Raw genomic sequence first — 56280 nt, 5'->3', positions numbered from 1 at the left:
TGACGCCGTCGTGATCGGCGCCGGTGGAGCAGGCATGCGTGCGGCGCTGCAGATTTCTCAGGCGGGGTTTCGCTGTGCCCTGCTGTCCAAAGTGTTTCCGACCCGTTCCCATACCGTTTCGGCGCAGGGCGGGATCACCGTCGCGCTGGGCAATACCCATGAAGACAACTGGGAATGGCACATGTATGACACCGTGAAGGGGTCAGACTATATCGGCGATCAGGACGCGATTGAATATATGTGTAAAACCGGCCCGGATGCCGTGCTGGAGCTGGAGCACATGGGGCTGCCGTTTTCACGCCTGGAGGATGGGCGCATCTACCAGCGGCCGTTTGGCGGCCAGTCGAAAAACTTTGGCGGGGAGCAGGCCGCGCGCACCGCGGCGGCGGCGGATCGCACCGGTCATGCGCTGCTGCATACCCTGTATCAACAGAATCTGAAGAATCACACCACGATCTTCTCCGAGTGGTACGCGCTGGATCTGGTGAAAAATCAGGATGGCGCCATCGTCGGCTGTACGGCGCTGTGCATCGAGAGCGGCGAGGTGGTCTACTTCAAGGCGCGCGCCACCATTCTGGCCACCGGCGGCGCCGGACGCATTTATCAGTCGACCACCAACGCCCACATCAACACCGGCGACGGCGTCGGCATGGCGCTGCGCGCCGGGGTGCCGCTGCAGGACATGGAGATGTGGCAGTTTCACCCGACCGGGATCGCCGGCGCCGGCGTGCTGGTGACCGAAGGCTGCCGCGGCGAGGGGGGCTACCTGCTGAACAAGCACGGCGAGCGCTTTATGGAGCGCTACGCGCCCAACGCCAAGGATCTGGCCGGTCGCGACGTGGTGGCGCGGTCGATCATGATAGAGATCCGCGAAGGGCGCGGCTGCGATGGCCCCTGGGGGCCCCACGCTAAGCTGAAGCTCGACCACCTGGGGAAAGAGGTGCTGGAGTCCCGTCTGCCGGGGATCCTGGAGCTGTCGCGCACCTTTGCCCACGTCGATCCGGTCAAGGAGCCGATACCGGTAATCCCGACCTGTCACTACATGATGGGGGGCATTCCGACCCGCATCAGCGGACAGGCGCTGACCCTGGACGCCAGCGGCGCCGACCGGGTGATCCCCGGGCTGTTCGCCGTCGGTGAGATCGCCTGTGTTTCGGTGCACGGCGCCAACCGTCTGGGCGGTAACTCGCTGCTGGATCTGGTGGTGTTTGGCCGCTCGGCCGGCCTGCATCTGGAGGAGAGCCTGCGTGAGCAGGGGCCGCTGCGCGACGCCGGTGAGTCAGACATCGAGGCCAGCCTGGCGCGGCTTGAGCGCTGGAACGGCACCCGCAGCGGAGAGGATCCGGTGCAGATCCGCAAAGATCTGCAGTCCTGCATGCAGCACAACTTCTCCGTCTTTCGTGAAGGGGAGGCGATGGCGCAGGGCCTGGCCGAGCTGAAGACGATCCGCGAGCGCCTGGATCACGCCCGTCTGGACGATACCTCCAGTGAATTCAATACCCAGCGTATCGAGTGTCTGGAGCTGGACAACCTGATGGCGACGGCCTTCGCCACCGCGATGGCCGCCAACTACCGCACAGAAAGCCGCGGGGCGCACAGCCGCTTTGACTTCCCGGAGCGCGATGACGCCAACTGGCTGTGCCATACCCTGTACCTGCCGGAGAGTGAGAGCATGGTGCAACGCCGCGTCAACATGCAGCCCCGGCTGCGCGCGGCCTTCCCGCCGAAGGTGCGTACTTACTGATTTGCCGAGGAGCAGGTAATGAAACTCGAATTTTCTATTTACCGTTACAACCCGGACGTGGATAGCGTGCCGCGCATGCAGGATTACACCCTGGAGGCGGAAGAGGGGCGTGACATGATGCTGCTGGATGCGCTGATCCAGCTGAAAGAGCAGGACCCGACCCTGGCCTTTCGCCGCTCCTGCCGCGAGGGGGTGTGCGGTTCGGATGGGGTCAACATGAACGGCCAAAACGGCCTGGCCTGCATCACTCCGCTTTCGGCCCTGCGCCGGGGGGGAAAGAAAATCGTCATCCGCCCGCTGCCGGGGCTGCCGGTGGTGCGCGATCTGGTGGTGGACATGGGCCAGTTTTATGCCCAGTACGAGAAGATCAAACCCTACCTGATTAACGATGGTCGAACGCCGCCGGCGCGCGAGTATCTGCAGTCGCCGGAGGAGCGCGCCAGGCTGGATGGGCTGTATGAGTGTATCCTGTGCGCCTGCTGCTCTACCGCCTGCCCATCCTTCTGGTGGAATCCGGACAAGTTCGTCGGCCCTTCCGGACTGCTGGCGGCCTACCGTTTCCTGATCGATAGTCGCGACACGGCGACGGCGCCGCGCCTCGACGCGCTGGACGACGCTTTCAGCGTATTCCGCTGCCACGGCATCATGAACTGTGTCAGCGTATGCCCGAAGGGGTTAAACCCGACGCGCGCGATTGGTCACATTAAATCCATGCTGCTGCAGCGCGGAGCCTGAGGGGCATAAAAGCATAGAATTCCGCGCGATACGCCGGATAATGGTCTCGCGCTATCCCGATCGATCGCGACGGGGAGCGCCAGGAAAGCGATAAGGCACCCACAGAGGTGCTCAGAATGTCAGCGGGGTTATCACCGGGTGACGCCCGCGCTGGCTGTCTCGATAATTTTTTTTAATAACATTCAGTTAATACAAGAATATCTGTTAAAAATAAGATATTCACCACGGCGAATAACAGGCTTTACAAGCTTAAGGGATCACAATGCAGAACGGCACCATGAAGGCCTGGCTGGATTCCTCCTATCTGGCGGGCGCGAACCAGTCGTACATAGAACAACTGTATGAGGACTATTTGACCGACCCCGATTCAGTGGAGGGGAGCTGGAAAACCCTTTTTCAACAACTTCCGGTCAATGGACTGCCGCCGGATCAGCTGCACTCCCAGACCCGGGAGTACTTCCGCCGCCTGGCCAAAGATCCGACGCGCTTCGGCCTCGCGTTCAACGATCCGCAGACCGACGCCAAGCAGGTGAAGGTGCTGCAGCTGATCAATGCCTTTCGCTTCCGCGGCCATCAGCAGGCCAACCTCGATCCGCTCGGACTGTGGAAACAGGAGTCGGTCGCCGATCTCGACCCGGCGTTTCATCATCTGACGCCGGAGGATTTCAACGAAACCTTTAACGTCGGCTCATTCGCCATCGGCAGCGATACCCTGCGCCTGGCGGATCTCTACCGGGCGCTGCAGCAGACCTACTGCGGAACCATCGGCGCAGAATATATGCACCTGACCAACACCGACGAGAAGCGTTGGCTGCAGCAGCGGCTGGAGTCGGTGATGGGGCAGCCGGCGTTTAGCCCGCAGGAGAAGCGCCGCTTTCTGCAGGAGCTGACCGCCGCCGAGGGGCTGGAGCGCTATCTGGGCGCCAAGTTCCCGGGGGCCAAGCGCTTTTCGCTGGAGGGGGGCGATGCGCTGATCCCGATGCTGAAAGAGCTGATCCGCCACGCCGGGCGCAACGGCACCCGTGAAGTGGTGCTGGGGATGGCGCACCGCGGACGTCTGAATGTGCTGATCAACGTACTGGGCAAGTGCGCGGGTGAGCTGTTTGATGAGTTTGCCGGCAAGCACAAGGATCATCTGGGCACCGGCGACGTGAAGTACCACATGGGCTTCTCGTCGGATATGGAAACAGAGGGCGGCCCGGTGCACCTGGCGCTGGCCTTTAACCCGTCGCACCTGGAGATCGTCAGCCCGGTGGTGATGGGATCGGTGCGCGCGCGCCGCGATCGCTTGGATCGCACCCGCAGCGACATCGTGCTGCCGATCACCATTCACGGCGATGCGGCCGTCGCCGGTCAGGGCATCGTTCAGGAGACGCTGAACATGTCCCAGGCGCGCGGCTATGAGGTGGGCGGCACGGTGCGCATCGTGATCAATAACCAGATCGGTTTTACTACCTCAAACCCGCTGGACGCCCGTTCGACCCAGTACTGCACCGACATCGGCAAGATGGTGCAGGCGCCGATCTTCCACGTCAACGCCGACGATCCGGAGGCGGTGGCCTTTGTCACCCAGCTGGCGCTCGATTTCCGCAACTGCTTTAAGCGCGACGTCTTTATCGATCTGGTGTGCTACCGCCGCCACGGCCATAACGAGGCGGATGAGCCGAGCGCCACCCAGCCCGTGATGTATCAGAAGATCAAAAAGCATCCGACGCCGCGCAAGCTGTACGCCGATCGCCTGACGGAGCAGGGGGTGATCACCCAGGAGGACGCCACCGAGATGGTCAACCTCTATCGCGATGCTCTGGACGGCGGCGGCTGCGTCGTGGCGGAGTGGCGCCCGATGACCATGCACAGCGTGACCTGGGATCCCTATCTGCACCACGAATGGGATGAGCCTTATCCCCATGCGGTAGCGCCGCAGCGCCTGCAGGATCTGGCGCGCTGCATCAGCCGGGTGCCGGAGGCGGTAGATATGCAGGCGCGGGTTGCCAAAATCTACGCCGATCGCGCCGAAATGGCCGAAGGCGAGCGGCCCTTCGACTGGGGCGGGGCGGAAAATCTGGCCTATGCTACGCTGGTGGACGAGGGCATTCCGGTGCGTATCTCCGGCGAGGACTGCGGCCGCGGCACCTTCTTCCACCGCCACGCGGTGATCCATAGCCAAAGGGATGGCGCGGTGTATGTGCCGCTGGAGAACGTGCACAACGGCCAGGGGGATTTTAAGGTGTGGGACTCGGTCCTGTCCGAGGCGGCGGTGCTGGCCTTTGAGTATGGCTACGCCAGCGCGGAGCCGCGCACCCTGACGATTTGGGAGGCGCAGTTTGGCGACTTCGCCAACGGCGCCCAGGTGGTGATCGACCAGTTCATCAGCTCCGGCGAGCAGAAGTGGGGACGCCTGTGCGGCCTGGTCATGCTGCTGCCGCACGGCTACGAGGGACAGGGGCCGGAGCACTCCTCCGCCCGCCTGGAGCGCTACCTGCAGCTGTGCGCCCAGCAGAATATCCAGGTCTGCGTTCCCTCGACGCCGGCGCAGGTTTACCACATGCTGCGCCGTCAGGCGCTGCGCGCCATGCGCCGCCCGCTGGTGGTGATGTCGCCTAAGTCCCTGCTGCGCCATCCGCTGGCGGTCTCTTCGCTGGATGAGCTGGCGCAGGGCTGCTTCCAGCCGGCGATCGGGGAGATCGATCCTCTCGATGCCCAGCGGGTGAAGCGGGTGGTGATGTGCTCCGGTAAGGTGTACTACGATCTGCTGGAGCAGCGGCGGAAGAATGGCCAGGACAACGTGGCGATCGTCCGTATCGAACAGCTCTACCCGTTCCCCCATCAGGCGGTGCAGGCGGTGCTGGCGCCCTATACCCAGGCGCGCGATTTTGTCTGGTGCCAGGAGGAGCCGCTCAATCAGGGGGCCTGGTACTGCAGTCAGCATAACTTCCGTGAGGTGATCCCCTTTGGCGCAGTGCTGCGCTACGCCGGCCGTCCGGCGTCGGCCTCACCGGCGGTGGGGTATCTGTCGGTTCACCGCGAGCAGCAGCAGGCGCTGGTGGACGATGCCCTGAATGTGGAATAAAGGGTGCGGGCGCTGTCGCCCGCATTCGCGACACGCATTAATACAAGGATAAACAATGAGCAGCGTAGAAATTCTGGTTCCCGATCTGCCTGAATCCGTCGCCGACGCCACGGTCGCTACCTGGCATAAGCAGGTGGGCGACAGCATCGCTCGCGATGAGGTCATCGTCGAGATCGAGACGGACAAAGTGGTCCTGGAGGTGCCGGCGGCGGAGGCCGGCGTGTTGGAGGCTATTCTGGAACCGGAGGGAGCAACGGTAACGGCGCGCCAGCTGCTGGGACGGCTGCGTCCGGCCGACGTGAGCGGCGTCGCGATTAGCGCCGGTGCGCAGGCGGCGCAGGCGACGCCGGCCGAGCGCCATACCGCCGCCCTGGAGACGGGCAGCAGCGATGCCCTGAGCCCCGCGGTGCGTCGTCTGGTCGCCGAGCACGACGTGGATCCGTCGTCGCTGCAGGGCAGCGGCGTCGGCGGGCGTCTGACGCGAGAGGATGTGACCAAGCATCTGGCTGGGCAGCCGAGCGCGGCGCCGGTCGCCGCGCCGCCTCAGGCCGCCGCGCCGCTGAGCGCGGAGCGTGAGAAGCGGGTGCCCATGACCCGTCTGCGCAAGCGGGTGGCCGAACGCCTGCTGGAGGCGAAGAACAGCACCGCGATGCTGACCACCTTTAACGAAGTGAACATGAAGCCGATCATGGATCTGCGCAGCCAGTACGGTGAGGCGTTTGAAAAACGCCACGGCGTGCGCCTGGGCTTTATGTCTTTTTATATCAAGGCGGTATTGGAAGCGCTGAAGCGTTATCCGGAGGTGAACGCCGCCCTTGACGGCGAAGAGGTGGTCTACCATAACTACTTCGATATCAGCATTGCGGTGTCGACGCCGCGCGGGCTGGTGACGCCGGTGATCCGCGATGTCGATACCCTGAGCATGGCGGATATTGAAAAACAGATTAAGGCGCTGGCGCTGAAGGGGCGCGACGGCAAGCTGACGGTCGAGGAGCTGACCGGCGGCAACTTTACCATTACCAACGGCGGCGTATTTGGCTCCCTGATGTCCACGCCGATTATCAACCCGCCGCAGAGCGCGATCCTGGGCATGCATGCCATCAAGGATCGCCCGATGGCGGTCGACGGCCAGGTGGTGATCCTGCCGATGATGTACCTGGCGCTTTCGTATGACCATCGTCAGATTGACGGGCGTGAGTCCGTGGGCTTCCTGGTGACGGTCAAAGAGATGTTGGAAGATCCGGCGCGTCTGCTGCTGGATGTGTAACTCCGTGTGATCCGTGCTATGCACAGGCCCGCGCCGGCGGGCCTGCTCCTAACAATAAGAGTCAGCCCCTATAGGGATAGAACATCATGAACTTACACGAATATCAGGCAAAACAGCTGTTTGCCCGCTATGGACTGCCAACGCCGGTGGGGTACGCCTGCAGCACGCCGCGTCAGGCGGAAGAGGCGGCCTCTAAAATCGGCAGCGGCCCCTGGGTGGTCAAGTGTCAGGTGCACGCCGGCGGACGAGGTAAAGCGGGCGGCGTAAAGTGCGTGGAGAGTAAAGAGGCGATCCGCGCCTTCGCCGAACAGTGGCTGGGTAAGCGGCTGGTGACCTACCAGACGGATGCCCAGGGGCAGCCGGTGCGCCAGATTCTGGTGGAGGGAGCGACCGAGATTGCGCGCGAGCTGTATCTGGGCGCGGTGATCGATCGCAGCTCCCGGCGCGTGGTGTTCATGGCGTCGACCGAGGGGGGCGTGGAGATTGAGCAGGTGGCGCAAAAGACGCCCCACCTGATCCACCGGGTGGCGCTCGATCCACTGACCGGGCCACAGCCCTATCAGGGGCGCGAGCTGGCGTTTAAGCTGGGGCTGAGCGGTAAGCAGGCCCAGCAGTTTGGTCAGATTTTCATGGGGCTGGCGACGCTGTTTTTGCAGTGCGATCTGACCATGGCAGAGATCAATCCGCTGGTGATCACCCCGCAGGGGGATCTGCTGTGCCTGGACGGTAAGCTGGACGTCGACAGCAACGCCCTGTTCCGTCAGCCGGCGCTGCGCGAAATGGAGGATCCCGAGCAGAACGATGCGCGTGAGGCGCATGCGGCGCAGTGGGAGCTGAACTACGTCGCGCTGGAGGGCAATATCGGCTGCATGGTGAACGGCGCCGGTCTGGCGATGGGCACCATGGATATCGTCAAACTGCACGGCGGTGCGCCGGCCAACTTCCTGGACGTGGGCGGCGGTGCCACCAAGGAGCGGGTGACGGAGGCGTTTAAGATCATCCTGTCCGACGAGCACGTGAGGGCGGTGCTGGTCAACATTTTCGGCGGTATCGTGCGCTGCGACCTGATCGCTGACGGCATCATCGGCGCCGTGGCGGAGGTGGGCGTTCACGTACCGGTGGTGGTACGGCTGGAGGGCAACAACGCCGAGCTGGGCACCCGAATACTGGCCGACAGCGGCCTGAACATCATTGCGGCCACCAGTCTGACGGATGCCGCGCGCCAGGTGGTTAGCGCCGTGGAGGGGAAATAATGTCGATACTGATCAATCACGAAACCCGGGTCATCTGCCAGGGCTTTACCGGCAGCCAGGGGACATTCCACTCCGAGCAGGCGTTGGCCTACGGTACCCGTCTGGTGGGCGGGGTAACGCCGGGCAAAGGGGGCAGCGAACATCTCGGCCTGCCGGTGTTCAACACGGTGCGCGAGGCGGTATTGGCGACCGACGCCAGCGCCAGCGTGATCTATGTACCGGCGCCGTTCTGTAAAGACTCTATTCTGGAGGCGATAGACGGCGGTATTTCGCTGATTATCTGTATTACCGAGGGGATCCCGACGCAGGACATGCTGGTGATCCGGGCCAAGCTGGATCAGAGCCCCGGGGTGCGGATGATCGGTCCGAACTGTCCGGGGGTGATCACGCCGGGCGCCTGCAAGATCGGCATCATGCCGGGCCATATTCACCGTCCGGGACGCATCGGCATCGTCTCGCGCTCCGGCACCCTGACCTATGAGGCGGTGAAGCAGACCAGCGACGTCGGGCTGGGGCAGTCCACCTGCGTCGGTATCGGCGGCGATCCGATCCCCGGCTCCAGCTTTATCGACATTCTGGCGCTGTTCCAGGCCGATCCGCAGACCGAGGCCATCGTGATGATCGGTGAGATCGGCGGCAACGCGGAAGAGGAGGCGGCGGCCTATATCAAGGCACATGTGACCAAGCCGGTGATCGGCTATATCGCCGGGGTGACGGCGCCCAAGGGGAAGCGAATGGGGCATGCTGGGGCGATCATCGCCGGCGGCAAGGGCACCGCAGACGAGAAGTTTGCCGCCCTGGAGGCCGCCGGGGTCGTGACGGTGCGCAGCCTGGCCGATATCGGTCAAGCGGCGCTGCGGGCTCTGGCCTGACGTATCGCGCCACCCAATACGGGCCACCGACGGGTGGCCTTTTTTATTGGCCTAATAGATGACAAATGAAATATTACCGCGCCGGAAAGAGATCCTCGGCAGCGGAATATATCACCCAGGATGATAGTTAAACAATTAGCGCGATATTATTTAACACAATCAATACATTTTCACCCAGCCTACTAATTGATTGAATTTTGCGCTCTTTGATCTCATTTGGCGTTCTAAATAATGCTTGTAATGTAATTTTTTGTTAATCTTGCGTCAGATCAATATTCGCGAGCGCTGTATATGTAGGCAAATATTGACCTAACAATGGAAATCCAATCAGCATCACGTAAAAAATGATTTATTGTGTCTGGCTGTGAGGGTAATATTTGTCAGACTGTAATACATGGTCAGACCTATTGTTATATTTGTTATCTTTTTTCGGTTCTTAGTTGCGAACGTTTTCTGCGCTATGCTTGCTAAAGCGGCGCTGCCGCGGAGAGCGTAGGCCGTTAAGAATTGGGACAGGGTGCATTTGTGGGTGAAGGGCATTCATTGCTGGTTGTTATGTGACTTCCGTAAAAACGGAAGCCGGGTTGCCGCAAGTCGGAGTCTTCCTGCGAGGAGCAAGGAGTCAAGATGTTTGATATTGTCGAACTGTCGCGTTTACAGTTTGCCTTAACGGCGATGTACCATTTCCTGTTTGTCCCGCTGACGCTGGGGATGGCGTTTTTGCTGGCCATCATGGAAACGGTATATGTGCTGACCGGCAAGCAAATCTATAAAGATATGACCAAGTTCTGGGGTAAGTTGTTCGGTATCAACTTCGCCCTGGGGGTCGCTACCGGTTTGACCATGGAGTTCCAGTTCGGGACCAACTGGTCGTACTACTCTCACTACGTCGGCGATATCTTCGGTGCGCCGCTGGCCATCGAAGGGCTGATGGCGTTCTTCCTTGAGTCTACCTTCGTTGGGCTGTTCTTCTTTGGCTGGGATCGCCTGGGCAAAGTGCAGCACATGATGGTGACCTGGCTGGTCGCGCTGGGCTCTAACCTCTCCGCGCTGTGGATCCTGGTGGCCAACGGCTGGATGCAGAACCCGATCGCCTCCGACTTTAACTTTGAAACCATGCGCATGGAGATGCTGAGCTTCTCTGAGCTGGTGATGAACCCGGTAGCTCAGGTGAAGTTCGTGCATACCGTTTCCGCCGGCTACGTCACTGGTGCCATGTTCATTCTGGGCGTTAGCGCTTACTATCTGCTGAAGGGCCGTGACTTTGCCTTTGCCAAGCGCTCGTTCGCTATCGCCGCCGCCTTTGGTATGGCGTCGGTGATCGCGGTGAGCCTGCTGGGCGATGAGTCTGGCTATGAGATGGGCAGCGTGCAGAAGACCAAGCTGGCGGCCATTGAGGCCGAGTGGGAAACCCAGCCAGCGCCGGCCTCTTTCAACCTGTTCGCCATCCCAGATCAGCAGACGGAGAGCAACCACTACGCGATTGAGGTTCCCTATCTGCTGGGCCTGATCGCCACCCGCTCTCTCGATCAGCAGGTCATCGGCCTGAAAGATCTGATGAAGGAGAACGAGGGGCGCATCCGTAACGGGATGAAGAGTTACCAGCTGCTGCAGGAGCTGCGCACCGGCAATACCGATCCGGCGGTGCGTGATGCCTTTAACCACAGCAAGCAGGATCTGGGCTACGGTCTGCTGCTGAAGCGCTATACCGATAACCCGGCTCAGGCCAGCGATGAGCAGATCGCCAAGGCAACCAAAGACTCCATTCCGGAAGTGGCACCGCTGTACTTTGCCTTCCGTATCATGGTTGGCTGCGGCGTGCTGATGATGCTGCTGATCCTGGCGTCGTTCTACAGCGTGGTGCGCGGGCGCATCGGCGAGAAGCGCTGGCTGCTGCGCGGCGCTCTGCTGGGCATTCCGCTGCCGTGGATTGCCTGTGAGGCGGGCTGGTTCGTGGCTGAGTATGGCCGTCAGCCGTGGGCGATCAACGATGTGCTGCCGACGGCGGTCGCCAACTCGTCGCTGACCGCAGGCGATCTGTGGTTCTCGATCATTCTGATCTGCGGTCTGTATACGCTGTTCCTGGTCGCTGAGCTGTATCTGATGTTCAAGTTCGCCCGCCTGGGGCCGAGCAGCCTGAAGACCGGCCGCTATCACTTTGAACAGACGAATGCGGTAGACGCACGGTAAACAGGAGTCCACACTATGTTCGAATATGAAGTATTGCGCTTTATCTGGTGGCTGCTGGTCGGTGTGCTGCTGATCGGATTTGCGATCACCGATGGTTTCGATATGGGGGTTGGGATTCTCTCCCGCATCCTCGGTAAAACCGATACCGAGCGGCGCGTGATGATCAACGCCATCGCGCCGCACTGGGACGGTAACCAGGTATGGCTGATCACCGCGGGCGGCGCGCTGTTTGCCGCCTGGCCGATGGTGTACGCCGCCGCCTTCTCCGGCTTCTATGTGGCGATGATCCTGGTGCTGGCCGCCTTGTTCTTCCGCCCGGTGGGCTTTGACTACCGCTCCAAGATTGCCGATCCGCGCTGGCGTAACATGTGGGACTGGGGCATCTTTATCGGCAGCTTCGTACCGGCGCTGGTCTTTGGCGTGGCGTTCGGTAACCTGCTGCAGGGCGTCCCCTTCCATATCGATGAGTATCTGCGCCTGTTCTATACCGGCAACTTCTTCCAGCTGCTCAATCCGTTTGCCCTGCTGGCCGGCGTGGTCAGCCTGACCATGCTGCTGGTGCAGGGTGCGGCCTATCTGCAGATGAAGACCGCCGGCGAGCTGCGCCTGCGCGCCCGCGCCACGACGCAGATCTGTGCGCTGGTGATGATGGTGGCCTTCCTGCTGGCCGGGGTATGGCTGGTGAAGGGGATCGATGGCTATCTCATCACCTCGGTTCTCGACCACGCGGCGCCGTCCAACCCGCTGCATAAAGAGGTGGCGCATCAGGCCGGCGCTTGGCTGGTGAACTTTAATGCGCATCCGATCCTGTGGCTGATTCCGGCGCTGGGGGTGGTGCTGCCGCTGCTGACTATCCTGACCTCTCGTCTGGATCGCTGCGGCTGGGCATTCCTGTTCTCCTCGCTGACCATCGCCTGTGTGATCCTGACCGCCGGTGTGACTATGTTCCCGTTCGTGATGCCGTCCATCACCAACCCGAACATGAGTCTGACCATGTGGGACGCCACCTCCAGCCTGCTGACGCTGAAGGTGATGACGATTGTGGCGATCATTTTTGTTCCTATAGTGCTGCTGTACACCCTGTGGTGCTACTACAAGATGTTTGGCCGACTGGACAAAAACTTTATCGAAGACAATAAACACTCACTGTACTGATCCGCTGGGGAGCTTAAGCATGTGGTATTTTGCCTGGATTTTGGGAACGCTTATGGCCTGCTTTTTCGCTATCATCACCGCGATGGCGATTGAGAATCGCGAGACCAAGGCGGCACAAGACGGTAAATGATGACCGGACTGGCAGACAGGCTGTATAGACTGATGGATAAGGGCCCGCTGCGGGCCCTTTCCCTGATTCTGGCGTTGGCGCTGGCGGGCTGTATCTTTTGGGATCCGACCCGCTTTGCGGCGAAAACCAGCTCGCTGGCGATCTGGCAAGGGCTGCTGCTGATGTGGGCCGTCTGCAGCGGGGTGGTGCACGGGGTCGGATTTTGTCCCCGTCGTCTGCGCTGGCGTGCGTTCTTTTCACCGCTGCCGGCGCTGATCATTCTGATCGCCGGACTGCTGTTCTTTTTCCGCTGAGATCGGCACCGCCCGATCGGGGCGATGCGGCCGACGCCGCGCTGAGCACGGCGCTATCGGGTGCGCGCTGGTCGGCTCGCCTCTAGCGCCGCCCGCCTATCGATGCGTCAGTGATCGTTCACTTCCATTATGGGTCATCCATCGACCCATAATTATTTTAGCTCTCAGGTTTCTCCCCCATTCCAAACCCCATTTCAGTTGCGTATAGTATCCGCGTTGTTTAGCTATACTGGGATGTAGAGTGAGTCATATGGTATTCCAATGGCCGGTACGGGTGTACTTTGAGGACACCGATGCCGGGGGTGTAGTCTATCACGCACGCTACATCGCCTTTTATGAAAGAGCGCGCACGGAGATGCTGCGTCAACATCATTTTAGTCAGCAACAATTGCTGGCTGAGCATGTCGCTTTTGCGGTCCGTCGCATGACCGTGGACTATTTGGCTCCCGCCCGCCTGGACGATCTGTTGGTGGTGGAGAGCGAGATTTCCGCACTGCGGGGGGCTTCCCTTACGTTTGCGCAGCGCATTGTCAATTCTGATGGTCTGGTTCTCAGCCGGGCCGATGTGCTGATTGCATGTATCGATCAAAATCTAATGAAGCCAATTGCGCTTCCAAAGTCTATTGTCGCGGAGTTTAAGCAGTGACTGACATGAACATTCTGGATTTATTCCTGAAAGCAAGCCTGCTGGTAAAGCTTATCATGCTGGTATTGATATGCTTTTCGATTGCCTCCTGGGCGATCATTATCCAGCGCACCCGTATCCTGAATGCGGCTACGCGTGATGCCGAGGCTTTTGAGGATAAATTTTGGTCCGGCATCGAGCTGTCCCGCCTGTATCAGGAAAGCCAGACCCGGCGCGACGCCCTGAGTGGATCCGAGCAGATCTTCTACTCCGGATTTAAGGAGTTTGCCCGCCTGCACCGCATGAATAGCCATGCGCCGGAAGGGGTGATCGAAGGGGCATCGCGCGCGATGCGCATTTCGCTCAACCGGGAGATCGAGGCGATGGAGAACCACATTCCGTTCCTGGGCACCGTCGGCTCTATCAGCCCGTATATCGGCCTGTTCGGCACCGTTTGGGGGATTATGCACGCCTTTATCGGTCTGGGCGCCGTGAAGCAGGCAACGCTGCAGATGGTGGCACCGGGTATCGCCGAGGCGCTGATCGCGACGGCGATCGGCCTGTTCGCCGCGATCCCGGCCGTGATGGCCTATAACCGCCTCAGCCTGCGGGTGAATAAGCTGGAGCAGAACTATGAAAACTTCATGGAAGAGTTCATCGCCATTCTGCACCGCCAGGCCTTTGCCGCTGACGGCAAGTAAGTTGAGGATAGCATGGCAAGATTAGGTGGACGGCGCGATCTCAAGTCGGAAATCAACATCGTTCCGCTGCTCGACGTGCTGTTGGTGCTGGTGCTGATCTTTATGGCGACGGCGCCGATTATTACGCAAAGCGTTGAGGTGGATTTACCGGATGCGACGGAGTCGAAAACCGTCAGCACCAACGATCACCCGCCGGTGATCGTGGAGGTCTCCGGCGTAGGGCAGTATGCGGTGGTGGTGGATCATAATCGCATGGAGCAGTTGCCGCCGGAGCAGGTGATCGCCGAGGCGCAGGCGCAGCTCAAGGCCGACCCGAAAACGGTGTTTCTGATCGGGGGAGCCAAAGAGGTGCCGTACGATGAAATTATTAAGGCGCTCAATTTATTACATCAGGCCGGAGTCACCTCCGTGGGACTGATGACGCAGCCGATTTAAGGGATTCGCCGCCGCGTAGCGTAAGCAGACATGCAGCCTGTACGGGCTGCGTGTCTTTATTTTACAGCGCGGCGGGTAGTGGCCCGGCACGGCAGGATCTTGGAAGCGACTAGCGGTTGGAATCGAATTGTGGGAAATGCAACTGAGCAAAAAGATAAGCTGAATCGCTCTGTCATCATCTCGGTGATTTTGCACATTGTCCTGATCGGCCTGCTGATTTGGGGCTCCCTGATGCAGGATAACCCGATGAGCGAGGGCGGTGACGGCGGCGGCGGCGGCTCGGCGATCGACGCGGTGATGGTGGATCCGAACGCGGTCGTGCAGCAGTACAACCGCCAGCAGGAGCAGCAGAACGCGGCCCAGCGCGCGGAGCAGCAGCGTCAGCAGAAAGCGGAAAAGCAGGCGCAGGAGATGCAGCGTAAGCAGGCGGAAGAGCAACAGCGCCTGAAGGCGCTGGAGAAAGAGCGCCTGCAGGCGCAGGAAGATGCCAAGCAGGCGGCGGAAGAGGCCAAGCAGGCCGCAGAGCAGGCTAAAAAACAGGCCGCGGAAGAGGCGAAGAAAGCGGCGGAAGAGGCGAAGAAGGCCGCCGCGCTGGCGGTGCAGCAGGCGAAAGAAGAGGCGGCGAAAGCGGCCGCCGAGGCCAAGAAACAGGCCGAGGAAGAGGTGAAAAAAGCCGCTCTCGCCGCGAAGAAACAGGCTGACGAGGCGGCGAAGAAGGCCGCAGAAGAGGCGAAGAAGGCCGCCGAGGCCGCGAAGCAGCAGGCGGCGGAAGCGGCGAAGCAAGCGGCGGAGGCTAAGGCCGCGGCGGACGCGAAGGCGGAGGCCAAGGCGAAAGCGGCGGCAGAAGCCAAGGCGAAGGCCGATACCGAGGCCAAGGCCAAGGCGGATGCCAAGAAAGCCGCCGAGGCGAAGAAGAAAGCGGCCGCCGCCGCCGCCGCGAAGCAGGCTGACGAGGTGGACGATCTGTTTGGCGGCCTGGCGTCGTCGAAGAATGCGCCGAAAGGCACCGCCAACGGCGGTACGCCGGGCAACAGCGGTAAGGCGGGCCCGGACGGTAAAGGCAATAGCAAGGCTTCCGGCGCCTCCGGCGCAGAAATTAGCGGCTATGGGAATCAAATTAGAAGCGCAATCATGGCGAAGTTTTATACTGATCCAAGCTATGCTGGAAAAACCTGCGATCTGCGCATCAAGCTGGCGCCCGATGGCCTGCTGCTCGATGTGAAGGCGGAAGGGGGCGATCCGGCGCTGTGCCAGGCGGCGCTCTCCGCCGCGCGTCAGGCGCGCTATCCTAAGCCGCCCAGCGACGCGGTGTACCAGGTGTATAAAAACGCGCCGGTGGTGTTCCAGCCGCAGTGATGAACTCGGCGCCGCGGCGGTAATCGGCGGATCGTTATCGGATTCGGCCGATGGCCTTCTGCGGCGGCATGTAGTGTTGTTGACATTGATTTGTTAAAATTCTGCTAATTTATCGTGGCCAGAGGGTCGGATAAGGGAGATAAGATGAAGCAGGCGTTTCGTTTGATGGTGGGGCTTCTCGTCCTGTGGGCCAGCGTGCTCCATGCCGAAGTCCGAATCGTGATAACCCAAGGGGTAGACTCTGCCCGCCCGATTGGCGTAGTTCCCTTTAAGTGGATGGGGCCGGGTGCGGCGCCGGAGAATATCGGCGGAATCATCGCCGCCGATCTGCGCAACAGCGGTAAGTTTAACCCGATCGATGCCAGCCGGATGCCGCAGCAGCCGTCGACGGCGGCCGAGGTCACCCCGGCGGCCTGGACGGCGCTGGGGATCGACGCCGTGGTGGTCGGTCAGGTACAGCCTGGCGCGGACGGCAGCTATCTGGTCTCCTACCAGCTGGTGGATACCTCCGGGAATCCGGGCAGCGTGCTGGCGCAGAATCAGTATAAGGTGACCAAGCAGTGGCTGCGCTACGCCGCCCATACCGCCAGCGACGAGGTGTTTGAGAAGCTGACCGGTATCAAGGGGGCCTTCCGCACCCGCATCGCCTATGTGGTGCAGACCAACGGCGGTCAGTTCCCCTATGAGCTGCGCGTGGCCGACTACGATGGCTATAACCAGTTTGTGGTGCATCGCTCCGCTGAGCCGCTGATGTCGCCGGCCTGGTCGCCGGACGGCAGCAAGCTGGCCTACGTGACCTTTGAGAGCGGTCGCTCGGCGCTGGTGATCCAGACCCTGTCCAACGGTGCGATCCGTCAGGTGGCCTCCTTCCCGCGTCACAACGGCTCTCCGGCCTTCTCTCCGGACGGCAGCAAGCTGGCGTTTGCGCTCTCCAAGACCGGCAGCCTCAACCTGTACGTGATGGATCTGGCCTCCGGCGCCATCCGTCAGGTGACCGACGGTCGCAGCAACAACACGGAGCCGACCTGGTTCCCGGACAGCCAAAACCTGGCCTTTACCTCTGACCAGGCCGGCCGGCCGCAGATTTATAAAATGAACATCAACGGCGGTGCCGCGCAGCGCCTGACCTGGGAAGGTTCCCAGAATCAGGATGCCGAAGTGAGCCCTGACGGGAAATTCCTGGTCATGGTGAGCAGCAATGCAGGCGCGCAGCATATCGCTAAACTGGATCTTGGAACGAATGCCACTCAGGTTCTGACGGATACGTTCCTGGATGAAACGCCGAGTATCGCGCCGAACGGCACCATGGTGATTTACAGTTCTACCCAGGGACTGGGCTCCGTGCTGCAGTTAGTATCGATAGACGGGCGTTTTAAAGCGCGTCTTCCGGCTACCGATGGTCAGGTGAAGTTCCCTGCCTGGTCGCCGTATCTGTGATGCATGAATAAAACTATACTTATATAAATTTAAAAGGATCAATAAGATGCAACTGAACAAAGTTCTCAAGGGGCTGATGCTGGTACTGCCGATCATGGCCGTAGCTGCCTGTAGTTCAAAGAAAAACACCAATGACGATCAGTCCGGTATGGGCATGGGCGCCAACGGTATGGAAAACAGCAGCAGCAATCTCTCTTCTGATGAACAGGCTCGTTTGCAGATGCAGGAGCTGCAGAAAAACAACATCGTTTACTTCGGCCTGGATAAATACGATGTGACCCCGGACTACATGCAGGAGCTGGATGCCCACGCGGCGTTCCTGCGCAGCAACCCGTCCTACAAAGTCACCGTAGAAGGCCATACCGACGAACGCGGTACGCCGGAGTACAACATCGCGCTGGGCGAACGTCGCGCCAATGCGGTGAAGATGTATCTGCAGGGTAAAGGCGTTAGCGCCGATCAGATCGATATCGTTTCCTACGGTAAAGAGAAGCCTGCGGTACTGGGTCACGACGAAGCGGCATACGCTAAAAACCGTCGTGCCGTACTGGTCTACTAATTCTGTTACCTAGACGAGTAGCGAATGAGCAGTAACTTCAGACGTCATATGATGGGTCTGTCGTTACTGGTTGGCGTAGCGGCCCCCTGGGTCGCTACTGCCCAAGCGCCAATCAGTAGCGTCGGCTCCGGCTCGGTGGAAGACCGAGTGACCTCCCTTGAGCGTATTACCAACGCTCAGGGCCAGCTGTTGACTCAGCTTCAGCAACAGCTTTCCGACAACCAGCGTGATATTGACACCCTGCGCGGGCAGATCCAGGAAAACCAATATCAACTGAATCAGATCGTGGAACGCCAGAAACAGATCTATCAGCAGATAGACAGTCTGAGCAGCGGCAGCGCGGCTCAGGGCGCGGCAGCGTCTTCGACGGCAGCACCCGCCCCGGCGGCGGAGGCCAGCGCGCCGGCGACGGCGACCCCGCAGGCGGCCGCCAGCGGCGGTGACGCCAACGCGGACTATAACCGCGCCGTCGATCTGGTTCTGGTGAAGAAGCAGAACGATCAGGCGATTTCGGCTTTCCAGACCTTTATCAAACAGTACCCGGACTCTACCTATCAGCCCAACGCCAACTATTGGCTGGGGCAGCTGTTTTACAGCAAGGGGAAAAAGGACGATGCGGCCTATTATTATGCCGTGGTGGTAAAAAACTACCCCAAATCGCCCAAGGCCGCGGAGTCTATGTATAAGGTCGGCGTGATCATGCAGGAGAAAGGGCAGACCGATAAGGCCAACGCCGTCTACCAGCAGGTGATCAAACAATATCCGAACAGCGATGCGGCCAAGCTGGCGCAAAAACGCATGGGATAGCCCTAAACGGGACGGAAATCAGGCGCATTGCCTGTTTTCCGCGCCCGAGTGTATGAAGCGCAAGCAATTGACCGGATTCTGAGAATTTTTGGTTGCGCTGTCCGGATAAATGGGTAATATATGCCGCCGTTGCCAAGACAAAGTGTAAACCGAGTCGCGGTGGCTTACAGAATGGGTCGTTAGCTCAGTTGGTAGAGCAGTTGACTTTTAATCAATTGGTCGCAGGTTCGAATCCTGCACGACCCACCATTCTCACGATGAGATAACGGTGTTTAGCGTGAAGGATAACATCGCTTAGCGATGGCCCGTGAGGGCAAGGCGTCAGCCGCATCATCCTGCACTGCCACCGCTCATTTTGGCGAGTGACATTCTGTAATGAGCAGTAAACCACGGTGCGGGTCGTTAGCTCAGTTGGTAGAGCAGTTGACTTTTAATCAATTGGTCGCAGGTTCGAATCCTGCACGACCCACCATTCTCGCGATGAGAAATCGGTATTCAGCGTGAAGGATAACGTCGCTTAGCGATGGCATTATCATCCTGCACCGGCCGCCATTTCGAGGGTGACGCACGGCGAGTAAGGTGTGGTAACACACGCATTTCTCAGGCTATCTTAGCCGTCTGGTTTTTCTGTTGGCACTACTCTGTAAGGGTCGTTAGCTCAGTTGGTAGAGCAGTTGACTTTTAATCAATTGGTCGCAGGTTCGAATCCTGCACGACCCACCATGATTTTAGGTGGCGAAACAGAGTAAGGTGACACATCGAGCGGGTCGTTAGCTCAGTTGGTAGAGCAGTTGACTTTTAATCAATTGGTCGCAGGTTCGAATCCTGCACGACCCACCATCATTCCTGATGCGTACCGGTGTATCCCGTCCAGGAGACGTCCCGTTTCCTGTAGCGTCCATTCCAGTGTCGAATGGCAACTAAATAGCATTATCGTGTCGAGCGGGTCGTTAGCTCAGTTGGTAGAGCAGTTGACTTTTAATCAATTGGTCGCAGGTTCGAATCCTGCACGACCCACCATTCTCGCGATGAGAAACCGGTATTCAGCGTGTAAGGACAACATCGCCTGGCGATGGCCCGCGAGGGTGAGGCATCCGCCGCGTCATTCCGCACGATCTCCGCGTTTCCCATACGACGAGCGACACTCTGCACGAGGCCGTACCTCACGACGCGGGTCGTTAGCTCAGTTGGTAGAGCAGTTGACTTTTAATCAATTGGTCGCAGGTTCGAATCCTGCACGACCCACCATTCTCCGCGATAAAAAATCGATGTTTAGCGTGACGGATAATCTCGCCTAGCGATGCCCATTCTGGGCAGGCGTGAGCCGCGTCATCCTGCACCTCCATGATGCTCCCCCGATCCTGCTCCGTGCCAGACCGTCCGTTACCCTGGGTTTGCTTACGCCGCGCACATTTTCCATTCTGGCACCACGCTTCACCGATCGCGCTCGGCCAGCCTTTATTTCCCGAATGTCCATCGTGCTTCGATACCGGCGCGGCGGCGATGGCGCCAGTGAATTAGTCTGTCGCTCAGCGCTTTCATCATTTTGATATGTCAAATGCACCGATAAACGTAGAGTGATATTTCGGAGTTGTTTTTTTATTTATATATATCAATTAATTATATAAAAAGACGGCGATAGGCCTCATCGTTTACAACGGCGTGAGAAAGCGGATAGATTGAAAAGTATCGCTATACGCCTTTTCTACGACACGATGGATGCACTATGAGCTATCAGAACGACGATTTACGGATTACACAGATCAAGGAACTGCTGCCGCCGGTGGCGCTGCTGGAGGCCTTTCCAGCTACCGCCTGCGCGGCCAGCACGGTGTCGCAGACCCGTAGCGCCATTCACCGAATCTTACAGGGGCAGGACGATCGCCTGCTGGTGATCATCGGTCCCTGCTCCATCCACGATCCGCAGGCGGCGAAGGAGTATGCCTCCCGCCTGCTGGCGCTGCGCAGCGCGCTGGCCGGCGAGCTGGAGATTGTGATGCGAGTTTACTTTGAGAAGCCGCGGACCACCGTGGGATGGAAGGGGCTGATCAACGATCCGCACATGGACGGTAGCTACTGCATCAACGACGGTCTGCGCAGCGCCCGCCGCCTGCTGCTGGAGATCAACGACAGCGGGATGCCAACCGCCGGGGAGTTTCTCGACATGATCACCCCGCAGTACCTGGCCGATCTGATGAGCTGGGGCGCCATTGGGGCGCGGACCACCGAATCGCAGGTGCACCGCGAGCTGGCCTCGGGGCTCTCCTGCCCGGTGGGATTTAAAAATGGCACCGATGGCACTATCAAGGTGGCTATCGACGCCATCAACGCCGCCGGGGCCCCGCACTGCTTCCTGTCGGTGACCAAGTGGGGACACTCGGCCATCGTCAATACCAGCGGCAACGGCGACTGCCATATCATTCTGCGCGGTGGCAAGACCCCCAACTACAGCGCCGCCGACGTACAGGCGGTGACGGCGGGTTTACGTCAGGCCGGTTTGCCGCCGCAGGTGATGATCGACTTCAGCCATGCGAACAGCAGCAAGCAGTTCAAGCGTCAGATGGCGGTATGCGAGGATGTCTGCGCCCAGATGGCCGCTGGTGAGCGGGCTATCATGGGGGTGATGATCGAAAGCCACCTGGTGGAGGGAAATCAGAACCCGGACGGCGGCGAGGCACTGCGCTACGGGCAGAGCGTCACCGACGCCTGCATCGGCTGGGAGGACAGCGAGCGCGCCCTGCGCCAGCTGGCCGACGCGGTACGCGCGCGCCGGGCCCGGCTGACCGCCTAAGGCGCGTTGACCGCCGCGGGGCTCAGCGCACCGCGGCGGCGTAAGCGGGGGAGGCGGTTAGCCCGCCTTGCCCTGATTGGCGACGGCGTTTTGGCGGGCGGCAATCTCGTCGGCGTCGCCAAGGTAGTAGTGGCGCAGCGGCTGCATATCGGCGTCAAACTCATACACTAGCGGAACCCCGGTCGGGATATTCAGCTCGATAATCTCACTTTCGCTCAGATGATCCAGATGCTTGACCAGCGCGCGCAGCGAATTGCCGTGGGCGGCGATGATGATCCGCTCGCCGGCGGCGATGCGCGGCGCGATCTGCTGCTGCCAATAGGGGATCACCCGCTCAATGGTGGTGGCCAGGCTCTCCGTCAGCGGGAGCTCGTCGGCGCTTAGGGCCGCATAGCGCGGATCGTGGCCGGGATAGCGGGGATCGTCCGGCGTCAGGGCCGGTGGGGTGATGGCAAAGGCGCGGCGCCACAGCTTGACCTGTTCGTCGCCGTACTGCTGCGCGGTCTCCGCCTTGTTCAGCCCCTGCAGGGCGCCGTAGTGGCGCTCATTGAGCTTCCATGATTTTTCAACCGCAAGCCACGGCTGATCGATCTCATCCAGTACGTGCCACAGGGTGTGAATGGCGCGCTTGAGCACGGAGGTGTAGGCGACGTCAAAGGAAAATCCCTGCGCCTTCAGAAGGCGACCCGCCGCCCGCGCCTCTTGGCGCCCTTTCTCTGACAGTTCAACGTCGGTCCAGCCGGTGAAGCGGTTTTCCCGGTTCCACTCGCTTTCGCCGTGACGGACCAGAACCAGTTTGGTGACAGCCATAGTGAGACTCCTTAATTACGACTCTATAATGATAATTATTATCATTATGGTGCGTGGAATGCAATGGCCCTGCGTGCGCTCGCGCGCTTCTCGTCCGCGCGGCGCAATCTTCTCAGTGTAGCCGATGCGACGCCGCGACAGATCGCGATTCGAGCGATTGCCGCCGCCCGACGCGCACGGGATCCTATCCGCCTCTCATTTTTGCCGATCCGGGGTTTTTCCCCGGGGGATTGTTGATTATAGTTAACGGCTTGTTTCAATTGTTAACATTAAGGTCTGCTCCGCGCCCCGGAGTCCGGCATCGATTCCTCTCGGTATCGAGCCCCGTCGGCGCCGATCGGGGTAGGTATGGCATCGATTCAGGATAGAGAGGTTCCACATGGAAGCAACCCCGTTGACCGCTGCAGTGGCCAGCCCGCCGTCGCAGCGGGGCTTAGTGATTATCGCGCTCGATATCGCGCTGCTGCTGCTGCTGCTCAATACCCTGCCTTTTGACGCAAAAGCCAATACCGGCCTAGCGCTGACCGTGTTTATCGGCGTGCTGTGGCTGACGGAGGCGGTGCACGTGACCATCACGGCGCTGCTGGTGCCGCTGCTGGCGATCGGCTTTGGGCTACTGGACGCCGGCGGCGCGCTGAAGTCTTTTTCTAACCCGACCATCTTTCTATTTTTTGGCGGCTTTGTGCTGGCGACGGCGCTGCATGTGCAGGGGCTGGATCGCCTGATCGCCAACCGGCTGCTGCTGCTGGCCGGCGGGCGCATGGGGACGGCGGTGCTGATGCTGTTCAGCGTCACCGCGGCGCTCTCCATGTGGATCAGCAATACGGCGACGGCGGCGATGATGCTGCCGCTGGCGCTGGGGATCCTGGCCAACCTGGATCCGGTGCGCGAGCGTAATACCTATGTGTTTCTGCTGCTGGGGATCGCCTACAGCGCCAGCATCGGCGGTCTTGGCACCCTGGTGGGCAGCCCGCCCAACGCCATCGCCGCGGCGCAGCTGGGGATCGACTTCCTCACCTGGATGAAGTTTGGCATTCCGGTAATGGTGGTGATGATGCCGCTGATGATGGGGCTGCTTTACCTGATCCTGCGCCCGAACCTGAAGCACCGGGTTACGCTGCAGGTGGAGACGCTGGAGTGGACCCTGCCGCGCCTGATTGCGCTGGCTATCTTCGGGCTGACGGTGTTCGGCTGGATCTTCAGCGCCCAGCTCAGCGCCCTGCTGGGCGGGATCAAGCAGTTCGATACCCTGGTGGCGGTGTCGGCCGCGGTGCTGATCGGCGCCACCGGCGTGGCCAGCTGGGAGCAGATCCAGCGCAATACGGAGTGGGGGGTGCTGATGCTGTTCGGCGGCGGTCTGACCCTGAGCCTGATCCTGGAGGGCTCCGGCGCCAGCGCTATCCTGGCGCGCGGCATGGCCGATATCTTTGGTCAGAGCCACTGGTTTATCATTCTGCTGGCGGTGGCGGCGTTCATCATCTTCCTGACCGAGTTTACCAGCAATACCGCCAGCGCCGCGCTGCTGGTGCCGGTATTCGCGACCGTCGCCAAGGCGCTGGGCATGCCGGAGAGCCTGCTGACGCTGGTGATCGGGATCGGCGCCTCCTGTGCCTTTATGCTGCCGGTGGCCACGCCGCCGAACGCCATCGTGTTCGGCTCGGGCTATATCCGTCAGCAGGAGATGGTACGGGTCGGCTTTTGGCTTAACCTGGCCAGCATCGTTGCGCTCAGCCTGTTCGCCTGGTTCTTCTGGCGCTGAGGCGCTCTGCGGCCCTCGCCGCGCGAACGGAGGCACCGTTGCGCGCGGCGATCGCGCTCAGCGCAGCGTGAACTGATAGCGGGTAAAGGCCCGGTAGGTCTCGCTGGGCTGCAGCATGCAGTCGGGCTGCGGCCATTCCGGGTGGTTGGGGCTGTCGGGCAAAAACGCGCTCTCCAGCGCCACGCCGGCATAGTCGGCATAGTGGCCGCCGCGGCGGTCGGGGACGCCGGCCAGGAAATTCCCGCTGTAGAGCTGCAGCGCCGGGGCGCTGGTGTATAGCCGCAGGCTAACTCGCTCATCGGCGGCGCTCAGTACGGCGGCGGGGTAGGCGCCGTCGGCGCAGCGCGCCTGCAGCAGGTAGGCGTGGTCGTAGCCCTTGGTTCGCCGCTGATCGGCATCCTTGAGCAGATCTTGCCCCAGCCGCTTGGCCTGGCGAAAGTCCATTCCGCTGCCTGAGACCGCGGTCAGCGGCGCGCAGGGGATCCCCGTCTCATCCACCGGCAGGTAGCGATCGGCGTTCAGCTGCAGGCGCTGCGCCAGCGCATCGGTCTGCGTCTCGCCGTCCAGATTAAAGTAGGCGTGGTTGGTCAGACAGACCGGACAGGCGCGGTCGACGCTGGCCTGCCAGTGGATCTCGACCTGGTCGTCGTCGCTGAGGGTATAGCGAGTCTCTACGCGCAGGTTGCCGGGATAGCCCTGATCGCCGTCGGGCGAGTCCAGCCGATAGGTTACCGAGCGCGCATCGCAGGCGACCCGCTGCCAGCGACGCTTGTCAAACCCCTGCGGGCCGCCGTGCAGCTGATTGACGCCCTGACTGGGCTGAAGCACGACGGTTTGCCCCTGGCGGGTGTAGCGGGCGTGGGCGATCCGGTTGGCGTAGCGCCCCACGGTGGCCCCCAGAAAGGCCTGCTGCTGCGGGTATTGCCCGGCGCGCTGGCAGCCGAGCAGCACCTCGCGCGCCTGACCGTCGGGCAGCGCCAGGCGACAGGAGAGCCAGGTCGCTCCCCAGTCCATCAGCAGCAGCGTGCTGCCGCGGGCGTTGTGCAGCGCGGTGAATTGAAAGGGGGCGCCGTCCGGCGCGGTCTCATACGCGGGCTGTGGGGTTAACATACGCTGGCTCCCGCAGAGGGCTGACAGACATAAAAGGTTTCACGTAGGCCGGTGCGGGCGGCGTAGTCACGGGCGACGGCCGCGCGCACCGGTTCGACCAGAGTCTGCGGCATCAGCGCGACGACGCAGCCGCCGAAGCCGCCGCCGGTCATCCGCACGCCGCCGCGATCGCCGATGACCCCTTTGACGATCTCGACCAGGGTATCGATGGGGGGGACGGTGATGGCGAAGTCATCGCGCATGGAGGCGTGGGACGCCGCCATCAGCGCCCCCATCTGCACCAGATCGCCGGCGGCGAGGGCGTCGGCCGCCTGCAGCGTACGTTGATTTTCGCTGATCACGTGGCGTGCGCGGTGGGCGGTCAGCGTCGGGAGCCCGTGGGACTCGGCGGCGAAGCGCTGCGGGGTGACGTCGCGCAGGGCGTCGACGCCAAAGAAGCGCGCCGCCGCTTCGCACTGCTGGCGGCGGGTGTTGTATTCGCTGTCGACCAGTCCGCGCTTGACGTTGGAGTTGATGATCACCACCGCGGCCTCCGGCGGCAGCGGCACCGCGCGGGTGGTCAGGGAGCGACAGTCGATCAGCAGGGCGTGCTGCGCCTGTCCAAGGGCGGAGATCAGCTGATCCATGATGCCGCAGTTGCAGCCGACGAAGCGGTTTTCCGCCTCCTGGCCGTTGAGCGCCAGCGCGACGCCGTCCAGCGGCAGCTGATACAGCGCCTGCAGCGCCTGGCCGACGGCGACCTCCAGCGAGGCGGAGGAGCTGAGCCCCGCCCCCTGCGGCACGTTGCCGCTGATCACCATGTCGACGCCGCCGACGCCATCGCAGCGCTGCTGCAGGTGTTTTATTACCCCGCGAACATAGTTGCTCCACATCATATCGTCACGGGCGTCGATGGGCTGATCGAGGCTGAAGCTGTCCTGCTGATCGTCGTAGTCGGCGGCGATGACGCGCACGCGGCGATCGCGGCGCGGCGCACAGCTGATGACGGTCTGGTAGTCGATGGCGCACGGCAGCACAAAGCCATCGTTGTAGTCGGTGTGTTCACCGATCAGGTTAACCCGTCCCGGTGCCTGCACGCACAGCTGCGGCGCATAGCCAAACTCACGGGTAAAAATGTCACGGGTCACGGCAATCAGGTCATGGAGGCGCATGGTTGTTCTCCTCTCGGGATCAGGCTTGGCTAAAGTGGACGTCGCTGACGGCGCGCAGGCGTTCGGCCGCCTGCTCCGGCGTCAGATCGCGCTGGGTTTCCGCCAGCATTTCATATCCCACCATAAACTTGCGCACCGTGGCGGAGCGCAGCAGGGGGGGGTAAAAGTGGGCGTGTAGCTGCCAGTGGTCGGCCTCATCCTGGCCGAACGGTGCGCCGTGCCACCCCATGGAGTAGGGAAACGGGCAGTGGAACAGGTTGTCGTAGCGGCTGGTCAGCTTTTTCAGCGCCAGCGCCAGATCGCTACGCTGCGCCGCATCGACATCGGGCAGGCGCAGCAGGTGCTGCTTGGGCAGCAGCAGGGTTTCGAACGGCCAGGCGGCCCAGTAGGGCACCACCGCCAGCCAGTGGCGCGTTTCCACCACGGTGCGGCTGCCGTCATCCCGCTCGCGCTGCAGATAGTCGAGCAGCAGCGGACGGCGATGGCGGGCAAAGTAGTCGCGCTGCAGCCGATCTTCGCGCGCCGCCTCGTTGGGCAGGAAGCTGTTGGCCCAGATCTGGCCGTGCGGATGGGGGTTCGAACAGCCCATGGCCGCGCCTTTATTCTCAAAGACCTGCACCCAGGGATAGCGGCTGCCCAGCTCGGCGCTCTGCTGCTGCCAGGTCTCGATCACCGCCTCCAGCGCCGGCAGCGTCAGCTGCGGCAGGGTCTTACTGTGGTCGGGCGAGAAGCAGATCACCCGGCTGGTGCCGCGTGCGCTGGCGCTGCGCATCAGGACGTCATCGCTGTGCGGCGCATCGGGGGTGTCGGGCATCAGCGCGGCGAAGTCGTTGGTAAACACATGGGTCGCGCGGTAGTCCGGGTTGCGATCGCCGGTCACGCGCAGGTTACCCGGGCACAGGTAGCAGTCGGGATCGTGCGCCGGCAGCGCCGCCGCGGCCGGCGTCTCCTGCGCTCCCTGCCAGGGGCGCTTGGCGCGGTGCGGTGATACCAGCACCCACTGATCGCTGAGGGGGTTGTAGCGGCGGTGCGGGTGATCCGCCGGATTAAAGGGAATGCTCATCGCCACGCTCCTTACTGTGGGTAACCGGTGGGGTTCTGTGATTGCCAGCGCCAGGTGTCTTCGGCCATCGCCTGCAGGGTGTGGCTGACTCGCCAGTTCAGCTCGCGCTCGGCCTTGGCGGCGTCGGCCCAGTAGGCGGGCAGATCGCCCTCTCGGCGCGGGGCAAAACGGTAGGGCAGCGCCTTACCGCAGGCGCGGCTAAAGGCGTCCACCACCTGCAGAACGCTGTAGCCGACGCCGGCGCCGAGGTTGTAGATATGAACGCCGGGCCGCTGGGTCTTGGCCTGCAGCGCCGCCAGGTGGCCATCGGCCAGATCCATCACGTGGATGTAATCGCGTACGCCGGTGCCGTCGGGCGTCGGGTAGTCGCTGCCGAAAATGGCCAAGGCGTCGCGGCGGCCGATGGCTACCTGGGCGATATAGGGCATCAGGTTGTTGGGGATCCCCTGCGGATCTTCGCCCATCAGGCCAGAGGGGTGGGCGCCGACCGGATTGAAGTAGCGCAGCAGGGTGACGCTCCACTGCGGCGCCGCGCGCTGCAGATCCTGCAGGATTTGCTCCACCATCAGCTTGCTGCGGCCATAGGGGCTGGCGGGCATGCCGGTGGGCATGGTCTCGACATAGGGGACCTGGGGCTGTTCGCCGTAGACGGTGGCAGAGGAGCTGAAGATGATGTTATGCACCCCGGCATCGCTCATGGCCTCCAGCAGGATCAGCGTACCGCCGACGTTATTGTCGTAGTAGGCCAGCGGCTGCTGCACCGATTCGCCGACGGCCTTCAGGCCGGCAAAGTGGATCACGGCGTCGATGGCCTGTTCGGCAAAGATGCGCTTGAGCAGCGCCCGATCGCGAATATCCCCCTGGTACAGCCGCGGACGCGTGCCGGTCAGGGTGGCGATGCGATCCAGCACGCTGGCCTTGCTGTTGCACAGATTATCGAGGATGACCGGCGTATGGCCCGCCTGCAGCAGTTGGACGCAGGTATGGCTGCCAATGTAACCGCTTCCCCCGGTGACTAATACAATCATGTTGGACTCCCAATGCGATGCTAATGGCAGAAAGGTAGCATGCGCGGGGGCTCAAAAAGGTGATCTGTGCGGTAAAAATGGAATCGTTTACACTAAGGGCGTAAACGCCACTCTCCAATGAGAATGGCGCCTTGCTAGCATTGAGCCCTGATAGGATGCGATGGTGAAATGCGGTTTGTGGTATCGCTTACACTGGCATCGACGCTGCGCTCGACGGCTTAAGGCCGATAGAGCGGGTAGGTAAAGAACAGCAGGTGCAGCATATTCAGGCCGAAGTGGAACAGGGTGGCCACCCACAGGCGCCCGCTCCATTGCCAGGCCAGCCCGTAAATGATCCCGGCGAGGGTGGCGAAGATGGCCAGCAGCAGGCCACCGCCCAGGTGGGACAGCCCAAATAGAACGGCGCAGATAGGCAGCGCAATCCATGGCCCCAGCCAGACGCTCAGGCGCTGTTGCAAGTAGCCGCGAAACAGCGCCTCTTCCGCCAGGGAGACAAACAGCAGATTGATAATGGCGAAGAGCGGCGTCCAGACGGGCCAGTGCGGTTCAATACGCAGGCCGCCCAGCGCGACGGCCAGCAGCAGCAGGGCCGGTACGCTGAGCAGCAGGACTCCCCAGCGCCACGGCGCTGCGGGGGGCACGCCGGGGCGGCGCAGCAGCGTGGGATAGAGCGCCAGCAGCAGCAGCGGCACCAGCGCTTTATCCAGATTGGCATACAGGGTAAAAGGGGCGCTGTGCGGCCCGGCGCTTACCCGATCCAGTAACAGCGGATTGTGAAAGCCGGGAAAATCGTGTTTGTAGAGGGCGATAATGCCAAGGAGAAGCGCGATCTCACTGATGCCCCGCCAGCGCGGAGAGAAACGCTGACGTAGCGATAGCAGCAGCGCCATGAGCGCCAGCGTGGCGACGGCCGGCAGCGTGATGAATCCCTGCTGCGCAAGGAGCAGGACAGCGCATCCGGCCAGCAGAAAGGCGACGCGCGGCGCCAGCGCCAGCAGCGCCGGCGGCAGTAACATGATCCACCACATAAGAATAAGACTCCCTCAGGTATTGTTAACAAATGTCGTCATTTGTTTTCTATCATGTTAACGCAGCGGGGTAAACCGCCGTTAAACGGCGGACAGGGCCGGCCGGGAGAGGGGCCCGGCGCTTTACGCGAGGGTGGCGATAATGACCCGATCGGCGTTAAACAGGGCGTTGACCGGCATACCGACGCTCAGGTGCAGCTGGCTCATGGTGCGGTTATCGACGGTGGCGCACAGGGTTTCACCGCCGGGCAGCGCGATCAGCACCTCGCTGTTGTCGCTGCCGGCCTGAATATGGCTGACCTGGCCGCTCAGCGCATTGTCGGCGGCGCCGCACAGGGCGTTATCGGTGCACAGGCGGATCCAGGGCGCTTTGATCAGCACCAGCACCTCTTTACCCGGACGCAGCGCCAGACGACGGGCGCTCTGGGCGGTTACGGCGGCGCGCAGACGGGTCTTCCCGTCCGCCAGCTGTACCAGCAGATGCTGCTGGACCGACTCCTCGCCGCGCTCGATGACGGTGCCGAAAAACTGGTTGCGGGCGCTGGTCTGCAGGGAGAAGCGGGCGATCGCCGCCAGCAGACTGTCGAGGGGCAGATCGTCGGTTTTCAGCACGTCGAAGGCCTTCTGCTGGATTTGCCCCAGCAGATCGTACAGCGCAATCAGGCGCTCGCCGTAGCGGGTCAGCCGGGCACCGCCGCCCCCTTTGCCGCCGGTGGCACGCTCGACGATCTCGTCGTCCGCCAGCTGGTTCATTTCGTTGATGGCATCCCAGGCGCTTTTATAGCTGATCCCGGCCAGCTTGGCTCCCTGACTGATGGAGCCGGTATGGCGCACCTGCTTGAGCAGCTCGATGCGGCGCGGATCGGCAAACAGACGATCCTGTAGTTTAAGGGTGAGTAAAATATCGGCTTGCATGGCGGCTCCTCGCATTGACGCTCCCTCTATTGTGGCCGATCCGGCGCCCGTCAGGCAAACCGCGCGTATCGCACGGATTGAACAATGCCAAACGCCATCGGCTGGGTTACACTGTAGAGCAGGATACTGCCTTTTTTGCGCCGCTCGCGGCGAAGTCAACGGTAGGGTTAGCGCACTGCGCATATCAACGGAGAGTTAAGTCAGCCATGTTTGAACTGCTGAAGAGTCTGGTTGTCGCCGCCATCATGGTACCCGTGGTGATGGCGATTATTATGGGCCTTATCTGGGGAATGGGGGAACTGTGTAACCTGATCTCCGCCTGGGGCCACCCGGAAGAGAAAGAGTCCTGATCTTCGCTGCGCGACGTACCCCTGCGGGGTGCCTATCGCGCCGCTGTTATTCCGACATCGCCCGGTTTTACCGGGCGATGTGCTGTCTGGCGCTGCCACTTTCCACCCGCCGCGGAGGCTGCCGTGTTTTCCGATGACCAACTGCATGATATCAACCTGATCGCCCGTTTTTTGGCCTGCGATGCGTTCGCCGGAGAGCGGCCCGCCGTCGGCAGCGCCGATCTGCTGGTGCTGCTGGGTAACGCCCTGCTGCCGACCGCCTGGCGCAGCTTTGACGCCGTACGCGCCGGCGTGGCGCCGCGGCTGCTGATCGCCGGCGGGATTGGCCACTCCACCCCGCTGCTGTACCAGGCGCTGGCCGATGCGCCGGCGGCCCGCGGGCTGGCGACGGCGGGGCAGGCCGAAGCCCCGCTGCTGGCGGCGTTGGCCCTCCGTCAGGGGCTGCTGACGCCGTCGCAGATCTGGCTGGAGAGCGCGTCGACCAACTGCGGAGAGAACGCGCGCTTTGCCCGGGCGCTGCTGCAGGAGAAGGGGGCAACGCCGTCGCGCCTGCTGTTGGTTCAGGACCCCCTGATGCAGCGCCGCACGCTGGCTACCTTTCAGCGGGTCTGGCAGGACTGCCCCACGGTGCAGTTTGCCAGCTGGCCGACCTTTGTGCCCCGCCTGGAGCGCGGCGCGGACGGGGTGACGATCGCGGGAGCCCCCGCTCCCCTGTGGACGCTGGATCGCTTTATGTCGCTGCTGCTGGGGGAGATCCCGCGCCTGCGCGACGATGCGCGGGGCTACGGGCCGCGCGGGCGCGATTTTATCGCCCACGTCGCCATTCCCGACGCGGTGGAGGCGGCCTTTACACGGGTGGCGGCGTCGCTGGGTGAGCGCTATGGCTTTCGTCCGGCCTAAGTGCGCCGCCGGGCGAGGGATATCTCTGCCTCGCCCGGGCGCCTAAATGCTAACGGCGTCATATTTAGCGCTTTTTTCAGTGTCCTTGCCTGCGCTTACGCCATATAATCGATTATACAACGATATAACCGAATGAGCGGGGAGATGTGATGAAAGCGTGGAATAGATTACTGGCGGGGGCCGTACTGGCCGTCGGCGTCTGCCAGGGCGCCCAGGCCGAAGACAAGGTGACGGTCTTTGCCGCCGCCTCCCTGACCAACGCGCTGCAGGAGATTGCGGCGCAGTATCAGCAGGGCAAGCAGGTGAGCATCGTCACCTCGTTCGCCTCTTCCTCGACGCTGGCGCGTCAGATCGATCAGGGGGCGCCAGCCGATCTGTTCATCTCCGCCGATCAGAAGTGGATGGACTACGCCATCGACAAACACGCCGTGGTGGCCGATACCCGCTATACCCTGCTGGGGAATCAGCTGGTGCTGGTGGCGCCGGCTGACAGTAAGCTGGGTCAAATGACCATTAATGCGCAGACTCACTGGAAAAAACTGCTGGACGGCGGCCGTCTGGCGGTGGGCGATCCGGACCACGTGCCGGCGGGGATCTATGCCAAGGCGTCGCTGCAGGCGCTGGGAGCCTGGGAGACGCTATCGCCGCTGATGGCGCGGGCCAACGACGTGCGTGCGGCGCTGGCGCTGGTTGAGCGCGGCGAGGCGCCGCTGGGGATCGTGTATGGCTCCGACGCGGTGGCCAGCAAAAAGGTGAAGGTGGTTGGGGTCTTCCCGGCGGACAGCCATAAGCCGGTGGAGTACCCGATGGCGATCGTCAAGGGGAAACAGAGCCCGGCGGTCGACGCCTTCTACGATTATCTGAAGGGGCCGCAGGCGGCCACGATCTTTACCCGCTACGGCTTCACCCCGCGTTAATCCGTGAGTATGTTTCTCAGTCCCTACGAATGGGAGGCCGTGGTGCTCAGCCTGCAGGTGGCGGGCACCGCGGTGATCTTCAGTCTGCCGCTGGGCATTGCTACCGCCTGGGTGCTGGTGCGCTACCGGTTCCCCGGTAAGTCGCTGTTGGACAGCGTGATCCACCTGCCGCTGGTGCTGCCGCCGGTGGTCATCGGCTACCTGCTGCTGCTGGCGATGGGGCGCAAGGGGGTCATCGGCGCCTGGCTGTACAGCTGGTTCGGCTTCAGCTTCAGCTTCAGCTGGCACGGCGCCGCCCTGGCGTCGGCGGTGGTGGCCTTTCCGCTGATGGTGCGCGCCATCCGTCTGGCGCTGGCCTCGGTGGATCGGCGCCTGGAGCAGGCGGCGCGCACGCTGGGCGCTAGCCCGCTGCGGGTCTTTTTTACCATCACGCTGCCCCTGTCGTTTCCCGGCATTCTGGCCGGGACGGTGCTGGCCTTCGCCCGCTCGCTGGGCGAATTTGGCGCCACCATTACCTTCGTATCCAACATTCCCGGTGAAACGCGCACCATCCCGCTGGCGATGTATACCCTGATCGAGACGCCGGGCGCCGAATCGGAGGCGGCTCGGCTGTGCGCGATCGCCATCGCGCTGTCGCTGCTGTCGCTGATGCTCTCCGAGTGGCTGGCGCGCTGGAGTCAGAAACGGCTGGGGGGTGCCTGAGATGCTGCATATTGAGCTTCGCCAGCGCCTGGGCGATCTGGATCTGCGGGTCGATGCCGATCTGCCGGGCGAGGGGATCACCGCCATCTTCGGCCTGTCCGGGGCGGGCAAGACCTCGCTGATTAACGCCATCGGCGGACTGACGCGCCCGCAGCAGGGGCGCATCGTGCTCAACGGGCGTACGCTGGTGGACTGCGAGCGCGGGATCTGCCTGCCGCCGGAGCAGCGGCGCATCGGCTATGTGTTCCAGGATGCGCGCCTGTTTCCCCACTACCGGGTGCGCGGCAACCTGACCTATGGCATGGCGGCGCAGATGCGTGGGCAGTTCGACGATATTGTCGGCCTGCTGGGCATCGACGCGCTGCTGGATCGCTTCCCGCGCACCCTCTCCGGCGGCGAGATGCAGCGGGTGGCCATTGGTCGCGCCCTGCTGACTGCGCCGGAGCTGCTGCTGATGGATGAGCCGCTGGCCTCCCTGGATCTGCCGCGTAAGCGTGAGCTGCTGCCCTATCTGGAGCGTCTGGCGCGCGATGTGCGCACGCCCATCCTGTACGTCAGCCACAGCATGGAGGAGATCCTGCGTTTGGCGCAGTACGTGCTGCTGCTGGATCGCGGGCAGATGCGCGCCTTTGGCCGTCTAGAGGAGGTCTGGGCCAGCAGCGCCCTGCGCCCCTGGCTGCAAAAGGAGGAGCCGAGCAGCGTGCTCAACGTGCGCCTCGATCGCCACCATCCGCACTATGCGATGAGCGCCCTGGCGCTGGGCGCACAGTGCCTGTGGGTGAGCCGTCAGGCGGGCGAGCCGGGCGATCGGCTGCGGCTGCGCATCAACGCGGCGGACGTCTCGCTGGTGCGGGAGGTGCCGCGCGCCAGCAGCATCCGCAATATTCTGGCGGTCAGCGTGGTCGAGCTGCTGGAGGTGGAGGGGCAGGTGGACGTGAAGCTGGCGCTGGAGGGGGAGACCCTGTGGGCGCGGATCACCCCCTGGGCGCGCGACGATCTGGGGCTGGCGCCGGGCCAGCGGCTGTACGTCCAGATTAAGAGCGTGTCCATCAACCAATAGGTCCGCCTGCGGCGTCACGGCGAGCGCCGTGACGCCCGATGATTACGACAGCACGCGGCGGCGCAGGAAGTCGGCGATGGCCGGGGTCTCATTGCTGCCGATGATCTCCGCGGCGCGCGCCTTGACGGCGTCGGCGCTGTTGCCCATGGCCACGCCGAGGCCGGCAGACTCCAGCATACTGATATCATTAAAGTTATCGCCAAAGGCGACCACCTGATCCATCGCGATGCCGCGCGCGGCGGCGTACTCGGCCAGGCGGCGTCCCTTGCTGTTTCCCGCCTGCGCCACATCCACCTGATCGTGCCATGACCATTCGCAGGCCAGCCCCAGATCGCGCTCGATGCCGGCGGCAAAGTCGCGCAGGCGCTCGGTGTCCTCGTCTGAGGTCGCGAACTTCCAGATAGCGTCGACCTGCTCGGCGGCAGCGTGCAGGCTATCGACCTGCTGCAGCACCGGGCGCTGATCCGCCGGCAGAGACTCCGCCCAGGCGTGAGAGCGCAGTACGTGGCCGGTCGGCCGCTGGTAGAGCATCGCGTTATCCACATACATCAGTCCATGGATCTGCTGCTGCTCCAGGCGCGCCAGCACCGCCCGCGCCTGCTCGGGGCGCAGTGGATCGGCGGCCAGTACGCGCCGAGCGGGATAGTCGTACAGGTAGGTGCCGTTGCAGCAGATGGCCGGCGTATCCAGCTGCAGGGCCTGATAAAACGGATGGATGGCGACGTGGTGACGGCCGGTGACGATCATCACCTCCAGCCCGGCGGCGCGCGCCTCGGCCAGCGCGGCCAGGGATTCCGGCAGGATCTGTTTGCGCGCGTTGAGCAGGGTGCCGTCCAGATCGAGGGCAATCAAGCGATAGTGCATTGGCGATACCTTAAATCAATGGATTCTGCGCCAAATGTTACACCGGATGGCCGACGGACGACAGCCGTTATCCTGCGCTGGTCGGCCCTTCTCAGGCCGTCAGGAAGTGGTCGGGGTGGTCCAGCGCCGCCGCCAGTGCGGTACACAGCTGGCTCAGCTGCGCCGTTGCGATCGGGTAGGGCGGCATCAGGTAGATCAGGTGACCGAAGGGACGGATCCACACCCCCTGCTCGACAAAGAAAGCCTGCAGGGCGGCCATATTGACCGGCTGATGGGTCTCCAGCACCCCGATGGCGCCGAGCACCCGGGCCTGACGTACCCGCGGGTGGTCGCTGAGCGGCAGCAGGGCGGCGCGCAGCTGAGCCGCGATGGCGGCGACCTGGCTACGCCAGTGCCCCTGCGCGATCAGCTCCAGGCTGGCCACCGCCGCGGCGCAGGCCAGCGGGTTGCCCATAAAGGTCGGCCCGTGCATAAAGCAGCCCGCCTCGCCGTTGCTGATGGTGTCGGCCACGCTGCGGGTGGTCAGGGTGGCGGAGAGCGTCATGTAGCCGCCGGTCAGCGCCTTGCCCAGGCACAGAATATCCGGGGTCACCTCGGCGTGGTCGCAGGCAAACAGCGCCCCGCTGCGGCCAAAGCCGGTGGCGATCTCATCGGCGATCAGCAGCACGCCGTGGCGGCTGCAGGCCTGCCGCACCCGCTGCAGATAGCGTGGATGATAGAAGCGCATGCCGCCGGCGCCCTGCACGATGGGCTCCAGGATCACGGCGGCAATCTCGCGATGATGGGCCGCCAGCAGGCGGGCGAAGGGGACAAAGTCTGCCTCATCCCAGTCATCGTCAAAAGCACACTGCGGCGCCGGGGCAAACAGGTGCTGCGGCAGGCAGCCGCGGTACAGGCTGTGCATCGAGGTATCCGGATCGCATACCGACATGGCGCCAAAGGTGTCGCCGTGGTAGCCCTGACGCAGGGTGAGAAAGCGCTGGCGCGGTTCGCCGCGCGCCTGCCAGTACTGCAGCGCCATCTTCAGCGCCACCTCGACGGCAACGGAGCCGGAGTCGGCCAGAAACACGCACTCCAGCGCCTGAGGGGTCATCTCGACCAGCTTTCGGCACAGGGCGACCGCCGTGGGATGGGTGACGCCGCCGAACATGACGTGGGCCATCTGCGCCATCTGACGCGCGATGGCCTGATTCAGATGGGGGTGGTTATAGCCGTGAATGGCGGCCCACCAGGAGGACATGCCGTCCACCAGACGTCGGCCATCCGCCAGCTGCAGCTCGCAGCCGGACGCCGCCGTGACCGGGTACACCGGCAGAGGTTGGCTCATCGAAGTATAGGGGTGCCAGATATGGCGGCGGTCAAAGTCGAGGTCGCTGGCGTTCATGGCGCTCGTTAGGTAAACCCTGTTGTGTTTTTTGAGTTTACAGTTTAGCGCGTTAACGCCGCTGCGTCATGCTCCATGCCGATATGTGGAGATTTGTTGGTTTCAATCTGTAAACCATTACACATATAACTTGGTTGACATGGTGTTTCTCCGTTCTACACTGAGCCCACTTTTACCGATCTGAACAAGGGAGATGCCACCGTGGCAGAGATACCGCATTCCGGGCGCTGGACGCAGGCGCAGGCGCAGGCGCTGTTTGAACAACCGCTGCTGGAGCTGATGTTTCAGGCGCAGCAGGTTCACCGTCAACACTTCGATCCGCGTCAGGTGCAGGTGAGCACCCTGCTGTCGATTAAGACCGGCGCCTGCCCAGAGGACTGTAAATACTGTCCGCAGAGCGCCCGCTATAAAACGGGGCTGGCGGCGGAGCGGCTGATGGAGGTGGAGCAGGTGCTGGACTCCGCGCGTCGGGCGCGCGCCGCCGGCTCCACCCGTTTCTGCATGGGGGCGGCGTGGAAAAATCCCCACGAGCGCGATATGCCCTACCTGGAGCAGATGGTGCGCGGGGTCAAGGCGCTGGGCATGGAGACCTGCATGACCCTGGGGGCGCTGAACGCCGAGCAGGCCCAGCGTCTGGCGCAGGCGGGATTGGACTACTACAACCACAATCTGGACACCTCACCAGCCTATTACGCCAATATCATCACCACCCGCCGCTATCAGGATCGTCTGGATACCCTGGCGCGGGTGCGGGAGGCGGGGATCAAGGTCTGCTCCGGCGGGATTGTCGGGCTGGGTGAGGCAGTAGGCGATCGGGCGGCCCTGCTGGTGGAGCTGGCCAATCTGCCGACGCCGCCGGAAAGCGTGCCGATCAACATGCTGGTGAAGGTGGCGGGCACGCCGCTGGCGGAAGCCCCGGACGTTGATCCCTTCGACTTTATCCGCACCATCGCGGCGGCGCGCATCATGATGCCCACGGCCTATGTCCGCCTCTCCGCCGGGCGCGAGCAGATGAACGAGCAGACCCAGGCGATGTGCTTTATGGCCGGGGCCAACGCCATCTTTTACGGCTGTCGTCTGCTGACGACGCCGAATCCCGCAGAGGATCGCGATCTGCAGCTGTTCCGCAAGCTGGGGCTGAACCCCCAGCAAACGCAGGTGGCCTATGGCGATAACCAGCAGCAGCAGCAGCTGGCGGAGCAGGTGCTGCACGCGGATGGCGACCTGTTTTATAACGCGGCGCGCTGATGATGGGCTGGTCTACGCGGTTTACCCAGGCGCTGGCGGCGCGGCGCGCCGCCGATGCCTATCGCTGCCGAACGGTGCGCGAGGCGCCCGGCGGGCGAGAGATCGTCGTTGAGGGACGGCGCTATATTAATTTTTCATCCAATGATTACCTGGGGCTCAGCCAGCATCCGGCGCCGATCGCCGCCTGGCAGCAGGGGTTGGCGCGCTACGGCTCCGGCTCCGGCGGTTCGGCGCACGTGACCGGGCAAACCACGGCCCACGCGGCGCTGGAGCATGCGCTGGCGGAGTGGCTCGGCTACCCGCGCGCGCTGCTGTTTATCTCCGGCTTCGCCGCCAATCAGGCGCTGATCCTGGCGTTGATGCAACGTCAGGATCGGGTGCTGGCGGATCGGCTGAGCCACGCCTCGCTGATGGAGGCTGCGATGCTGGCGCCATCGTCGCTGCGCCGCTTTCCGCATAATCAGCCCGACGGGCTGGCGGCCCTGCTGGCGGCCCCCTGCGAGGGGGAGACGCTGGTGGTGACCGAAGGGGTCTTCAGCATGGACGGCGACAGCGCGCCGCTGAGCGCTCTGCGGGCGCAGTGCGATCGCCACGGCGCCTGGCTGATGGTCGACGACGCCCACGGCATCGGGGTCTGCGGGCGCGAGGGGCGCGGCAGCTGCGATGCGCAGGGGGTGCGCCCCGATCTGCTGATCGTCACCTTCGGCAAGGCCTTTGGCATCGGCGGCGCGGCGCTGCTGTGCGGCGAGGCGACGGCGGAATACCTGCTGCAGTTTGCCCGTCATCTGATCTACAGCACCAGCATGCCGCCGGCGCAGGCCTGTGCGCTGCAGGCGGCGCTGCAGGTGGTGCGCGCCGCCGATGCGCCGCGGGCGCGGTTGGCGCAGCATGTGGCGCGGCTGCGCCGGGCGCTGGCGGGCGGTGAGCTCGGCCTGGCGGCGTCCGACAGCGCCATTCAGCCGCTGATCGTCGGGGATAATCAGGCGGCGCTGACGCTGGCACAGCGCCTGCGCCAGCGTGGTCTGTGGGTCTGCGCCATGCGCCCCCCCACCGTGCCGCCCGGCAGCGCGCGCCTGCGCATCACCCTGAGCGCGGCGCATCAGCCGCAGGATCTCGACCGACTGCTGGAGGCGCTGAATGACGTTGCTCTGTGACGCCGTCGATAAGCCCGCCGTGGCCGACGCCTTTAGCCGCGCCGCGCACAGCTATGACGATGCGGCCGCGTTTCAGCGCCTGAGCGGCGAGCGGCTGCTGGCGTGTCTGCCCGCCGACGGCGGACGGGATGCCCTGGACGTGGGCTGTGGCACCGGCTACTTCAGCCGTCGCCTGACGGCGCTGACGTATCGGGTTACGGCGCTGGATCTGGCGCCGGGGATGCTGGCGCAGGCGCAGCGTCAGCGGAGCGCGCAGCACTATCTGCTGGCGGATATGGAGCGCCTGCCGCTGGCGACGGCGTCGATGGATCTCTGCTTCTGCAATCTGGCTATCCAGTGGTGCGCCTCGCTGCCGCAGGCGCTGGCCGAGCTGATGCGGGTGACCCGCCCCGGCGGGCGGGTGCTGTTCGCTACCCTGGCCGATGGCTCGCTGGGCGAGCTGGATCGCGCCTGGCGGCAGGTCGACGGGCGGCGGCACGTGAACCGGTTCCTCTCCGTCGCGCAGATCGCCGCGGCCTGTGCACCCTATCGCCACCGTCTGACGCCGAGCCTGGAGCGCTGTCATTTCCCCGATGTGCTGGCGCTGATGCGCTCTCTGAAGGGCATTGGCGCGACCCATCTTCACGACGGTCGGCAGGCGGGGCTGAGCGGGCGGCAGCGCCTGGCCCGGCTGGCGCAGGCCTATCCGCGCGACGCGCAGGGGGTGACGCTGAGTTATCAATTGGTCATAGGAGAACTGATCCGTGAATAGCGATGTACAGCGCTGGTTTGTGACCGGTACCGATACCGACGTGGGAAAAACCGTGGTCAGCGCCGCGCTGCTGCAGGCGGCGGCTCGCCGCGGGCTGCGCTGCGCGGGCTATAAACCGGTGGCCTCCGGCAGCACGCTGCGTGAGGGTCGACTGTATAACGACGATGCGCTGGCGCTGCAGGCAGCCTCCAGCCTGCCCCTGCGCTATGAGCAGGTGAATCCTTACGCCTTCGCCGAGCCGACTTCGCCGCACATTGTCAGCGCCGAGCAGGGGATCCCCATCGATCCGCGGCGCCTCAGCGCCGGGCTGCACGATCTGCAGCGTCAGGCGCAGTGGGTGGTGGTGGAGGGGGCCGGCGGCTGGCTCACCCCCCTGAGCCTGGCGTATAGTTTTGAGCGCTGGGTGGTCGCGGAGCAGCTGCCGGTGATCCTGGTCGTGGGGGTTAAGCTGGGCTGCATTAACCATGCCCTGCTGAGCGCGCGCGCCATCGTCGGCGCCGGCGTGAGGCTGGCGGGCTGGGTGGCGAATCAGATACAGGCGCCGGGGGCGCGCCACGCCGAATATTTGACGGCGCTCCATGCGCTGCTGCCGGCGCCCTGTTTGGGCGAGATCCCCTTTAGCCCCGGCGAGGAGAGCCGCGATCGGGCAGCCTACCTGGATCTGACCTGCCTTCTCCCGTGACGGCGTCGGCGGGGGGATCTCCCTCCTGTTATCACAATTACGGGTTATTTTTTGAATTAAAACTCGAAAAATCGCTTAATAATGCGGCCGCGCCGGCGCGGAAAAAAATTTTTGCCCCCGCCGCGGCGCCGCTGCCGGGCGGGGTGCGGCAACTTATCCACTATTCCTGTGGATAACCTTGTGCATTAGGCTTAGAAAACCGGGGCGAAGCCAGAGCCCGCGCGGTTCGCCCTTAACCCGCTCGGATTATCGTCCTTATGTTAATTTATTTAATTATCAATGAATTAATTAAAATCAAGGCGTGTATGGGTTTTGCCATGCCGAGGGGAGGCCCCCTTGACAAGCGCATCGTTGACAGGGTGAGCCGTCGGGGGATGAAATGGGGATAAATGTCACTCTGCGGTGAAAATTGTGAAACGGATGTGAACGCGCGGGCGCCGCCCGTGTGCGGGTATTTTAAGCTGGGTAAATATCCAGTAATATAACCGGTTCACACAATAATCCGGCGCAGCGCAGCGCGGTTCATCTGCCGGCGGGTCGCCGCCGCGTAATGGGGTAGTGAGTCATGAGCAAAGCCTTCAAACTGCATTCCGCCTTTCAGCCCTCCGGCGATCAGCCAGAGGCTATCCGCCGTCTGGAAGCGGGGTTAGAGGATGGGCTGGCGCATCAGACCCTGCTGGGGGTGACCGGCTCGGGCAAGACGTTTACCATCGCCAACGTGATCGCCGATCTTAACCGGCCGACCATGGTGATGGCGCCCAACAAGACGCTGGCCGCCCAGCTGTACGGGGAGATGAAGCAGTTCTTCCCGGAAAATGCGGTGGAGTACTTTGTCTCCTACTACGACTACTATCAGCCGGAAGCCTATGTGCCCAGCTCGGATACCTTTATCGAAAAGGACGCGTCGGTCAACGAGCACATTGAACAGATGCGCCTGTCGGCCACCAAGGCGCTGCTGGAGCGGCGCGACGTGGTGGTCGTCGCCTCGGTCTCCGCGATTTACGGCCTGGGCGATCCCGATCTGTACCTGAAGATGATGCTGCACCTGACCCAGGGGATGCTGATCGATCAGCGCAGCATTCTGCGCCGCCTCTCCGAGCTGCAGTATGCCCGGAACGATCAGGCGTTTGCGCGCGGGACTTTTCGGGTGCGCGGCGAGGTGATCGACATCTTCCCGGCGGAGGCCGACGACGAGGCGCTGCGGGTGGAGCTGTTTGATGACGAGGTGGAGCGCCTGTCGCTGTTCGATCCCCTCACCGGGCAGCTGCTGCGCACGGTGCCGCGCTTTACCGTCTACCCAAAGACCCACTATGTGACCCCGCGCGAACGCATCCTGCAGGCGATGGAGGAGATCCGCGCCGAGCTGGCGACGCGCCGTCAGTCGCTGCTGGCCAATAACAAGCTGCTGGAAGAGCAGCGTCTGGCCCAGCGCACCCAGTTCGATCTGGAGATGATGAACGAGCTGGGCTACTGCTCGGGGATCGAAAACTACTCCCGCTATCTCTCCGGGCGCGGGCCCGGTGAGCCGCCGCCGACCCTGTTTGACTACCTGCCGGCGGACGGCCTGCTGGTGATCGATGAGTCCCATGTCACCATCCCGCAGATCGGCGGAATGTACCGCGGCGACCGGGCGCGGAAAGAGACGCTGGTGGAGTATGGCTTTCGCCTGCCGTCGGCGCTGGATAACCGCCCGCTGCGCTTTGAGGAGTTCGAGGCGCTGGCGCCGCAGACCATCTATGTGTCGGCGACCCCGGGCAACTACGAGCTGGAGAAGTCGGGCGACGAGGTGATCGATCAGGTGGTGCGCCCGACGGGGCTGCTCGATCCGCTGATCGAGGTGCGCCCGGTGGCGACCCAGGTGGACGACCTGCTGTCGGAGATCAATCAGCGCGCCGCCATCGGCGAGCGGGTGTTGGTGACCACCCTGACCAAGCGGATGGCCGAAGATTTGACCGAGTATCTGGAGGAGCACGGCGTGCGCGTGCGCTATCTGCACTCCGATATCGACACCGTCGAGCGCATGGAGATCATCCGCGATCTGCGCCTGGGCGAGTTTGACGCGCTGGTGGGGATCAACCTGCTGCGCGAGGGGCTGGATATGCCGGAGGTGTCGCTGGTGGCGATTCTGGACGCGGACAAGGAGGGCTTCCTGCGCTCGGAGCGTTCGCTGATTCAGACCATCGGCCGAGCGGCGCGTAACCTGAACGGCAAGGCGATCCTCTATGCCGACAAAATGACCCCGTCGATGGCGCGGGCGATCGGAGAGACAGAGCGCCGCCGCGAGCGCCAGCAGGCCTTTAACCTGGCGCACGGCATCACGCCGCAGGCGCTGAACAAGAAGGTCACGGATATCCTGCAGCTGGGCGACGCTCCGTCGCGCAGCCGGGCCAAAGGGACGCGCGGACAGCGTGCGGCAGAGCCGCGTACGGACTACCGCGATCTGTCGGCGAAGCAGATCGAGCAGCAGATCCAGCGTCTGGAGACGCAGATGTACCAGCATGCTCAGAACCTGGAGTTTGAGCAGGCCGCCGCGCTGCGCGACGAGATCCACATTCTGCGCGAGCAGTTTAAGAATGCGCCCTAGGGGCGCAGCTTTTGCTTGCCCGTCGGCCCGAGTGCCGTTAGGGTAAGCCCCCCTGTTATGCCAAGCGGAAACACTATGAACCCATCACGCGATCCCCTGCACGGGATCACCCTGGAAGCCCTGCTGACGGCGCTGGTCACGCGCTACGGCTGGCCGGAGCTCGGCCGCCGCATCGCCATCAACTGCTTTTTGAGCGATCCCAGCATTAAATCCAGCCTGAAGTTTCTGCGTCGGACCCCCTGGGCCCGCGCCAAGGTCGAAGCGCTGTATCTGGATTCCCTGCAGTCAGAGACGCCCCCCGCGGATACCCCCTGGGACGGCTGGCGGCGGCGCGACGGCGACGCGTGAAGCCCCGTTGCGGACCGGCGGGGAACGCAGTACTCTCTGCGCCGGTCACGCATGGCGTGAGGGGAGAGTCTAAGGATAACGCGATGCTGAAAGTGAAACGGGTGCTGCTGGCGCCGATGGAAGGGGTGCTGGATGCCCTGGTGCGCGAGCTGCTCAGCGAGGTGAACGACTACGATCTGTGCATCACCGAGTTTGTGCGGGTGGTGGACAGGCTGCTGCCGGAGAGGGTGTTCTACCGCCTGTGCCCGGAGCTGCACCGCCGCAGTCAGACCCTGAGCGGCACGCCCGTGCGCATTCAGCTGCTGGGACAGTCGCCGCACTGGCTGGCGGAGAACGCCCTGCGCGCGGTGACGCTGGGCTCGCCGGGGGTGGACTTCAACTGCGGCTGCCCTTCGAAGGCGGTTAACGGCAGCGGCGGCGGCGCCACGCTCTTAAAAGATCCGGCGCTGATTTACGCCGGAGTGCAGGCGATGCGTCAGGCGATACCGGCGCACCTGCCGCTGACGGTGAAGGTGCGTCTGGGCTGGGCGTGCGACAGCCAGCGTGTTGAAATCGCCGATGCGGTGCAGCAGGGCGGGGCGACGGAGCTGGTGGTGCACGGTCGCACCAAAGAGGATGGCTACCGCGCCGATCGGATCAACTGGGCGGCGATCGGCGAGATCCGTCGCCGCCTGCGGATCCCGGTGATCGCCAACGGCGAGATCTGGGACTACGCCAGTGCCCAGGCGTGTCTGGCGCAGACCGGGTGCGATGCGCTGATGATCGGGCGCGGCGCGCTGAATATCCCCAACCTGAGCCGGGTTATCAAAGAGAATGCGCCGAAGATGCCGTGGCCGCAGGTGGTCACGCTGCTGCAGCGCTACGCCCGGCTGGAGAAGCAGGGGGATACCGGGCTGTATCACGTGGCGCGCATCAAGCAGTGGCTGAGCTACCTTCGTAAGGAGTACCCCCAGGCCGACGCCCTGTTCCGTCAGGTTCGTCCGCTGATGGATAGCCGCGCGATCGCGGCGGCCATCGGCGCGCTGGAGCCCACCCAATAGCGGGGTGAGGCATCAGGTCGTCCTCCCCGCGTCTTTGCTCCGCGCCCCCAGGCGCGGTATCCACCGAATATACATCAGCTCACTCGCCAGTTCGACGATCGTCTGGGCCACGATCACCGCCGGAAGCAGCGGAATCGCGCCGGGGACGGCGAGCGCCAGCGGCAGCACCACCAGCGAATTACGGGTCGCCGCGCTGAAGGCGAGCGCCCGCCCGGCCGGCGCCTCAAGGCGGAACAGCCGCGCCACCGTCCAGCCTATCAGCGGCGCGACGACAGCGAAGACCAGGTAGAGCGGTATCACGCGCCAGACCAGCGTGATGGATTCACGGAGCGGCGGCAGGGTCGCGGCGACGATGATCCCCAGGACCAGGGCGGTGGAGGGCACCGGCAGCAGCGAGAGTCCCCCGGCAATGGCCTGCCCGTAGCGGCGGCGGCATACCCGCTGGGTCAGCGCCGCCAAGCCCAGCGGCAGCACGATTAACCCGATAAACGCCGCAATAAACGGCGCCGGACGGACCACGTCTGCCGCCAGCTCACCGAGAAACAGGTGCAGATAGAGCGGGAGCAGCAGCGCTTGCGCCAGCAGCAGCAGCGGCGTCGCGGCGAGCAGCAGGCGCGCATCGGCGCGTCCGAGCTGGGCGAATGTCACCACATAGTCGATGCAGGGCGAGAGCAGCACCAGCAGTACGCCGAGCCGCAGCAGGGGATCGGGCGGCAGAAAGGGGAGCAGCAGGGCGACCAGCGCCGGCATCAACAGAAACTGGGTCAGGAACAGCGGCAGCAAAAACCGCGGGTGGCGTAAGGCGCGCCGTAGCTCCGCGAAGGGCATCTGCAGGAAGGTGGCATACAGCATCAGCGCCAGCGCGGGGGTGATGGCGGCGCTGAGCCGTTCACCGGCGACGGGAGCGGTATAGGCCAGCAGCGCGGCCAGCAGGATGACAGAAAAATAGAGGGTAATCTGGCGCCGCTCCAGCCAGTCGCGCATTGCGTTCATGATGTCGTGCTTCGTCGTTAAAGAGTCTGGCCGGGCATCATAGCGGGAAAGCGCGGAGCAAAACATACCGGGAAACGTAGGGATAAAGGGGGCTGGGACGATATGGGGGCCTGTCAACGGGGGGATGGTTGGCGTTTCAAGACGTCCCGCGGGAGTACCTTTACCCGCCTGCCCTGGATATTTGCACTGTGCAGCATAGATAAATAGGCTGGCACCAGGCATTGCTCATGGCGTCCTTGACGTCTGACGCCGGCCATTTTTGCGGCCTGGAATCCCCCGGTAATCGCGGCGGCGCGCGGTTTTTCCGGCGCGCCGCCGTAGGGGAGAGGCACCAGCGCTAATGGCGCACCAGGCGGAAATCCACCAGGCGGTTGCCCAGCACCGCCAGCGCCAGCCCTAGCAGGATCAGCAGCAGGCTATAGAGCTGGGCAGGGCTGAGGCGATCGCCGTAGGTGAGCAGATCGGCTCCCAGCGCCACCAGCGGGATCAGCAGGGTAAAGGGCATCAGGTGCGTTGCCCGGTTGCGCAGCAGCAATCGCCCCCAGATGGCATAGGCCAGATGGGTGGCGATATAGGCCAGATAGATCAGCGCCAGCAGCGCGCTGAAGTCCAGCGTGCGCAGAGAGGTCAGGGTGGCCTGGGCGCCGTTAAACAGCCAGGCGGCCAGGAAGAAGGGAATAATGGGCGCCAGTGCCGCCCAGGCGATCAGCGCCGGCAGAGAGCCCTGAATGTTGTCGCGGATGCGCAGGCGCTGAATCAGATTACCCAGCGCCAGACAGAGGGCCGCCCCCAGCGCGAGCAGGATGACCCCGCGCGACAGCGGTAGCCCCGTCAGACCCGGATGCAGCAGCAGCGCCAGACCGGTGAGGACAAACAGCAGGGCGATAATTTGGCTGGTGCGGATGCGCTCGCCAAACAGCAGGGCGCCAAGCAGCAGCGTGAACAGCAGCTGCAGCTGCAGCAGCATCGCCGCCACGCCCGCGCTGAGGCCGCCCTGCAGGGCAAAAAAGAGGAAGGCGAACTGACCGAAGCCGATCAGCAGTCCATACAGGATCAGCGTATGGGCGGGCAGCGCCGGGCGCGGCAGCAGAAATACCGCCGGCAGCGCCAGCAGCAGGCAGCGTAGACCGCCCAGCAGCAGCGGCGGCAAATGCTGCAGCCCCGTCTGCATCACCACGAATCCCACGCCCCAGATCGCCACCACCAACAGCGCCAGCAGGGTATCTTTTAGCCCCATAGTCCACTCTCCGCGTTAGGTTATTATCCCGGCGCCGCCGCGCGGGCAGCGCAGGGCGTTTTTTCCGGGTATCCCTCTGATAAAACAACTATAGTCAATGGCATCCTTTCGTGTGTTTTTTCGCGCCGTCGCGCGGCGATATTTCGCGCCGTCGCCGCCGCCCGGCGATTCACATACGGAAACATTTTTATTTTTGCTGCCTTTCGAGCGAGCGATTAGGCTGTGTGCCGCACGCTCCGTCACGCGGCGCCGTCTGAGCGGACGAAGGGTGCTGAGGAGCGTAAACGCATGATGGGTATGACGTTTGGCTCCGTACTCCTGCCCGTGGACCGCTGTCGGTCATCAGTGCGGCGGGCTTCCCGGCGTATACCGGGTCCATTCCTTGTGAGATTAATGAAGAAACATGGCTGTTAAACTCCGTTATTCCCTATTAAGTCTGTTGATTCTGGGCGGCGGCATCAGCGCGCTGCCGGCCGCTCAGGCACGCGAGCCGATCGCCGCCGCCGCGCCGCGTGCGCCGCTGGCGCTGGCCTCGGGCAGTGCGATGGTGGTGGATATGAATAATCACCAGGTGATCTATGCCAGCCACCCCGATGTGCAGGTGCCGATCGCCTCGATAACCAAGCTGATGACGGCGATGGTGACGCTGGATGCGCACCCCAATCTGGATGAGGTTATCGCGGTCGACATTCACCGTACCAAAGAGCTGAAGGGCGTCTTTTCCCGGGTGCGGGTGGGTAGCGAGCTGACCCGGCGTCAAATGCTGCTGCTGGCGCTGATGTCGTCGGAGAACCGCGCCGCCGCGACGCTGGCGCATCACTATCCCGGCGGCTACGACGCGTTTATCCGGGCGATGAACGCCAAGGCCCGGGCGCTGGGGATGACCCGCACGCATTACGTGGAGCCCACCGGGCTGTCGCCGAACAACGTGTCGAGCGCCCGCGATCTGGTCAAACTGCTGCAGGCGGCGAAAGGCTATCCGCTGATCGGCGAGCTGAGCACCACGGAGACCAAGAGCGTCACCTTTGCCCATCCGACCTATACGGAAACCTTTAACAACACCAACCACCTGCTGCGCAATGACAAGTGGAATATCCAGATGACCAAGACCGGCTTTACCAACCAGGCGGGGCACTGCCTGGCGATGCGGACGGTGATCGGCGGTCGCCCGGTGGCGCTGGTGGTATTGGATGCCTTTGGCAAGTATACCCACTTCGCCGATGCCAATCGGCTGCGCGAATGGATGCTGACGGGGAAGTCCGCCCCGGTTCCGGCGGCGGCGCTGAGCTATAAGCAGCAGAAAAACCTGGGCCAGCGTCTGGCCGAAAACTGATATTTACCGCCCCGCTGGCGGGGCGGTGAGTGGAATGCTGTCTGCGTGCGCCGGTTGGCGCACGACTTTTTTGCGGCGGCGGCTTATGATGAGCACGTTAATATTATTGAAAGGATAGTGACGGTGGCCGGCAGCAGTTTATTGACCCTGATTGATGATATCGCCTCACTGCTGGATGATGTGGCGTTGATGAGTAAGATGGCGGCGCGCAAGACCGCCGGGGTACTGGGTGACGATCTGGCGCTCAATGCGCAGCAGGTGAGCGGCGTCAACGCCGATCGTGAGCTGCCGGTGGTGTGGGCGGTGGCGCGCGGCTCCCTGCTGAACAAGGCGATCCTGGTGCCGCTGGCCCTGCTGATCAGCGCCCTGGCGCCCTGGCTGATTACGCCGCTGCTGATGCTGGGCGGCGCATTTTTGTGCTACGAAGGTGCAGAGAAGCTGGCCCATCAATGGCTGCAGCGTGGGCAGGCGCCGCAGCACGCCGAGCCGGCGCTGCCGGACGATATGCAGGCCTATGAGCGCGAGAAGGTGAAGGGAGCTATCCGCACCGACTTCATTCTTTCCGCTGAGATCGTGGCGATTACGCTGGGTACGGTCGCCAGCGCGACGTTTGTGCAGCAGGTGCTGGTGCTGTGCGGCATCGCGCTGGTGATGACCCTGGGCGTGTATGGCCTGGTGGCGCTGATCGTGAAGCTGGATGACGCCGGGCTGTGGCTGAGCGCCCGCCCGGGTAGGCTGGCGCGCAGCCTGGGGCGGGGGCTGCTGAATGCCGCCCCCTGGCTGATGCGCCTGCTGTCGGTGGCCGGAACGGCCGCCATGTTTATGGTGGGGGGCGGCATCGTGGTACACGGACTGCCCTGGCTGCATCACGGCATCGCGGCCCTGAGTCAGTCCGCCGTTGGCCTGCCCAGCGTTGGGATGCTGCTGGGCGGCATCGGGCCGTCGCTGCTGAACATGCTGTTCGGTATCCTGCTGGGGGGGCTTCTCGTCTCGCTGATCCTCGGCGCGCGGCGTCTGCTGCGTCGTTGACCGCGGCGGGGCGCCGTCGTCGCCCCGTCGATCTTCTCGTTTTTCCTTCCTTTTCTTTTTCTGTGTTATTGCCGATATCTGATTGTTTTTACTTTCGCATTATCGCGAAGGTATTCGAAAGGTATTGTCGGATCCTCGTCGGTATCGGGCCGTTTGGCGGCGCCAGCGCGCCGCGGGTGGCGGATTTAACGCTTGCTTTCCGGGGGTGATCTTTGGATAAATAGCGGGCAAAGCGTTATGTGGGATGAAAAGCGCGCGTAATGCGACGGGTTAAGGCGTTTTTTCCCCCCTCGGTTCGGTGTCGTTGTGTGTTTTTACGCCGATCGCTTTTATTTGTTTTTTATTTCATTTTTTGCGTAACTTAACGAAGAAGATGGTTTTCGTTTGCTACCATGACAGTGTGCAGCCAGATGCGCAGAAACAGGGCATGACCGCCGCCGCGGCGGGATATGCCGGGGTCTGTCTCTGCTCTCCGGTGGTGCGTACGCCCGACAGCGGGCGGCGGAGCGCCGCGGACAGGCTGTGAACGAGATCGTTTTGAAAGTCTTTGGCTGTTATTCGAAAGTTTGTGAAAGCAATCATATTTTTCGGTTGTTTGTGTTGAAAGCAATCGTAATGTTATTAATCTTAGGTCGAGGCCTGTTGAAGTTCGCTTTAACCGGTTTCGTAAGGGGACAAAAGTGAAAGCGGCAGCAATCGAAAGGCGCATGGAAATCTTCAACGTAGTGACCGCCCAAGGGAAGGCACGCGTTGAGGAGTTGGCCGCACGGTTTAACGTCTCAAGCGTCACCATCCGCAGTGACCTGACTTTTCTGGAAGAGAACGGCTACATCGTGCGTTCGCACGGCGCGGCAATCCCTAATACCGGGGTGATCGCCGAACTGAGCGTCCACGAGAAGCGCCACCGCAACAGCGGTGTGAAGTCTCAGATAGGTCTGGCGGCGGCCAAGCTGATTAACAGCGGTGACGCGGTGATTCTGGATTCTGGTACGACGACCCGTGAGATCGCCGGGCACCTGCGGGGCCTGGAGAACGTGGTGGTCATGACTAACGGTCTGGATGTCGCCGTGGAGCTCGTCTCCTCGCCGGGAGTGGAAGTGGTCTGCACCGGCGGGGTGTTACGTAAGAGCGCAATGTCTTTTTCAGGCTCGCAGGCCGAAGCCTGTTTGAAAAACTTCTGTTTCGACAAGGTTTTTCTCGGGGTGGATGGTTTCGATTTGCGGGCGGGTATCACCACACACAATGAGCAGGAAGCCAGTCTTAACCGCTTGATGTGTGAGATCTCCGATCAGGTGATCGCCGTTGCCGACTCGACCAAGTTTGGCAAGCGCGGCTACCACATGATCCGGGACTTCGCTGATATCGATATTCTGGTCACGGATTCCGGCATTCCCGACGAGTACGTCGAGCGTCTGCGGGAAGCACACGTTGAAGTGATTATCGCTGAAAAAGAGAAGTGACGCGCTGACTCCACGGTAAACCGGCCCGTGTTTATTGTGGAGTATTTTGATGCATCAGTTAGAACAGCTCGTACAGCGTCACAAGGCCGGTGAGCCGGTCGGTATCTATTCAGTCTGCTCTGCCCATCCGCTGGTGATTGAGGCCGCGATGGAGCAGGCGCTGCAGGACGACTCGCTCCTGCTGATCGAAGCCACCTCCAACCAGGTGGATCAGTTTGGCGGCTACACCGGGATGACGCCGGCCGATTTTCGCGACTATGTCTGTCGCCAGGCCGATTTACTGCAGTTCCCGTTAGCCAACCTGATCCTGGGCGGCGACCATTTGGGCCCTAACCGCTGGCAGCACCTGCCGGCCGCCGAGGCGATGGCCCACGCCGACACCCTGATCGCCGCCTACGTGGCCGCCGGTTTCCAAAAAATCCATCTCGATTGCAGCATGTCCTGCGCCGACGATCCGGTGCCGCTGAGCGATGCCACGGTCGCCGAGCGCGCCGCACGTCTGGCCGCCATCGCCGAGCGCACCGCCCGTGAACAGGTTGGCCGTAGCCAGCTGGTGTACGTTATCGGTACCGAAGTGCCGGTGCCGGGCGGCGCCAAAGAGCATATCGATACGCTGGAGGTCACCTCGCCGCAGGCGGCGCGCCAGACCATCGAGTGTCACCGCGAAGCCTTTGCCCGCGCCGGGATCGCCGAATGCTGGAACCGCGTCATCGGCCTGGTCGTACAGCCGGGCGTCGAGTTTGACCATACCGGGGTGATCGATTTTCGCCCGCAGCAGGCCCAGGCGCTCAGCCAGGTGCTGGCGGATTACCCGCACCAGGTGTTCGAGGCCCACTCCACCGATTACCAGACCGATCGCGCCTACCGCGAGCTGGTGGACAACCACTTTGCGATCCTGAAGGTCGGCCCGGCGCTGACCTTCGCCCTGCGTGAGGCGCTGTTCAGCCTGTGCCACATCGAAGAGGAAATGTATGGGCCGGAGCAGTGTTCCGGTCTGCGCCAGGCGATTGAAACGGCGATGCTGGAAGCCCCGCAGAACTGGCAAAAATACTACAGCGGCAGCGACGAGCAGGTGCGTTTCGCCCGTCGCTACAGCTTCAGCGACCGCATTCGCTACTACTGGCCGACGCCGGCGGTGCAGGCGGCACAGCAGACGCTGTTCCACAACCTGACCCAGGCGCCGATCCCTTATCCGCTGCTCAGCCAGTATCTGCCGCGCGAGTTCACCGCCGTGCGTGAAGGCGAACTGGCGCTGCAGCCTGAGGCGTTGGTCAAGGCGCACATTAAACAGATTTTATCCGGCTACGCGCAGGCCTGCCTGCGTAACTAATTAGGACGTGACTATGCAACACTATATGGGATATGACCTGGACGCGCTGCAGCGTCTCGGCGCGACATGGACGGCGAAAGAGATTGAGCAACAGCCGGTATGCTGGGAGAAGACCCAGCAGATCGTCAGCGGCATGCACACGGAGATCGAGACGTTTCTACGCCGTGCGCTGGCCGCCGATAATGCGCGGGTGATCTTCACCGGCGCAGGCACCTCGGCCTTTGCCGGCCGTGCGCTGGTGCCGCTGCTGTCACGCTATGTGTCACGCCGGATGGAGGCGATCGCCACCACCGATCTGGTCTCCTGCCCGCAGCAGTATCTGAGCGAAGATGTCCCGACCCTGCTGGTCTCTTTCGCCCGCTCCGGCAACAGTCCGGAGAGCGTCGCGGCGCTGCAGGTGGCCTCCGAGTGCCTGACCCAGTGCTGCCATCTGGTGCTGACCTGTAACCAGGACGGTCATCTGTACCGCTTCTGCCAGAATAGCCCGGACGCGCTGGCGGTGTTGACGCCGCCGGAGACCAACGATCAGTCGCTGGCGATGACCTCCAGCTTCTCCTCCATGATGATGGCGGCAGTTACGATTTTTGCCGGTCTTGATAAATATTCGAAAGATATCGAAGAATTTTGTAAAAAAAGTGCGGATTGGTTCAAACAAATAAACCGCCAATTTGTAGATAATATCCGGGCCGGGCAGTATCAGCGCGTTATCTATCTTGGTAGCGGAGGATTACAAGGATTGGCTCAGGAGTCGGCACTGAAGGTGCTGGAATTAACCTCAGGAAGAATTGCTGCTATGTTCGATTCCCCGTTGGGATTCCGTCATGGCCCTAAAGCAATAGTTAACAACGAAACATTAATCTTCGTTTTTATTTCTAACAATCCTTATACGCGTAAGTACGACCTCGACCTGTTGAAAGAGCTTCGTAGCGATAATGTTGCACGCGAAATTATTGCCGTGTCCGCCTATGAAGATAATACGGTAACTGCCGGTCGGCATATTATTGTGCCGGGCGTAGCGCAAAGCGATGACATTGGACTGTTATTTGCGTATTTGATGTTGGCACAGGCATTTGCATTCCATAATTCAATCGCCGTTGGAAATTCACCGGATAACCCATCTCCGACCGGGGAGATTAACCGGGTTGTTCAGGGCGTAACTATTTACGGTTTTGAAAAATCACTCGAAGGGAAAATTTATGAATCAGCCTAACATTGTCTGGACTCGTATCGACGAACGTTTACTGCACGGGCAGATCCGCATTACCTGGGGTAAACATACGGAGGCCAACCTGATTCTGGTGGCTAATGATGACGCGGCCGAAGGCGATAGCGCTGCATTTATGCAGGCGGGGATGAAAGCCTCCGCTGGCGGTGAATATGATGTGCGCTTCTTTACCATTCAAAAAACCATCGATGTGATTCACAAAGCCGCCGCGCGCCAGAAAATTTTTATTCTGTGCAATAATCCGCACGATGTTGCGCGCCTGGTTGAGGGCGGTGTGCCGATTACTCATTGTAATATCGGTAATATGCATTTCCATGAGGGCAAGCGCCAAATCGCTAAGACGGTATCGGTTGATGACAGCGATCTGGATGCCTTCCGTCGCATGATCAATCTGGGGGTTTCCTGCACCGTGCAGAATACGCCAGACCAGTCACCGGTTGATATTCTGACACTGGCTAAAAGCGCCTAATTCAGTGGGGGGATTATTCCCCCGCTGTAACACTCCGTCTAAGGAATATATTTATGGTCTTCGAAGCTACCCTGGTTGCCATTTGGGCATTCTTATGTGGTATCGATAAATACGACGTTGCATTAAATATTCACCGTCCATTAATTACTGGCCCGGTGGTCGGTTTAATCATGGGGAATATGGAGATCGGGCTGATCGCCGGCGCCACCCTGGAGCTGGCCTGGCTGGGTCTGGTGCCGAACGCCGGGGCGCAGCCGCCGGATGTGACCATGGGCACCATCGCCGCCGTCGCCTTCGCTGTGATGACCGGCCAGTCTCCGGAAGTGGCCATGGGGGTCGGCATGCCGATCGCGGTCTTGATGCAGATGATCGTCATCGGTTTCTTTGCGCTGACCGCGTTCACCATGGGTAAAGCGGACGAGTGCGCGGAACAGGCCGATGCCGGCGGTATTTCCCGCCTGCTGATAGGCACCATCATCACCCGCTCGATGCTGTACTTCGTGATCGCCTTTGCCACGGTCTACTTCGGTGAGCACGCCGCCGAGTGGATCGATCAGAACACGCCGAAAGCGCTGCTGGAAGGGCTGGGTATCGGTGCCAAGATGGTTCCGGCTATCGGCTTCGCCATGCTGCTGAAAATCATGTGGTCCAAAGAGATGGCCGGGGTGTTCTTCATCGGCTTCGTCATGACCACCTATCTGAAGCTGCCGATCATGGCCGTGGCGATCCTCGGCGCGTCCATCGCGGTGCTGTACTACTTCTTCAGCGGTAATAAGACCAATTCACAGCAGCAGGTTAAAGAGGAATTCGAAGATGGCATCTGAAGTCATTATCTCCCCGGCGCAGGATGAAAAGCGTAAGGCCGCAAGCCTGGTAGACAACGTTGATGCCTATCAGGATGGCGAGGTCCGCAAGGTTATCACCAAGAAAGATCTGTGGAAGTGCGCGTTCCGCGGCCTGTTCATGGAAGGCAACTTTAACTTCGAACGTATGCAGGGCGGTGGTTTTGCCTACTCGATGATCCCGGCGCTGAAGAAGATCCACGGTAATAACCGGGCGGATCTGGCCAAGTCGCTGAAGAACCATCTGCAGTTCTTTAACGCCAGTCCGAAGCTGTTCACCTTCCTGCTGGGCACCGCCATTGCGATGGAAGAGAACAAAGAGAAGCCGTCGACCATCAACGTGATGAAGGTGGCGGGCATGGGGCCGACCGGTGGGATTGGCGACGCCATTGACCACATGACGCTGATGCCGCTGACCCTGGCGCTGGGCGCATCCATCGCCATCGATGGCTCCATCGCCGGTCCGTTCGTATTCTTCATCCTGTATCAGGTCGTGCATTTCCTGGTCTACTTTGGCCTGATGTTCATGGGCTACCGCGCCGGTACGGCGGCGATGGTCAGCATGAGCGACGCGACGGAGAAGCTGGCGCGCGCCGCCAACATCATGGGTATCTTCGTCATCGGTGCGCTGTGCGCCACCTTTATACGATTTAGTACCACGGCGTCGATAGAGCTCGGCGGCAAGACGGTGGATCTGCAGAGCGCCCTGTTCGATAAGATCATGCCGAACATGCTGCCGCTGCTGCTGGTGTTCTTTATGTTCCGCATGGTGAAGGGGACCGGGTTCTGGGCTAAGCCACCGGTGCTGATCTTCTCCACGCTGGCGGCCGGCGTGGTCGGTCACCTGCTGGGCATTCTGTAACCACTGCGCCCCGTCGCGGCCTAAGGCTGGGCGGGGCGTTCCCGATGAGTAAGCTGTAAGGGTAATACGATGATTGGTCTTGTCATTTCCGGGCACATCCATTTTGCAACCGGCATGGCCTCCGCCGTGCACGCCATCGCCGGTGATCAGCCGCAGATGCGCTTTATCGATTTTGTTGAATCCATGTCGACCGACGATCTGGAGGACGCGCTGCGCCAGGCGGCCGATGAGGTCGACGACGGGGAAGGGGTGCTGTTCCTGACCGACCTGCCGGGGGGCTCGCCGTGCAACCGCGCGCTGAACGTACTGATGCGCCGCGAGGGCGTTGAGGTGCTGGCCGGGGTCAACCTGCCGATGATCGCCAACGCCGCCTTTGAGCGCGACGGTGCGACGCTGGCGGAGCTGGTGGCCATTCTGCAGGAGATTGGCGCCAGCAGCGTACAGAATATGCGCCAGACGCTGGAGGCTGCGATGGCACCGGCCGAGTGTGAAGCCAGCGACGGACTGTAAACCATGTTAACCGCCTACCTGGCCGACAGCGTATTCACCCCCCGAGGGATTGAGCGGGACGTCGCCGTGCTGGTTGCCGACGGCGTGATCACCGGCGTCGGTCAGCCGATCCCGCCGGGCACCCGGATGGTGCGTCTGCCCGGTCACAGCCTGTGGCCGGGGCTTATCGATATCCACATTCACGGTCGCGCCGGCGCCGACGTGATGGATGCGACGCCGCAGGCGCTGCAGACCATCGCCGATGCGCTGCCGCAGACCGGCGTGGTGGCCTGGGTCGGCACCACGGTCAGCGCGCCGCAGCAGGATGTCTGCCGGGCGCTGCGGCAGGTCGGCGCGTTTATCGCCGCCGGTCAAGCGCAGGGGGCTCGCCTGCTGGGCAGCTTTCTGGAGGGGCCGCACTTTACCGCCCCCTTCCGGGGATCGCACCCAGAGGCGTTTCTGAGCGCCCCCGAGGGCGCCGCGCTGGAGGCCCTGTGGCTGGCCAGCGAGGGAACGCTGCTGCGCGCCGCGCTGGCGCCGGAGTCGACGGCGGCGATGCAGGCGATCGCCTGGTGGCGTGCGCGCGGCGTAAAGGTCGGCGTAGCCCATACCGCGGCCAGCTTTGCCCAGGTCAACGAGGCCCATGCGCTGGGCGCCGACTGCGGCGTGCATCTGTATAACGGCATGTCTGGCCTGCACCATCGGGAGCCGGGCTGCTGCGGCGCGGTGCTGTATCTGGATAT

General features: G+C 62.4%; 52 protein-coding genes and 6 tRNA genes (2 of these 58 cut by a window edge). 47 read left to right on the top strand and 11 right to left on the bottom strand.

The window, feature by feature from the left end:
* The 24 genes from sdhA to aroG all read left to right on the top strand — a co-directional run.
* Nucleotides 1-1744 carry the 3' portion of a succinate dehydrogenase flavoprotein subunit gene (gene sdhA, locus BRD58_RS13505; RefSeq protein WP_012849413.1) on the top strand. 23 nt of this gene lie to the left of the window's left edge, so only the last 1744 of its 1767 coding nucleotides appear in the window; the start codon falls outside the window, past its left edge; it ends in the stop codon at nucleotides 1742-1744.
* Between the two features lie 18 nt (nucleotides 1745-1762).
* A complete protein-coding gene (locus tag BRD58_RS13500) occupies nucleotides 1763-2479 on the top strand; it encodes a succinate dehydrogenase iron-sulfur subunit (RefSeq protein ID WP_012849412.1) in 717 nt (238 codons plus the stop codon).
* 262 nt (nucleotides 2480-2741) lie between these two features.
* Nucleotides 2742-5549 carry a 2-oxoglutarate dehydrogenase E1 component gene (gene sucA / locus BRD58_RS13495; RefSeq protein WP_073383385.1) on the top strand — a complete coding sequence of 936 codons (2808 nt, stop codon included), beginning with the start codon at nucleotides 2742-2744 and terminating at the stop codon, nucleotides 5547-5549.
* A gap of 55 nt (nucleotides 5550-5604) precedes the next feature.
* Nucleotides 5605-6816: a 2-oxoglutarate dehydrogenase complex dihydrolipoyllysine-residue succinyltransferase gene (odhB, locus tag BRD58_RS13490; protein WP_015462077.1), complete on the top strand. Its 1212-nt coding sequence runs from the start codon at nucleotides 5605-5607 to the stop codon at nucleotides 6814-6816.
* A gap of 86 nt (nucleotides 6817-6902) precedes the next feature.
* On the top strand, nucleotides 6903-8069 hold the full coding sequence (sucC, locus tag BRD58_RS13485) for an ADP-forming succinate--CoA ligase subunit beta (protein ID WP_012849409.1): 1167 nt from the start codon (nucleotides 6903-6905) through the stop codon (nucleotides 8067-8069).
* Nucleotides 8069-8941, top strand: a complete 873-nt coding sequence (gene sucD, locus BRD58_RS13480; RefSeq protein WP_012849408.1) for a succinate--CoA ligase subunit alpha — start codon at nucleotides 8069-8071, stop codon at nucleotides 8939-8941. The genes sucC and sucD overlap by 1 nt, the downstream gene beginning before the upstream one ends.
* Nucleotides 8942-9568: 627 nt before the next feature.
* On the top strand, nucleotides 9569-11131 hold the full coding sequence (gene cydA / locus BRD58_RS13475) for a cytochrome ubiquinol oxidase subunit I (protein ID WP_012849407.1): 1563 nt from the start codon (nucleotides 9569-9571) through the stop codon (nucleotides 11129-11131).
* 15 nt (nucleotides 11132-11146) lie between these two features.
* The gene (gene cydB, locus BRD58_RS13470; RefSeq protein ID WP_069579102.1) at nucleotides 11147-12286 is read left to right on the top strand and encodes a cytochrome d ubiquinol oxidase subunit II; all 1140 of its coding nucleotides are present in this window, start codon (nucleotides 11147-11149) and stop codon (nucleotides 12284-12286) included.
* A 19-nt stretch (nucleotides 12287-12305) separates the two neighbouring features.
* Entirely contained in the window at nucleotides 12306-12416 is a 111-nt protein-coding gene (gene cydX, locus BRD58_RS13465) for a cytochrome bd-I oxidase subunit CydX (protein ID WP_015462075.1), read from the top strand.
* Nucleotides 12416-12709 carry a cyd operon protein YbgE gene (gene ybgE, locus BRD58_RS13460; RefSeq protein WP_069579665.1) on the top strand — a complete coding sequence of 98 codons (294 nt, stop codon included), beginning with the start codon at nucleotides 12416-12418 and terminating at the stop codon, nucleotides 12707-12709. The genes cydX and ybgE overlap by 1 nt, the downstream gene beginning before the upstream one ends.
* 250 nt (nucleotides 12710-12959) lie before the next feature.
* On the top strand, nucleotides 12960-13355 hold the full coding sequence (gene ybgC / locus BRD58_RS13455) for a tol-pal system-associated acyl-CoA thioesterase (RefSeq protein ID WP_012849404.1): 396 nt from the start codon (nucleotides 12960-12962) through the stop codon (nucleotides 13353-13355).
* Nucleotides 13352-14035, top strand: coding sequence for a Tol-Pal system protein TolQ (tolQ, locus tag BRD58_RS13450; protein WP_015462073.1), 684 nt, complete (start codon nucleotides 13352-13354; stop codon nucleotides 14033-14035). Before ybgC ends, tolQ begins: the two co-directional genes overlap by 4 nt.
* A gap of 12 nt (nucleotides 14036-14047) precedes the next feature.
* The gene (gene tolR, locus BRD58_RS13445) at nucleotides 14048-14470 is read left to right on the top strand and encodes a colicin uptake protein TolR (protein ID WP_012849402.1); all 423 of its coding nucleotides are present in this window, start codon (nucleotides 14048-14050) and stop codon (nucleotides 14468-14470) included.
* Nucleotides 14471-14599: 129 nt separating this feature from the next.
* The gene (gene tolA / locus BRD58_RS13440; RefSeq protein WP_012849401.1) at nucleotides 14600-15826 is read left to right on the top strand and encodes a cell envelope integrity protein TolA; all 1227 of its coding nucleotides are present in this window, start codon (nucleotides 14600-14602) and stop codon (nucleotides 15824-15826) included.
* 144 nt (nucleotides 15827-15970) lie between these two features.
* Nucleotides 15971-17263 carry a Tol-Pal system beta propeller repeat protein TolB gene (gene tolB, locus BRD58_RS13435; RefSeq protein WP_012849400.1) on the top strand — a complete coding sequence of 431 codons (1293 nt, stop codon included), beginning with the start codon at nucleotides 15971-15973 and terminating at the stop codon, nucleotides 17261-17263.
* A 46-nt stretch (nucleotides 17264-17309) separates the two neighbouring features.
* Nucleotides 17310-17822, top strand: a complete 513-nt coding sequence (pal, locus tag BRD58_RS13430) for a peptidoglycan-associated lipoprotein Pal (RefSeq protein WP_012849399.1) — start codon at nucleotides 17310-17312, stop codon at nucleotides 17820-17822.
* Nucleotides 17823-17846: 24 nt separating this feature from the next.
* Nucleotides 17847-18629, top strand: coding sequence for a cell division protein CpoB (gene cpoB / locus BRD58_RS13425; protein ID WP_015462072.1), 783 nt, complete (start codon nucleotides 17847-17849; stop codon nucleotides 18627-18629).
* 173 nt (nucleotides 18630-18802) lie between these two features.
* Nucleotides 18803-18878, top strand: a tRNA-Lys gene (locus tag BRD58_RS13420).
* Nucleotides 18879-19025: 147 nt separating this feature from the next.
* Nucleotides 19026-19101 (top strand) — tRNA-Lys (locus tag BRD58_RS13415).
* A 175-nt stretch (nucleotides 19102-19276) separates the two neighbouring features.
* Nucleotides 19277-19352, top strand: a tRNA-Lys gene (locus tag BRD58_RS13410).
* Between the two features lie 41 nt (nucleotides 19353-19393).
* Nucleotides 19394-19469: transfer RNA gene (locus BRD58_RS13405), tRNA-Lys, on the top strand.
* A gap of 104 nt (nucleotides 19470-19573) precedes the next feature.
* Nucleotides 19574-19649: transfer RNA gene (locus BRD58_RS13400), tRNA-Lys, on the top strand.
* A 152-nt stretch (nucleotides 19650-19801) separates the two neighbouring features.
* Nucleotides 19802-19877, top strand: a tRNA-Lys gene (locus tag BRD58_RS13395).
* A 478-nt stretch (nucleotides 19878-20355) separates the two neighbouring features.
* Nucleotides 20356-21420, top strand: a complete 1065-nt coding sequence (gene aroG, locus BRD58_RS13390) for a 3-deoxy-7-phosphoheptulonate synthase AroG (RefSeq protein WP_012849397.1) — start codon at nucleotides 20356-20358, stop codon at nucleotides 21418-21420.
* Between the two features lie 57 nt (nucleotides 21421-21477).
* Here the strand turns inward: aroG and gpmA are convergent, their stop codons facing one another.
* The gene (gene gpmA / locus BRD58_RS13385; protein WP_012849396.1) at nucleotides 21478-22230 is read right to left on the bottom strand and encodes a 2,3-diphosphoglycerate-dependent phosphoglycerate mutase; all 753 of its coding nucleotides are present in this window, start codon (nucleotides 22228-22230) and stop codon (nucleotides 21478-21480) included.
* A gap of 379 nt (nucleotides 22231-22609) precedes the next feature.
* On the opposite strand from gpmA, the gene BRD58_RS13380 reads away from it, so the two are divergent.
* Nucleotides 22610-23989: an SLC13 family permease gene (locus tag BRD58_RS13380; RefSeq protein ID WP_015462071.1), complete on the top strand. Its 1380-nt coding sequence runs from the start codon at nucleotides 22610-22612 to the stop codon at nucleotides 23987-23989.
* Nucleotides 23990-24046: 57 nt separating this feature from the next.
* On the opposite strand, the gene galM is transcribed toward BRD58_RS13380, so the two are convergent.
* The 6 genes from galM to modE all read right to left on the bottom strand — a co-directional run bounded on the left by galM (nucleotide 24047) and on the right by modE (nucleotide 30284).
* Nucleotides 24047-25099 (bottom strand): galactose-1-epimerase, encoded by a 1053-nt coding sequence (galM, locus tag BRD58_RS13375; protein ID WP_012849394.1) that lies wholly within the window; start codon nucleotides 25097-25099, stop codon nucleotides 24047-24049.
* Nucleotides 25093-26250 carry a galactokinase gene (galK, locus tag BRD58_RS13370; RefSeq protein ID WP_069579100.1) on the bottom strand — a complete coding sequence of 386 codons (1158 nt, stop codon included), beginning with the start codon at nucleotides 26248-26250 and terminating at the stop codon, nucleotides 25093-25095. The genes galM and galK overlap by 7 nt, the downstream gene beginning before the upstream one ends.
* Before the next feature lie 19 nt (nucleotides 26251-26269).
* Nucleotides 26270-27313: a galactose-1-phosphate uridylyltransferase gene (galT, locus tag BRD58_RS13365; RefSeq protein WP_069579097.1), complete on the bottom strand. Its 1044-nt coding sequence runs from the start codon at nucleotides 27311-27313 to the stop codon at nucleotides 26270-26272.
* Nucleotides 27314-27324: 11 nt separating this feature from the next.
* The gene (galE, locus tag BRD58_RS13360; RefSeq protein WP_012849391.1) at nucleotides 27325-28341 is read right to left on the bottom strand and encodes a UDP-glucose 4-epimerase GalE; all 1017 of its coding nucleotides are present in this window, start codon (nucleotides 28339-28341) and stop codon (nucleotides 27325-27327) included.
* Nucleotides 28342-28559: 218 nt separating this feature from the next.
* Nucleotides 28560-29369 carry a CPBP family intramembrane glutamic endopeptidase gene (locus tag BRD58_RS13355; RefSeq protein WP_069579095.1) on the bottom strand — a complete coding sequence of 270 codons (810 nt, stop codon included), beginning with the start codon at nucleotides 29367-29369 and terminating at the stop codon, nucleotides 28560-28562.
* Nucleotides 29370-29492: 123 nt separating this feature from the next.
* Nucleotides 29493-30284 carry a molybdenum-dependent transcriptional regulator gene (modE, locus tag BRD58_RS13350; RefSeq protein ID WP_012849389.1) on the bottom strand — a complete coding sequence of 264 codons (792 nt, stop codon included), beginning with the start codon at nucleotides 30282-30284 and terminating at the stop codon, nucleotides 29493-29495.
* A gap of 206 nt (nucleotides 30285-30490) precedes the next feature.
* On the opposite strand from modE, the gene BRD58_RS13345 reads away from it, so the two are divergent.
* From BRD58_RS13345 to modC, 5 genes are all read left to right on the top strand, one after another.
* Nucleotides 30491-30634 carry an AcrZ family multidrug efflux pump-associated protein gene (locus BRD58_RS13345; RefSeq protein WP_012849388.1) on the top strand — a complete coding sequence of 48 codons (144 nt, stop codon included), beginning with the start codon at nucleotides 30491-30493 and terminating at the stop codon, nucleotides 30632-30634.
* Nucleotides 30635-30757: 123 nt separating this feature from the next.
* Nucleotides 30758-31534, top strand: coding sequence for a YdcF family protein (locus tag BRD58_RS13340; RefSeq protein ID WP_069579092.1), 777 nt, complete (start codon nucleotides 30758-30760; stop codon nucleotides 31532-31534).
* A 149-nt stretch (nucleotides 31535-31683) separates the two neighbouring features.
* On the top strand, nucleotides 31684-32451 hold the full coding sequence (modA, locus tag BRD58_RS13335; protein ID WP_069579090.1) for a molybdate ABC transporter substrate-binding protein: 768 nt from the start codon (nucleotides 31684-31686) through the stop codon (nucleotides 32449-32451).
* A gap of 9 nt (nucleotides 32452-32460) precedes the next feature.
* Nucleotides 32461-33153 (top strand): molybdate ABC transporter permease subunit, encoded by a 693-nt coding sequence (gene modB / locus BRD58_RS13330; RefSeq protein ID WP_012849385.1) that lies wholly within the window; start codon nucleotides 32461-32463, stop codon nucleotides 33151-33153.
* 1 nt (nucleotide 33154) lies between these two features.
* Complete coding sequence (gene modC / locus BRD58_RS13325) at nucleotides 33155-34213, top strand: molybdenum ABC transporter ATP-binding protein ModC (protein WP_073383379.1); 1059 nt, start codon at nucleotides 33155-33157, stop codon at nucleotides 34211-34213.
* A gap of 42 nt (nucleotides 34214-34255) precedes the next feature.
* Here the strand turns inward: modC and BRD58_RS13320 are convergent, their stop codons facing one another.
* Nucleotides 34256-35077, bottom strand: a complete 822-nt coding sequence (locus BRD58_RS13320; RefSeq protein ID WP_012849383.1) for a pyridoxal phosphatase — start codon at nucleotides 35075-35077, stop codon at nucleotides 34256-34258.
* Between the two features lie 91 nt (nucleotides 35078-35168).
* Nucleotides 35169-36461, bottom strand: a complete 1293-nt coding sequence (bioA, locus tag BRD58_RS13315; protein WP_015462064.1) for an adenosylmethionine--8-amino-7-oxononanoate transaminase — start codon at nucleotides 36459-36461, stop codon at nucleotides 35169-35171.
* Between the two features lie 210 nt (nucleotides 36462-36671).
* Between bioA and bioB the strand changes: the two genes are divergently transcribed.
* The 7 genes from bioB (at nucleotide 36672) to dusC (ending at nucleotide 44268) form a co-directional block, all read left to right on the top strand.
* Nucleotides 36672-37709, top strand: a complete 1038-nt coding sequence (gene bioB, locus BRD58_RS13310) for a biotin synthase BioB (RefSeq protein WP_181365863.1) — start codon at nucleotides 36672-36674, stop codon at nucleotides 37707-37709.
* 2 nt (nucleotides 37710-37711) lie between these two features.
* Nucleotides 37712-38863: an 8-amino-7-oxononanoate synthase gene (bioF, locus tag BRD58_RS13305; RefSeq protein ID WP_073383940.1), complete on the top strand. Its 1152-nt coding sequence runs from the start codon at nucleotides 37712-37714 to the stop codon at nucleotides 38861-38863.
* Nucleotides 38847-39614, top strand: coding sequence for a malonyl-ACP O-methyltransferase BioC (bioC, locus tag BRD58_RS13300; RefSeq protein WP_012849378.1), 768 nt, complete (start codon nucleotides 38847-38849; stop codon nucleotides 39612-39614). Before bioF ends, bioC begins: the two co-directional genes overlap by 17 nt.
* Entirely contained in the window at nucleotides 39607-40296 is a 690-nt protein-coding gene (gene bioD, locus BRD58_RS13295; protein WP_073383375.1) for a dethiobiotin synthase, read from the top strand. The genes bioC and bioD overlap by 8 nt, the downstream gene beginning before the upstream one ends.
* Before the next feature lie 565 nt (nucleotides 40297-40861).
* The gene (gene uvrB / locus BRD58_RS13285) at nucleotides 40862-42880 is read left to right on the top strand and encodes an excinuclease ABC subunit UvrB (RefSeq protein ID WP_015462060.1); all 2019 of its coding nucleotides are present in this window, start codon (nucleotides 40862-40864) and stop codon (nucleotides 42878-42880) included.
* 75 nt (nucleotides 42881-42955) lie between these two features.
* Nucleotides 42956-43228 carry a VF530 family protein gene (locus tag BRD58_RS13280; RefSeq protein ID WP_012849373.1) on the top strand — a complete coding sequence of 91 codons (273 nt, stop codon included), beginning with the start codon at nucleotides 42956-42958 and terminating at the stop codon, nucleotides 43226-43228.
* An 83-nt stretch (nucleotides 43229-43311) separates the two neighbouring features.
* Nucleotides 43312-44268 (top strand): tRNA dihydrouridine(16) synthase DusC, encoded by a 957-nt coding sequence (dusC, locus tag BRD58_RS13275; protein ID WP_015462059.1) that lies wholly within the window; start codon nucleotides 43312-43314, stop codon nucleotides 44266-44268.
* 12 nt (nucleotides 44269-44280) lie between these two features.
* Here the strand turns inward: dusC and BRD58_RS13270 are convergent, their stop codons facing one another.
* Nucleotides 44281-45252 (bottom strand): bile acid:sodium symporter, encoded by a 972-nt coding sequence (locus tag BRD58_RS13270; RefSeq protein ID WP_073383371.1) that lies wholly within the window; start codon nucleotides 45250-45252, stop codon nucleotides 44281-44283.
* A gap of 346 nt (nucleotides 45253-45598) precedes the next feature.
* Nucleotides 45599-46498 carry an EamA family transporter gene (locus BRD58_RS13265; RefSeq protein ID WP_012849370.1) on the bottom strand — a complete coding sequence of 300 codons (900 nt, stop codon included), beginning with the start codon at nucleotides 46496-46498 and terminating at the stop codon, nucleotides 45599-45601.
* A gap of 403 nt (nucleotides 46499-46901) precedes the next feature.
* On the opposite strand from BRD58_RS13265, the gene pbpG reads away from it, so the two are divergent.
* The 10 genes from pbpG to nagA all read left to right on the top strand — a co-directional run.
* Nucleotides 46902-47831, top strand: a complete 930-nt coding sequence (pbpG, locus tag BRD58_RS13260) for a D-alanyl-D-alanine endopeptidase (RefSeq protein ID WP_012849368.1) — start codon at nucleotides 46902-46904, stop codon at nucleotides 47829-47831.
* Between the two features lie 123 nt (nucleotides 47832-47954).
* Nucleotides 47955-48860 (top strand): DUF808 domain-containing protein, encoded by a 906-nt coding sequence (locus tag BRD58_RS13255; protein ID WP_041692891.1) that lies wholly within the window; start codon nucleotides 47955-47957, stop codon nucleotides 48858-48860.
* Nucleotides 48861-49540: 680 nt separating this feature from the next.
* A complete protein-coding gene (gene agaR / locus BRD58_RS13250; protein ID WP_255640309.1) occupies nucleotides 49541-50320 on the top strand; it encodes a transcriptional repressor AgaR in 780 nt (259 codons plus the stop codon).
* Nucleotides 50321-50369: 49 nt separating this feature from the next.
* Nucleotides 50370-51650, top strand: a complete 1281-nt coding sequence (gene kbaZ, locus BRD58_RS13245) for a tagatose-bisphosphate aldolase subunit KbaZ (RefSeq protein WP_012849364.1) — start codon at nucleotides 50370-50372, stop codon at nucleotides 51648-51650.
* Between the two features lie 13 nt (nucleotides 51651-51663).
* Nucleotides 51664-52860, top strand: a complete 1197-nt coding sequence (locus BRD58_RS13240; protein WP_012849363.1) for an SIS domain-containing protein — start codon at nucleotides 51664-51666, stop codon at nucleotides 52858-52860.
* Nucleotides 52847-53344 (top strand): PTS N-acetylgalactosamine transporter subunit IIB, encoded by a 498-nt coding sequence (agaV, locus tag BRD58_RS13235; protein WP_012849362.1) that lies wholly within the window; start codon nucleotides 52847-52849, stop codon nucleotides 53342-53344. The genes BRD58_RS13240 and agaV overlap by 14 nt, the downstream gene beginning before the upstream one ends.
* Nucleotides 53345-53397: 53 nt before the next feature.
* Nucleotides 53398-54168 (top strand): PTS N-acetylgalactosamine transporter subunit IIC, encoded by a 771-nt coding sequence (agaW, locus tag BRD58_RS13230; protein ID WP_012849361.1) that lies wholly within the window; start codon nucleotides 53398-53400, stop codon nucleotides 54166-54168.
* Nucleotides 54158-55048 carry a PTS system mannose/fructose/sorbose family transporter subunit IID gene (locus tag BRD58_RS13225; protein WP_012849360.1) on the top strand — a complete coding sequence of 297 codons (891 nt, stop codon included), beginning with the start codon at nucleotides 54158-54160 and terminating at the stop codon, nucleotides 55046-55048. The genes agaW and BRD58_RS13225 overlap by 11 nt, the downstream gene beginning before the upstream one ends.
* A 69-nt stretch (nucleotides 55049-55117) precedes the next feature.
* Nucleotides 55118-55558: a PTS galactosamine/N-acetylgalactosamine transporter subunit IIA gene (gene agaF, locus BRD58_RS13220; RefSeq protein WP_015462056.1), complete on the top strand. Its 441-nt coding sequence runs from the start codon at nucleotides 55118-55120 to the stop codon at nucleotides 55556-55558.
* A 3-nt stretch (nucleotides 55559-55561) separates the two neighbouring features.
* Nucleotides 55562-56280, top strand: partial view of an N-acetylglucosamine-6-phosphate deacetylase gene (nagA, locus tag BRD58_RS13215; protein WP_012849358.1) — the 5' portion only. 436 nt of this gene lie beyond the right edge of the window; only the first 719 of its 1155 coding nucleotides appear in the window; it begins with the start codon at nucleotides 55562-55564; the stop codon falls past the right edge of the window.

It is taken from the genome of Edwardsiella piscicida (assembly GCF_001896205.1).
Taxonomy (GTDB): Bacteria; Pseudomonadota; Gammaproteobacteria; order Enterobacterales; family Enterobacteriaceae; genus Edwardsiella; species Edwardsiella piscicida.
The sequence above is the reverse complement of the archived record's forward strand: the minus strand, read 5'-3'. Positions and strand labels throughout refer to the sequence as shown.

Excerpts from the sequence above, each read along its gene's own strand:
- cydB (WP_069579102.1), top strand. The coding sequence starts at position 11,147 with ATGTTCGAATATGAAGTATTGCGCTTTATCTGGTGGCTGCTGGTCGGT.
- sucC (WP_012849409.1), top strand. The coding sequence starts at position 6,903 with ATGAACTTACACGAATATCAGGCAAAACAGCTGTTTGCCCGCTATGGA.
- pbpG (WP_012849368.1), top strand. The coding sequence starts at position 46,902 with ATGGCTGTTAAACTCCGTTATTCCCTATTAAGTCTGTTGATTCTGGGC.
- BRD58_RS13240 (WP_012849363.1), top strand. The coding sequence starts at position 51,664 with ATGCAACACTATATGGGATATGACCTGGACGCGCTGCAGCGTCTCGGC.
- ybgC (WP_012849404.1), top strand. The coding sequence starts at position 12,960 with ATGGTATTCCAATGGCCGGTACGGGTGTACTTTGAGGACACCGATGCC.
- galK (WP_069579100.1), bottom strand. The coding sequence starts at position 26,250 with ATGCGCCTCCATGACCTGATTGCCGTGACCCGTGACATTTTTACCCGT.
- modA (WP_069579090.1), top strand. The coding sequence starts at position 31,684 with ATGAAAGCGTGGAATAGATTACTGGCGGGGGCCGTACTGGCCGTCGGC.
- bioC (WP_012849378.1), top strand. The coding sequence starts at position 38,847 with ATGACGTTGCTCTGTGACGCCGTCGATAAGCCCGCCGTGGCCGACGCC.
- BRD58_RS13320 (WP_012849383.1), bottom strand. The coding sequence starts at position 35,077 with ATGCACTATCGCTTGATTGCCCTCGATCTGGACGGCACCCTGCTCAAC.
- BRD58_RS13355 (WP_069579095.1), bottom strand. The coding sequence starts at position 29,369 with ATGTGGTGGATCATGTTACTGCCGCCGGCGCTGCTGGCGCTGGCGCCG.
- BRD58_RS13280 (WP_012849373.1), top strand. The coding sequence starts at position 42,956 with ATGAACCCATCACGCGATCCCCTGCACGGGATCACCCTGGAAGCCCTG.
- tolB (WP_012849400.1), top strand. The coding sequence starts at position 15,971 with ATGAAGCAGGCGTTTCGTTTGATGGTGGGGCTTCTCGTCCTGTGGGCC.
- ybgE (WP_069579665.1), top strand. The coding sequence starts at position 12,416 with ATGACCGGACTGGCAGACAGGCTGTATAGACTGATGGATAAGGGCCCG.
- cydA (WP_012849407.1), top strand. The coding sequence starts at position 9,569 with ATGTTTGATATTGTCGAACTGTCGCGTTTACAGTTTGCCTTAACGGCG.
- BRD58_RS13380 (WP_015462071.1), top strand. The coding sequence starts at position 22,610 with ATGGAAGCAACCCCGTTGACCGCTGCAGTGGCCAGCCCGCCGTCGCAG.
- galT (WP_069579097.1), bottom strand. The coding sequence starts at position 27,313 with ATGAGCATTCCCTTTAATCCGGCGGATCACCCGCACCGCCGCTACAAC.
- bioF (WP_073383940.1), top strand. The coding sequence starts at position 37,712 with ATGGGCTGGTCTACGCGGTTTACCCAGGCGCTGGCGGCGCGGCGCGCC.
- aroG (WP_012849397.1), top strand. The coding sequence starts at position 20,356 with ATGAGCTATCAGAACGACGATTTACGGATTACACAGATCAAGGAACTG.
- agaV (WP_012849362.1), top strand. The coding sequence starts at position 52,847 with ATGAATCAGCCTAACATTGTCTGGACTCGTATCGACGAACGTTTACTG.
- gpmA (WP_012849396.1), bottom strand. The coding sequence starts at position 22,230 with ATGGCTGTCACCAAACTGGTTCTGGTCCGTCACGGCGAAAGCGAGTGG.
- agaF (WP_015462056.1), top strand. The coding sequence starts at position 55,118 with ATGATTGGTCTTGTCATTTCCGGGCACATCCATTTTGCAACCGGCATG.
- galE (WP_012849391.1), bottom strand. The coding sequence starts at position 28,341 with ATGATTGTATTAGTCACCGGGGGAAGCGGTTACATTGGCAGCCATACC.
- BRD58_RS13500 (WP_012849412.1), top strand. The coding sequence starts at position 1,763 with ATGAAACTCGAATTTTCTATTTACCGTTACAACCCGGACGTGGATAGC.
- modE (WP_012849389.1), bottom strand. The coding sequence starts at position 30,284 with ATGCAAGCCGATATTTTACTCACCCTTAAACTACAGGATCGTCTGTTT.
- bioA (WP_015462064.1), bottom strand. The coding sequence starts at position 36,461 with ATGAACGCCAGCGACCTCGACTTTGACCGCCGCCATATCTGGCACCCC.
- BRD58_RS13225 (WP_012849360.1), top strand. The coding sequence starts at position 54,158 with ATGGCATCTGAAGTCATTATCTCCCCGGCGCAGGATGAAAAGCGTAAG.
- kbaZ (WP_012849364.1), top strand. The coding sequence starts at position 50,370 with ATGCATCAGTTAGAACAGCTCGTACAGCGTCACAAGGCCGGTGAGCCG.
- sucD (WP_012849408.1), top strand. The coding sequence starts at position 8,069 with ATGTCGATACTGATCAATCACGAAACCCGGGTCATCTGCCAGGGCTTT.
- sucA (WP_073383385.1), top strand. The coding sequence starts at position 2,742 with ATGCAGAACGGCACCATGAAGGCCTGGCTGGATTCCTCCTATCTGGCG.
- modC (WP_073383379.1), top strand. The coding sequence starts at position 33,155 with ATGCTGCATATTGAGCTTCGCCAGCGCCTGGGCGATCTGGATCTGCGG.
- agaW (WP_012849361.1), top strand. The coding sequence starts at position 53,398 with ATGGTCTTCGAAGCTACCCTGGTTGCCATTTGGGCATTCTTATGTGGT.
- cpoB (WP_015462072.1), top strand. The coding sequence starts at position 17,847 with ATGAGCAGTAACTTCAGACGTCATATGATGGGTCTGTCGTTACTGGTT.
- BRD58_RS13265 (WP_012849370.1), bottom strand. The coding sequence starts at position 46,498 with ATGGGGCTAAAAGATACCCTGCTGGCGCTGTTGGTGGTGGCGATCTGG.
- odhB (WP_015462077.1), top strand. The coding sequence starts at position 5,605 with ATGAGCAGCGTAGAAATTCTGGTTCCCGATCTGCCTGAATCCGTCGCC.
- cydX (WP_015462075.1), top strand. The coding sequence starts at position 12,306 with ATGTGGTATTTTGCCTGGATTTTGGGAACGCTTATGGCCTGCTTTTTC.
- pal (WP_012849399.1), top strand. The coding sequence starts at position 17,310 with ATGCAACTGAACAAAGTTCTCAAGGGGCTGATGCTGGTACTGCCGATC.
- dusC (WP_015462059.1), top strand. The coding sequence starts at position 43,312 with ATGCTGAAAGTGAAACGGGTGCTGCTGGCGCCGATGGAAGGGGTGCTG.
- tolR (WP_012849402.1), top strand. The coding sequence starts at position 14,048 with ATGGCAAGATTAGGTGGACGGCGCGATCTCAAGTCGGAAATCAACATC.
- galM (WP_012849394.1), bottom strand. The coding sequence starts at position 25,099 with ATGTTAACCCCACAGCCCGCGTATGAGACCGCGCCGGACGGCGCCCCC.
- uvrB (WP_015462060.1), top strand. The coding sequence starts at position 40,862 with ATGAGCAAAGCCTTCAAACTGCATTCCGCCTTTCAGCCCTCCGGCGAT.
- BRD58_RS13345 (WP_012849388.1), top strand. The coding sequence starts at position 30,491 with ATGTTTGAACTGCTGAAGAGTCTGGTTGTCGCCGCCATCATGGTACCC.
- modB (WP_012849385.1), top strand. The coding sequence starts at position 32,461 with ATGTTTCTCAGTCCCTACGAATGGGAGGCCGTGGTGCTCAGCCTGCAG.
- BRD58_RS13270 (WP_073383371.1), bottom strand. The coding sequence starts at position 45,252 with ATGCGCGACTGGCTGGAGCGGCGCCAGATTACCCTCTATTTTTCTGTC.